The sequence below is a fragment of the Parahaemophilus parainfluenzae genome (genome assembly GCF_001055095.1).
GTDB lineage: Bacteria > Pseudomonadota > Gammaproteobacteria > Enterobacterales > Pasteurellaceae > Haemophilus_D > Haemophilus_D parainfluenzae_Z.
The window spans coordinates 57,672-115,342 of sequence record NZ_JVHG01000010.1 but is presented as its reverse complement, the minus strand read 5'-3'; the positions used below and the strand labels follow the sequence as shown (position 1 = coordinate 115,342).

General features: G+C 38.8%; 59 protein-coding genes (2 of these 59 cut by a window edge). 22 read left to right on the top strand and 37 right to left on the bottom strand.

All coding sequences use genetic code 11. The features are described from left to right. From yciH to dsbC, 14 genes are all read right to left on the bottom strand, one after another. On the bottom strand, nt 1-156 hold the 5' end (the start) of the coding sequence (gene yciH, locus ADA56_RS02560) for a stress response translation initiation inhibitor YciH (RefSeq protein WP_049369028.1). It extends 165 nt beyond the left edge of the window; 156 of the gene's 321 nt are visible here — the first part of the coding sequence; it begins with the start codon at nt 154-156; the stop codon falls past the left edge of the window. Nucleotide 157: 1 nt separating this feature from the next. Further along, on the bottom strand, nt 158-850 hold the full coding sequence (gene pyrF / locus ADA56_RS02555; RefSeq protein WP_049369027.1) for an orotidine-5'-phosphate decarboxylase: 693 nt from the start codon (nt 848-850) through the stop codon (nt 158-160). Between the two features lie 21 nt (nt 851-871). After that, entirely contained in the window at nt 872-2,050 is a 1,179-nt protein-coding gene (gene lapB / locus ADA56_RS02550) for a lipopolysaccharide assembly protein LapB (RefSeq protein WP_049369026.1), read from the bottom strand. After that, nucleotides 2,050-2,343: a LapA family protein gene (locus tag ADA56_RS02545; RefSeq protein ID WP_049369025.1), complete on the bottom strand. Its 294-nt coding sequence runs from the start codon at nt 2,341-2,343 to the stop codon at nt 2,050-2,052. Before ADA56_RS02545 ends, lapB begins: the two co-directional genes overlap by 1 nt. 93 nt (nt 2,344-2,436) lie before the next feature. Further along, the gene (locus tag ADA56_RS02540) at nt 2,437-2,721 is read right to left on the bottom strand and encodes an integration host factor subunit beta (protein ID WP_005695916.1); all 285 of its coding nucleotides are present in this window, start codon (nt 2,719-2,721) and stop codon (nt 2,437-2,439) included. 151 nt (nt 2,722-2,872) lie between these two features. Continuing rightward, nucleotides 2,873-4,522, bottom strand: coding sequence for a 30S ribosomal protein S1 (rpsA, locus tag ADA56_RS02535; RefSeq protein WP_049369024.1), 1,650 nt, complete (start codon nt 4,520-4,522; stop codon nt 2,873-2,875). 96 nt (nt 4,523-4,618) lie between these two features. Beyond that, nucleotides 4,619-5,296 carry a (d)CMP kinase gene (gene cmk / locus ADA56_RS02530; RefSeq protein WP_049369023.1) on the bottom strand — a complete coding sequence of 226 codons (678 nt, stop codon included), beginning with the start codon at nt 5,294-5,296 and terminating at the stop codon, nt 4,619-4,621. 62 nt (nt 5,297-5,358) lie between these two features. Further along, complete coding sequence (locus ADA56_RS02525; protein WP_049369022.1) at nt 5,359-6,588, bottom strand: M20 family metallo-hydrolase; 1,230 nt, start codon at nt 6,586-6,588, stop codon at nt 5,359-5,361. Between the two features lies 1 nt (nt 6,589). Next, nucleotides 6,590-7,096 (bottom strand): L-2-amino-thiazoline-4-carboxylic acid hydrolase, encoded by a 507-nt coding sequence (locus ADA56_RS02520; protein ID WP_049369021.1) that lies wholly within the window; start codon nt 7,094-7,096, stop codon nt 6,590-6,592. Nucleotides 7,097-7,106: 10 nt separating this feature from the next. Further along, the gene (locus ADA56_RS09675; protein ID WP_080972320.1) at nt 7,107-9,482 is read right to left on the bottom strand and encodes an ABC transporter permease subunit; all 2,376 of its coding nucleotides are present in this window, start codon (nt 9,480-9,482) and stop codon (nt 7,107-7,109) included. Nucleotides 9,483-9,607: 125 nt separating this feature from the next. Next, a complete protein-coding gene (locus ADA56_RS02510) occupies nt 9,608-10,297 on the bottom strand; it encodes a 5'-methylthioadenosine/adenosylhomocysteine nucleosidase (RefSeq protein ID WP_049369020.1) in 690 nt (229 codons plus the stop codon). Beyond that, nucleotides 10,297-10,968: a thiol:disulfide interchange protein DsbA/DsbL gene (locus ADA56_RS02505; RefSeq protein ID WP_049369124.1), complete on the bottom strand. Its 672-nt coding sequence runs from the start codon at nt 10,966-10,968 to the stop codon at nt 10,297-10,299. The genes ADA56_RS02510 and ADA56_RS02505 overlap by 1 nt, the downstream gene beginning before the upstream one ends. 48 nt (nt 10,969-11,016) lie before the next feature. Continuing rightward, nucleotides 11,017-12,741 carry a single-stranded-DNA-specific exonuclease RecJ gene (gene recJ, locus ADA56_RS02500; RefSeq protein WP_049369019.1) on the bottom strand — a complete coding sequence of 575 codons (1,725 nt, stop codon included), beginning with the start codon at nt 12,739-12,741 and terminating at the stop codon, nt 11,017-11,019. Between the two features lie 102 nt (nt 12,742-12,843). Continuing rightward, entirely contained in the window at nt 12,844-13,530 is a 687-nt protein-coding gene (gene dsbC / locus ADA56_RS02495) for a bifunctional protein-disulfide isomerase/oxidoreductase DsbC (protein WP_049369018.1), read from the bottom strand. 126 nt (nt 13,531-13,656) lie between these two features. On the opposite strand from dsbC, the gene prfB reads away from it, so the two are divergent. Beyond that, a protein-coding gene (prfB, locus tag ADA56_RS09670) for a peptide chain release factor 2 (RefSeq protein WP_111406587.1) occupies nt 13,657-14,755 on the top strand; the annotation gives its coding sequence in 2 pieces (ribosomal slippage) (nt 13,657-13,731 and nt 13,733-14,755; 1,098 coding nt in all). 50 nt (nt 14,756-14,805) lie between these two features. On the opposite strand, the gene ADA56_RS02485 is transcribed toward prfB, so the two are convergent. Then, on the bottom strand, nt 14,806-15,873 hold the full coding sequence (locus tag ADA56_RS02485) for a TIGR01620 family protein (protein ID WP_049369016.1): 1,068 nt from the start codon (nt 15,871-15,873) through the stop codon (nt 14,806-14,808). A gap of 177 nt (nt 15,874-16,050) precedes the next feature. Here ADA56_RS02485 and ADA56_RS02480 point away from each other — a divergent pair, with 177 nt between their 5' ends. Genes ADA56_RS02480 through ADA56_RS02465 form a run of 4 tightly spaced genes read left to right on the top strand, consistent with a single transcriptional unit; the run spans nt 16,051 to nt 18,349 of the window. Further along, nucleotides 16,051-17,157 (top strand): transglutaminase-like domain-containing protein, encoded by a 1,107-nt coding sequence (locus ADA56_RS02480; RefSeq protein WP_049369015.1) that lies wholly within the window; start codon nt 16,051-16,053, stop codon nt 17,155-17,157. After that, nucleotides 17,132-17,494: a mercuric transporter MerT family protein gene (locus ADA56_RS02475; RefSeq protein WP_005695901.1), complete on the top strand. Its 363-nt coding sequence runs from the start codon at nt 17,132-17,134 to the stop codon at nt 17,492-17,494. The genes ADA56_RS02480 and ADA56_RS02475 overlap by 26 nt, the downstream gene beginning before the upstream one ends. Before the next feature lie 9 nt (nt 17,495-17,503). Continuing rightward, complete coding sequence (locus ADA56_RS02470; protein WP_049369014.1) at nt 17,504-17,782, top strand: heavy-metal-associated domain-containing protein; 279 nt, start codon at nt 17,504-17,506, stop codon at nt 17,780-17,782. Nucleotides 17,783-17,803: 21 nt separating this feature from the next. Further along, on the top strand, nt 17,804-18,349 hold the full coding sequence (locus ADA56_RS02465) for a hypothetical protein (RefSeq protein ID WP_049369013.1): 546 nt from the start codon (nt 17,804-17,806) through the stop codon (nt 18,347-18,349). 48 nt (nt 18,350-18,397) lie between these two features. Here the strand turns inward: ADA56_RS02465 and sodC are convergent, their stop codons facing one another. Both sodC and ADA56_RS02455 read right to left on the bottom strand, forming a co-directional pair. Next, complete coding sequence (gene sodC, locus ADA56_RS02460) at nt 18,398-18,958, bottom strand: superoxide dismutase family protein (RefSeq protein WP_005695896.1); 561 nt, start codon at nt 18,956-18,958, stop codon at nt 18,398-18,400. Nucleotides 18,959-19,067: 109 nt separating this feature from the next. Then, nucleotides 19,068-20,477, bottom strand: coding sequence for a YcjX family protein (locus ADA56_RS02455; RefSeq protein WP_049369012.1), 1,410 nt, complete (start codon nt 20,475-20,477; stop codon nt 19,068-19,070). Between the two features lie 88 nt (nt 20,478-20,565). On the opposite strand from ADA56_RS02455, the gene ADA56_RS02450 reads away from it, so the two are divergent. From ADA56_RS02450 to ADA56_RS02425, 6 genes are all read left to right on the top strand, one after another. Next, nucleotides 20,566-22,266, top strand: a complete 1,701-nt coding sequence (locus tag ADA56_RS02450; RefSeq protein WP_049369011.1) for an ABC transporter substrate-binding protein — start codon at nt 20,566-20,568, stop codon at nt 22,264-22,266. Then, complete coding sequence (locus ADA56_RS02445; RefSeq protein ID WP_049369010.1) at nt 22,266-23,231, top strand: ABC transporter permease; 966 nt, start codon at nt 22,266-22,268, stop codon at nt 23,229-23,231. Before ADA56_RS02450 ends, ADA56_RS02445 begins: the two co-directional genes overlap by 1 nt. Further along, nucleotides 23,221-24,108 carry an ABC transporter permease subunit gene (locus tag ADA56_RS02440; RefSeq protein WP_049369009.1) on the top strand — a complete coding sequence of 296 codons (888 nt, stop codon included), beginning with the start codon at nt 23,221-23,223 and terminating at the stop codon, nt 24,106-24,108. The genes ADA56_RS02445 and ADA56_RS02440 overlap by 11 nt, the downstream gene beginning before the upstream one ends. Nucleotides 24,109-24,111: 3 nt before the next feature. Then, nucleotides 24,112-25,167 (top strand): oligopeptide/dipeptide ABC transporter ATP-binding protein, encoded by a 1,056-nt coding sequence (locus ADA56_RS02435; protein WP_049367513.1) that lies wholly within the window; start codon nt 24,112-24,114, stop codon nt 25,165-25,167. Further along, entirely contained in the window at nt 25,167-25,970 is an 804-nt protein-coding gene (locus ADA56_RS02430) for an ATP-binding cassette domain-containing protein (protein WP_049369008.1), read from the top strand. Before ADA56_RS02435 ends, ADA56_RS02430 begins: the two co-directional genes overlap by 1 nt. Nucleotides 25,971-26,065: 95 nt before the next feature. Next, on the top strand, nt 26,066-26,998 hold the full coding sequence (locus ADA56_RS02425) for a bile acid:sodium symporter family protein (RefSeq protein WP_049365906.1): 933 nt from the start codon (nt 26,066-26,068) through the stop codon (nt 26,996-26,998). A gap of 57 nt (nt 26,999-27,055) precedes the next feature. Here the strand turns inward: ADA56_RS02425 and sppA are convergent, their stop codons facing one another. Then, complete coding sequence (sppA, locus tag ADA56_RS02420) at nt 27,056-28,918, bottom strand: signal peptide peptidase SppA (RefSeq protein ID WP_049369007.1); 1,863 nt, start codon at nt 28,916-28,918, stop codon at nt 27,056-27,058. A 110-nt stretch (nt 28,919-29,028) separates the two neighbouring features. Here sppA and ADA56_RS02415 point away from each other — a divergent pair, with 110 nt between their 5' ends. Next, entirely contained in the window at nt 29,029-29,583 is a 555-nt protein-coding gene (locus ADA56_RS02415; RefSeq protein WP_049365908.1) for a nitroreductase family protein, read from the top strand. Nucleotides 29,584-29,623: 40 nt separating this feature from the next. Here the strand turns inward: ADA56_RS02415 and metX are convergent, their stop codons facing one another. Next, nucleotides 29,624-30,709, bottom strand: a complete 1,086-nt coding sequence (gene metX, locus ADA56_RS02410; RefSeq protein ID WP_049365909.1) for a homoserine O-acetyltransferase MetX — start codon at nt 30,707-30,709, stop codon at nt 29,624-29,626. A 157-nt stretch (nt 30,710-30,866) separates the two neighbouring features. Here metX and ADA56_RS02405 point away from each other — a divergent pair, with 157 nt between their 5' ends. The 5 genes from ADA56_RS02405 to yedE all read left to right on the top strand — a co-directional run bounded on the left by ADA56_RS02405 (nt 30,867) and on the right by yedE (nt 36,452). Next, a complete protein-coding gene (locus tag ADA56_RS02405) occupies nt 30,867-31,565 on the top strand; it encodes a SanA/YdcF family protein (protein ID WP_049369006.1) in 699 nt (232 codons plus the stop codon). Nucleotides 31,566-31,733: 168 nt separating this feature from the next. Beyond that, nucleotides 31,734-33,086, top strand: a complete 1,353-nt coding sequence (lysC, locus tag ADA56_RS02400) for a lysine-sensitive aspartokinase 3 (protein ID WP_049369005.1) — start codon at nt 31,734-31,736, stop codon at nt 33,084-33,086. 129 nt (nt 33,087-33,215) lie between these two features. Continuing rightward, entirely contained in the window at nt 33,216-34,514 is a 1,299-nt protein-coding gene (purA, locus tag ADA56_RS02395) for an adenylosuccinate synthase (RefSeq protein ID WP_049369004.1), read from the top strand. 64 nt (nt 34,515-34,578) lie between these two features. Then, a complete protein-coding gene (locus ADA56_RS02390; RefSeq protein ID WP_049369003.1) occupies nt 34,579-35,244 on the top strand; it encodes a DUF484 family protein in 666 nt (221 codons plus the stop codon). A gap of 146 nt (nt 35,245-35,390) precedes the next feature. Next, nucleotides 35,391-36,452 carry a YedE family putative selenium transporter gene (gene yedE / locus ADA56_RS02385; protein WP_049369002.1) on the top strand — a complete coding sequence of 354 codons (1,062 nt, stop codon included), beginning with the start codon at nt 35,391-35,393 and terminating at the stop codon, nt 36,450-36,452. A 93-nt stretch (nt 36,453-36,545) separates the two neighbouring features. Here the strand turns inward: yedE and ilvN are convergent, their stop codons facing one another. From ilvN to fabB, 3 genes are all read right to left on the bottom strand, one after another. Further along, entirely contained in the window at nt 36,546-37,037 is a 492-nt protein-coding gene (gene ilvN, locus ADA56_RS02380) for an acetolactate synthase small subunit (RefSeq protein WP_005695880.1), read from the bottom strand. Further along, on the bottom strand, nt 37,037-38,761 hold the full coding sequence (locus ADA56_RS02375) for an acetolactate synthase 3 large subunit (protein ID WP_049369001.1): 1,725 nt from the start codon (nt 38,759-38,761) through the stop codon (nt 37,037-37,039). The genes ilvN and ADA56_RS02375 overlap by 1 nt, the downstream gene beginning before the upstream one ends. A 371-nt stretch (nt 38,762-39,132) precedes the next feature. Beyond that, nucleotides 39,133-40,353, bottom strand: a complete 1,221-nt coding sequence (gene fabB / locus ADA56_RS02370) for a beta-ketoacyl-ACP synthase I (protein WP_005698496.1) — start codon at nt 40,351-40,353, stop codon at nt 39,133-39,135. 182 nt (nt 40,354-40,535) lie between these two features. On the opposite strand from fabB, the gene mnmC reads away from it, so the two are divergent. Further along, nucleotides 40,536-42,545 (top strand): bifunctional tRNA (5-methylaminomethyl-2-thiouridine)(34)-methyltransferase MnmD/FAD-dependent 5-carboxymethylaminomethyl-2-thiouridine(34) oxidoreductase MnmC, encoded by a 2,010-nt coding sequence (gene mnmC, locus ADA56_RS02365; RefSeq protein WP_049369000.1) that lies wholly within the window; start codon nt 40,536-40,538, stop codon nt 42,543-42,545. 33 nt (nt 42,546-42,578) lie between these two features. Here the strand turns inward: mnmC and ADA56_RS02360 are convergent, their stop codons facing one another. After that, nucleotides 42,579-43,253, bottom strand: a complete 675-nt coding sequence (locus ADA56_RS02360; RefSeq protein WP_049368999.1) for a tetratricopeptide repeat protein — start codon at nt 43,251-43,253, stop codon at nt 42,579-42,581. A 1-nt stretch (nt 43,254) separates the two neighbouring features. Then, the gene (locus ADA56_RS02355; RefSeq protein WP_049368998.1) at nt 43,255-43,971 is read right to left on the bottom strand and encodes a YwiC-like family protein; all 717 of its coding nucleotides are present in this window, start codon (nt 43,969-43,971) and stop codon (nt 43,255-43,257) included. Between the two features lie 111 nt (nt 43,972-44,082). On the opposite strand from ADA56_RS02355, the gene ADA56_RS02350 reads away from it, so the two are divergent. Together ADA56_RS02350 and ADA56_RS02345 are read left to right on the top strand one after the other, a co-directional pair. Further along, complete coding sequence (locus ADA56_RS02350) at nt 44,083-44,433, top strand: RidA family protein (protein WP_014065210.1); 351 nt, start codon at nt 44,083-44,085, stop codon at nt 44,431-44,433. Between the two features lie 90 nt (nt 44,434-44,523). Continuing rightward, complete coding sequence (locus ADA56_RS02345; RefSeq protein ID WP_049368997.1) at nt 44,524-44,934, top strand: YhcB family protein; 411 nt, start codon at nt 44,524-44,526, stop codon at nt 44,932-44,934. Between the two features lie 58 nt (nt 44,935-44,992). On the opposite strand, the gene lolE is transcribed toward ADA56_RS02345, so the two are convergent. From lolE to ADA56_RS02295, 10 genes are all read right to left on the bottom strand, one after another. Beyond that, a complete protein-coding gene (lolE, locus tag ADA56_RS02340) occupies nt 44,993-46,243 on the bottom strand; it encodes a lipoprotein-releasing ABC transporter permease subunit LolE (RefSeq protein WP_049368996.1) in 1,251 nt (416 codons plus the stop codon). Beyond that, a complete protein-coding gene (gene lolD, locus ADA56_RS02335) occupies nt 46,243-46,926 on the bottom strand; it encodes a lipoprotein-releasing ABC transporter ATP-binding protein LolD (protein WP_014065207.1) in 684 nt (227 codons plus the stop codon). Before lolD ends, lolE begins: the two co-directional genes overlap by 1 nt. Nucleotides 46,927-46,929: 3 nt before the next feature. Beyond that, entirely contained in the window at nt 46,930-48,111 is a 1,182-nt protein-coding gene (locus tag ADA56_RS02330; protein ID WP_049368995.1) for a lipoprotein-releasing ABC transporter permease subunit, read from the bottom strand. Then, the gene (locus tag ADA56_RS02325; RefSeq protein ID WP_049368994.1) at nt 48,111-49,058 is read right to left on the bottom strand and encodes a 2-hydroxyacid dehydrogenase; all 948 of its coding nucleotides are present in this window, start codon (nt 49,056-49,058) and stop codon (nt 48,111-48,113) included. The genes ADA56_RS02330 and ADA56_RS02325 overlap by 1 nt, the downstream gene beginning before the upstream one ends. Before the next feature lie 66 nt (nt 49,059-49,124). Then, on the bottom strand, nt 49,125-49,979 hold the full coding sequence (gene kdsA, locus ADA56_RS02320; RefSeq protein ID WP_049368993.1) for a 3-deoxy-8-phosphooctulonate synthase: 855 nt from the start codon (nt 49,977-49,979) through the stop codon (nt 49,125-49,127). Nucleotides 49,980-49,991: 12 nt separating this feature from the next. Continuing rightward, nucleotides 49,992-50,795, bottom strand: coding sequence for a SirB1 family protein (locus ADA56_RS02315; protein ID WP_049368992.1), 804 nt, complete (start codon nt 50,793-50,795; stop codon nt 49,992-49,994). Beyond that, nucleotides 50,795-51,673, bottom strand: a complete 879-nt coding sequence (prmC, locus tag ADA56_RS02310; protein ID WP_049368991.1) for a peptide chain release factor N(5)-glutamine methyltransferase — start codon at nt 51,671-51,673, stop codon at nt 50,795-50,797. The genes ADA56_RS02315 and prmC overlap by 1 nt, the downstream gene beginning before the upstream one ends. Continuing rightward, nucleotides 51,673-52,755, bottom strand: a complete 1,083-nt coding sequence (gene prfA, locus ADA56_RS02305) for a peptide chain release factor 1 (RefSeq protein ID WP_005698533.1) — start codon at nt 52,753-52,755, stop codon at nt 51,673-51,675. Before prfA ends, prmC begins: the two co-directional genes overlap by 1 nt. A 97-nt stretch (nt 52,756-52,852) precedes the next feature. Then, nucleotides 52,853-53,389, bottom strand: coding sequence for an elongation factor P hydroxylase (locus ADA56_RS02300; RefSeq protein WP_049368990.1), 537 nt, complete (start codon nt 53,387-53,389; stop codon nt 52,853-52,855). A gap of 184 nt (nt 53,390-53,573) precedes the next feature. Beyond that, nucleotides 53,574-54,437, bottom strand: a complete 864-nt coding sequence (locus ADA56_RS02295; protein ID WP_049369122.1) for an AraC family transcriptional regulator — start codon at nt 54,435-54,437, stop codon at nt 53,574-53,576. A 130-nt stretch (nt 54,438-54,567) separates the two neighbouring features. On the opposite strand from ADA56_RS02295, the gene ADA56_RS02290 reads away from it, so the two are divergent. After that, nucleotides 54,568-54,786 carry a hypothetical protein gene (locus tag ADA56_RS02290; protein WP_049368989.1) on the top strand — a complete coding sequence of 73 codons (219 nt, stop codon included), beginning with the start codon at nt 54,568-54,570 and terminating at the stop codon, nt 54,784-54,786. A gap of 108 nt (nt 54,787-54,894) precedes the next feature. Here the strand turns inward: ADA56_RS02290 and ADA56_RS02285 are convergent, their stop codons facing one another. From ADA56_RS02285 to ADA56_RS02275, 3 genes are all read right to left on the bottom strand, one after another. Then, on the bottom strand, nt 54,895-55,509 hold the full coding sequence (locus tag ADA56_RS02285) for a CadD family cadmium resistance transporter (RefSeq protein ID WP_003766668.1): 615 nt from the start codon (nt 55,507-55,509) through the stop codon (nt 54,895-54,897). A 309-nt stretch (nt 55,510-55,818) separates the two neighbouring features. Further along, a complete protein-coding gene (locus ADA56_RS02280) occupies nt 55,819-56,364 on the bottom strand; it encodes an ATP-binding cassette domain-containing protein (protein ID WP_232086025.1) in 546 nt (181 codons plus the stop codon). A gap of 180 nt (nt 56,365-56,544) precedes the next feature. After that, complete coding sequence (locus tag ADA56_RS02275; RefSeq protein WP_049368987.1) at nt 56,545-57,417, bottom strand: MBL fold metallo-hydrolase; 873 nt, start codon at nt 57,415-57,417, stop codon at nt 56,545-56,547. A 143-nt stretch (nt 57,418-57,560) separates the two neighbouring features. On the opposite strand from ADA56_RS02275, the gene ADA56_RS02270 reads away from it, so the two are divergent. Next, nucleotides 57,561-57,671, top strand: partial view of a GlxA family transcriptional regulator gene (locus ADA56_RS02270; protein ID WP_049368986.1) — the beginning only. It continues 843 nt past the right edge of the window; only the first 111 of its 954 coding nucleotides appear in the window; the start codon lies at nt 57,561-57,563; its stop codon lies beyond the right edge, outside the window.

The following is a 57,671-nucleotide window of genomic DNA, read 5'->3' as shown; positions in this document are numbered from 1 at the left end:
ATCTAGCCCTGTAATCACTGAAACGCCTGCGCCTTTTCGACCACTGGTTTGTTTTTGTATGCGAACCACACCATCACCTTTAGGGCGTTGTACTGGTTGCTTTTGCTCTTTAATTCTACCTACTTCGGTAGAATAAACTAAAGTACTCTCTGTCATATTACGAAAGTGATGAATTAATTGAACGAAGCACTTCTGCTGGATTGTCAGCTTGCGTAATTGGGCGACCAATCACCAAATAATCAGAACCAGAACGAATAGCCGCAGTAGGAGTCATAACGCGACGTTGATCACCAAAATCACTTCCAATTGGGCGAATCCCCGGTGTGACTAATTTAAAATCAGGGCCACAAGCATTACGTAAAATCTCCACTTCCTGTGGTGAACAAACGACTCCATCTAATCCCGCTCGCTGGGTTAAATGCGCAAGACGTAATACATGTTCAAGTGGTGAAGAATTAATACCGATTTGTAATAAATCCAAATCTTCCATACTGGTCAATACGGTTACTGCAATTAATAACGGTGCGTCTTTTCCATAAGGCTCGAGAATTTTCTTCGCCTCTTCCATCATTTTCAGACCACCGCTAGCATGGACATCAACCATCCATACCCCTAAATCAGCCGCCGAACGCACCGCTCTTGCCACAGTATTCGGAATATCATGAAATTTAAGATCGAGGAAAACATCAAATTGACGCTCGTGTAATTGCTTAACGAAATTCGTTCCCAGTGTGGTAAACATTTCTTTACCCACTTTTAAGCGGCATAAGCTTGGATCAATTTGATCCACGAGAGATAGCGCTTGCGCTTCCGTTTCGTAATCCAATGCAACGATTACTTTGCTATTCATAATTTTACCTCACTGTGTCAATTAATTATGTTCTGGTTTGATGGATTCCCACTGTTTGCAAGAAGGACAATTCCACATTAATTTATGGGTTTGATAACCGCAATTTGAGCAACGATAACCAAAGCTTTGCTTAATTCTCTCACCGACCATTTTATGTAGCAAAATTAAGCTTTCTTTACCTCGCCCTTCCTCTGCATCATCAATTTGGAATTGAATAAAGCGGTGGAAAATAGATGTACTTGGATGTTTAGTAAGTTGTTGATAAAGTTTTGATTGTGCGGCACTCTTACCATCTTTCTCTTCAATCACGCTTGCCAACATTAAATCGACTTTAGTATTGTTAATCTGCTGGCTAGCTCGAATCAAGAATAACTCAAAGTTATCTCTCTCTCCTAATTCATCATAACAATATTTGAGCGTTTTCAGCACTTCACCAATATAAATTGGATTTTGATTAAGAATATTCTCTAAAAAATGAATGGCTTGACGATAGTTTTTATTAGCCATTTCTAAATCAGCAAGCAGCATTGATGCTCTTACACTGGTTGGAGATACATTCAGCGCTTTTTGTAAAATACTGCGTTTTTCGACCGCACTTTCAAGTTCACCGCTTAAGGCATATTCACAATAACATTGTGCTAATTCCACATTATTTTCTTTAGGTGAGATCTTAGCAAGCTTCTCTGCGATATTAACTGCTTTTTTCCATTCTTTTGTTTTTTGATAAATCACCAAAAGCTGTTGCAGTGCATTTTCTGCAAACTCTGGCTCATCTACCATAATAATATAAAGGGCTTCAGCACGGTCATAAAAACCCACCGTCATGAAATCTTTGGCGAGTTGCTGTTTAGCTAATAATTTTTGTTCAAAAGAATAATTAGGACTACGATCGAGTGCTTGATGGATCCGCAAAGCACGATCCACTTCGCCTCGAGAACGGAAAAGATTACCGAGCGTTAGCTCAGCTTCAAATTGTGAGTTGCTTTCAATTTCATTTTCTGTTTCTTGTTTTTGCAACATATCAAGAAACAAATCAACGGCTTTATCCGTTTGATTGGAAAGCAAAAAATTGACCCCCGTGACATAATCACGGGAGAGTTTATTACTAATATCTTCCTGATCTTTCTTGGCACTCCGATGCCCCATATACCAACCATAAGCGGCGGCTATTGGCAGAAGCAGAAAGAGTAATTCAAGCATTATACTGCCTTATCGCGAGTAGTCGTTAATTCGTTAATTTGTAATGTTTGACGTTTAACTTGACGCGCTAACGACATATTTTTGAATTTTAATTTTAAGTAGAAGAATCCAGTAATTAACCAACCTAAAATTAATCCAAAACCAAATAAAATCGCGACTAGCGTTGAAAGTTGGAATTGGCTTTCAGCAACAATGTAGTTAAAGGTGATTACTTGATCATTATTCGCCCCTATAGTTACCGCAACGATTACGATAGCTAGCACAATAATGAGTCCGAGAATATATTTAATCATCACAATCTCCTTGTTAAGAATAGTTTCATTATGCCAAAATTTATAATAAAAAACGACACCTAAGTGTCGTTTTATTGATATCGATTGGTATGTTTAAGCAAAAACATTTACACGATCTTTTAATTCTTTACCTGCTTTAAAGTGCGGTACAGATTTAGCATCTAATTTTACAGAATCACCGGTTTTAGGATTACGGCCCACTCGCGGTTGACGATGGTGTAAAGAGAAGCTACCAAAACCACGCACTTCAATACGATTACCTTCTTCTAAAGATTGTGCAATGAGTTCAAGAATATCCTTTACAATACCTTCTACTTCTTTTGCGGATAAAGTTGGGTGCTTTGTTGATAGATTTTCAATTAGTTCAGATTTAGTCATCGTCAACTCTCCTTTAAATTTATACTTAAACTTGTTATTAAGACTTACAGGTAATGCATTAGTTCATAATAAATTACCGCTAAATCCTTGTTAATTATAGCTGGTAGTAATAAGGCTGAGTCAATGACCCAGCCTTATTTATGTGAATTAATTATTCACCTTTAGCAGCTTTGAAAGCTTCAGCCATTGCGTTTGGAATAGCAACATCTTCTTGTTTGTTATTCACGTTTGCAACTGCAGCTGCTTCTTCAGCTTGATCTTTCGCTTTTACAGATAAGTGAACGATACGTGCTTTACGATCAACACCTGTGTATTTCGCTTCAACTACATCACCTGCTGCCACTTCGTTTGTTAAGTCTGCTGCACGGATATAACCTTCAACGCCACCTGCTAATTCAACTTTAGCACCTTTAGCGTCAGCTTCAACAACAGTTGCAGAAATTACTGCGCCTTTTTTGTTGATTGCTACGAAGTTGTTGAATGGATCATCTTCAAGTTGTTTGATACCTAAAGAAATACGTTCTTTCACTGCGTCTACTGCTAATACTACTGCAGAAACTTCGTCACCTTTTTTGTAGTTACGAACTGCTTCTTCACCTGCAACATTCCAAGAAATGTCAGATAAGTGAACTAAACCGTCGATACCACCTTCAAGACCGATGAAGATACCGAAATCAGTGATTGATTTGATTTTACCAGTAACTTTGTCGCCTTTGTTGTGAGTTTCAGCGAATTGAGTCCATGGGTTAGGTTTGCATTGTTTTAAACCTAAAGAAATACGACGACGTTCTTCATCAACTTCTAACACCATTACTTCAACTGTATCGCCTAAGCTTACAACTTTAGATGGGTGGATGTTTTTGTTAGTCCAATCCATTTCAGAAACGTGAACTAAACCTTCAACACCATCTAAGATTTCAACGAAACAGCCGTAGTCAGTTAAGTTAGTTACTTTACCCGTTAATTTGCTGTTTACTGGGTGGTTTTCAGCGATAGCAACCCAAGGATCTTGACCTAATTGTTTTAAGCCTAAAGATACGCGAGTACGATCTTTGTCAAATTTTAATACTTTAACAGTTACTTCGTCGCCTACATTCACGATTTCGCTTGGGTGTTTAACACGTTTCCAAGCCATATCAGTGATGTGTAATAAACCGTCAACGCCACCTAAATCTACGAATGCACCGTAGTCAGTTAAGTTTTTAACGATACCTTTAACTTCTGAACCTTCAGCGAGGTTCTCAAGGATTTGTTCACGTTCTTGGCTGTTTTCAGATTCGATCACTGCACGACGAGAAACAACAACGTTGTTACGTTTTTGATCTAATTTGATTACTTTGAATTCTAATTCTTTACCAAGTAGGTGATCAGCTTCACGTGCAGGACGTGTATCAACTAATGAACCTGGTAAGAATGCACGAACACCGTTTAACTCAACTGTGAAACCGCCTTTCACTTTACCGTTGATTAAACCGATAACGGTCGCTTTTTCTTCGTAAGCTTTTTCTAATTCAATCCAAGATTCGTGACGAACAGCTTTCTCACGAGAAAGTTTAGTTTCGCCGTAACCATCTTCAACTGCATCTAAAGCTACGTTTACTGTGTCGCCAACTTTAACTTCAAGTTCACCTTGAGCGTTTTGGAATTCAGCAACAGGAATTGCAGATTCAGATTTTAAGCCGGCATCAACAAGTACAAAGCCTTTTTGAATAGCAACAACAGTACCGCTAACGATTGAACCTTGACGGGTTTCAAGGCCTTTTAATGATTCTTCAAAGAGTTGAGCAAAAGATTCTGACATATAAATAATCTTCTTAATTTAAGTTAATAACATCCACATTAAGATCCATAAAATGCGGGGTTGAGGATAAATGTCTATTCTTCCTTGAATAAACAGTTAAATCGAAATTGACGCTTTTTCTTGAATATAAACTAACGCTTGAGCAATGACTTCATCAATACTCAATGTTGTACTATCTAACAATAAAGCATCATCAGCCGGTTTCAATGGCGCAACCTCACGATTTCTATCACGAAAATCGCGTTCTTGTATCTCGGCTAAAATCTGTGCAAAGTTACCATTAATTCCCTTATTTTGCAACTGTTTATAGCGTCTTTTTGCACGTTCTTCCGCACTCGCGTCTAAAAATAGTTTAACTTGTGCATTTGGGAAAACCACGGTTCCCATATCTCGCCCATCCGCAATCAGGCCATCATTTTTGCTAAAATCCTGCTGAAGTTGCAGTAAAGCTGACCGCACTTTTGGGAAAACCGCCACTTTTGAGGCGGCTTCCGCCACTTCTTGCGTACGGATCAAATGGCTCACATCCATTCCACCTAAAAGCACATTGACTTCTCCATTCTTTGGAATGAACTGAATATCTAAATGACGTGCTAACTCCGCTAATCCTTCTTCATCGGTTAAGTCTGCATGGCGTTTCAGTGCAGCCAATGCCGTCACGCGATAAATGGCGCCACTATCTAATAAGGTAAAACCTAACTTTTCTGCCAATGCGTAACAAAGTGTTCCTTTCCCTGCACCACTTGGGCCATCAACGGTGATGATTATCCCCATAAAAATCTCCAGTTAAAATAATAATGTAGAGAATTTTACCTTATTCTCCACATTATTGCTTTTTAAATTTGATTAGCCAGAGTTACTGTCGAATCAAGTAATACTTTTGCTCCTTTTTGACACCAATCATCTGTAATATTTTCTGCCTCATTATGGCTTAATCCATTAACACAAGGAATAAATATCATTGATGTTGGAAATTTATGATTTAATTGACATGCATCATGACCAGCTCCAGAAACAATATACTCCCAAGAATAACCTAATAAATCACAACTTTCTTGGATCGTTTTAATCAACTCTGAATTAAATTTAACTGGAGATAAAGAAACAACTTTCTTAATATCAAACACTAAATTATTTTCTCGAGCAATATCATTCAAAATCGCATAAATTTCCCTTTCGATATTTATTAAACTTTGTTCATTAGGATGACGAACCTCTAGCGTAAAATAAGCTTCACCTGGGATTACATTAGGTGAATTTGGCGTTAATTTAATCTGGCCAACAGTCACACGCCCCTGATTAACTACTTCTCTCAAACCTAATTTATTAAATTTGACTATTGCATTTGCCATGCCTACTGATGCATCTTGACGCATATTCATTGGTGTAGTTCCAGCATGAGAAGATAACCCCATCAATTTGATTTGATACCAGCTCTGTCCTAATGCACCAGTTACTACACCTATTTCAGTCTGATTATTTTCTAAAACAGGTCCTTGCTCGATATGAAGCTCTAATACAGCATAAGGATGATATGATGAAAAATCGTCTGTACCTAAATAATTAATATTATTTAAAGCTTCCTCCACTGAAATACCGCCCTTATCTTTTTCAGATAATGCAGCTATAAGAGATAAATTACCAATAAAAACTGAAGCTCCCAACATAGCAGGAGAAAATCTAGCCCCTTCCTCATTTGTCCACATAACAAGATCAATTGGTCGCTCAGTTTCGATATTATGATCATTTAATGACAATAACACTTCTAATCCAGCTAACACCCCATAAATACCATCGTAACGGCCACCTAATGGTTGAGAATCACCATGAGAACCAATTAATATTGGCGCTAATTGGTTATCCTTTCCACTACGGCGAATAAAAATATTACCAATTGCATCTATTTTTATCGAAAAGCCTGCCTCTTTGGAAAGTTTAATCAAATAATCTCTTGCAAGTTTATCCTCACTACTTAATGCAAGTCTTGTTACACCATTTAAGGGGGTTTTCCCAAATTGAGAAAACACATCTAACAAATGAAGTAATCTTGAATTATTAACATCCATGCTATTCCTCATTTTTAGCTGACTCTTCTTGTAATCGATATCTAAAATCACAAAAGCCATCACCATTCATGACTGTATGAGGTCGACTTAAACTCACATTTGGTGCATATCCCTCAATAAATTTGCTATCTCGATTACAAGAAAGCAGGAAACCAATTTCTTCTAATCCCATTTCTTTATACATTTCAGCATAACGGCAACGATGTACATTATAATCATATTTATAATGATCATTATTAATAACCTCTATACGTAATGCATCATCCTTTTCCCATAAATATTGTAAGGCCACAAAGCTCTCTACACTCGTACCATTAGGTTCTCGTTTGGCATATTCCTTTCCTGCATCAATTGCAGCATTAGCTACAGCTTCCTCTATGATTGATTTAGCTTTATCTAAACCAAATTCACGTTTCATTATTTCGTAAATAGGTTTAATTATCTCTGCTTCAATTTTACGTTGCTGTAAAATACCAATCTCGACAAACTCAGGAAAATCTTTATTCATTTTCACTCCTTTAAATTACAAAATCGTTACGTAAAATTTCATTATTAATAAATCGACGAATTCGAGGATCATCATTATTTCTTAACTCACTTGGTGTTTGTAAAAATGCTATTTCACCAGAATCCATAAACGCAATTTTATCTGATACCCGCATTGCGAATTGCATCTCATGGCTCACAATAATCATTGTCATTCCTTCTTTTGCAAGTTCTTCCATAACAAGCAATACTTCTCCAACTAGTGTAGGATCCAATGCCGAAGTTGGCTCATCAAACAGCATAATTTTAGGTTTCATGACCAAAGCTCTTGCAATAGCTACTCGCTGTTGTTGTCCACCCGATAATTGATGTGGATATTTATTGGCATGTTGCAACATTCCTACTTTATCAAGCATTGCTAAAGCCAATAATCGAGTCTCATCTTTAGGTTTATTATGATACTCAGGAGCAAGGAGAAGATTTTCTAACACTGTCTTATGCGGAAATAAATTATAATTTTGGAATACCATTCCTAAATTCACAATTTTACCCACTGAATTTGAAACAAAATGGCTACCATTGATAAAGTCCTCTCCTTCTAATTTGATACTTCCTTCATCTAACGACTCTAAACCATTAATACTTCGAATTAACGTTGTTTTACCTGATCCTGAGTAACCAATAATTGAAAGTACCTCACCCCATTTTAAAGAAAGATCAATACCTTTTAGAACTTGTACGCCGTTAAAGGATTTTTTTACTCCATGTACACTCAATGCTTCATCGCTATTAGCATGTTCAGTTTTTAAAATACTATAAGGTACTAATGCTGACTTATCGATATTAATCTCAGCATAATTTTCATTTTTAATTAAAGATACATCTAATTTGCTTTCAACTTTTTTTAGCACCCAAGACAAGAAACTCACGATAATAATGTAATAAAATGCAACAGCAAGCAAAGTTTCTAATACTAAAAAGTTACGTGTATAAAGCTGTTGTCCGACTAATAAAATCTCAGTTAAAGAAATTACCGAAACAAGAGAAGTTAATTTTACAATTGTAATATACTGGTTAGTTAGTGGAGGTAACGCTACTTTTAATGCCTGAGGAATAATAATTAAACGTTGAAGCCCCCAGAATCGAATTCCTAATACTTTACCGGCTTCATATTGACCTTTAGGTATAGAGGATAAGGCTCCACGATGAATTTCTGCTATATAAGCAGATTCACTGAGCACCATAGCAATTAAACCTGCAATAAATGGATTTGATAATAAAACAGAACTAGCACTCCAGAATTGAGGCACATTATAGATAAAAATTAATAACACTAATAAAGGTAAACTACGAAACAACCAGATATAAGTATTCGAAAATTTATTAACTAGTTTTTTATTCGATTGAGTTCCAAGCGCAAGAAAAAATCCCCAAATAACAGCAAAGATCCAAGTTAATGTACTTAACTCAAATACGGTTAAAACAGCTTTCCAGAAATCAGTATTTACGAATAAGCTTGCTAAATATGACCAGTTAAAACCTTTTGATATCGTTTTATCATTTCCATTTTCACTAGCTAGAATCGCATTATCTAAGGCATTTTCTAGTCCATTTTGTTTTAATAATGCTTCATTTGGAAACTCAAGGTTATATTTTTTTAGTAATTTTTCATATGAACCATCTTCTAAAGTATCTTTTATCGCATGTGCAATAACAGCCTTACCTGATAAGTCATTCTTATTAAAAGCAAGTCCAATCAATACTGGATATAACTGTTCTTTATTTGTAATTTTTAAACGATCACCTAATTGATTAATCACCATCTGTGCAACGGCTGCGTCTTCATACTGAACATCAACACCACCAGATAAAAGTGCTTGAGCAGCCTCTGGTGCACTCGGATACTCTTTCACAATAAGCGGTTTTAGATTTTTAGGCGCACAATACTTTTCTGAAACCTCATTCATCGTTGGAATCCAAGCTGCACCTTTCATTGAAGAAATGCTTTTACCACAAAGATCCTCTAATTTTTGTGGAGAAAAGCTATCGTTACCTCGAACAACAAGAACGCCTCCCGTTTGTAAATAAGGGAGAAAATCAACTTGCTTCGCTCGTTGAGGATTAACATATAAAGCTGAAGCAACAAGATCATAATGTCCAGCATTTAATCCAATAATAATATTTTCAATTCGAGTGTCTTTAAACTCGACAGGACGATTCAGATTTTTTCCAAGTAATCGCATTAAATCAGGATCAAATCCGCTAGCCTCTTTATTATCTAAGTAAGCATAAGGAGCATAAGTTAAATCAATTCCTACTCGTAAAGGGCTTGCGTCATTAGCTTGTGAAAAGAAAGACAACAATAACAGCAATCCTCCCACAAGAGTTTTATGTATGATGTTTAGCATTTTGATAATCCTTTTATTGTTATAAAAAATAAGCCTCCATTAACGGAGGCTTTTGATTTTATGTGTTTTATAAAAGGCTATCTAATAACTGATTTCCCTATTATATAATGATTTTATATATAAGCTTACAATCTATCTATCATTCCCAACACTAATGCCGATGATTGTTTTGCTGCAAGCGGAAGGAATTCCTCAAATGACATACTTGCTGCGCCATCGCCTGCATCAGAAATAGCTCGAACGACCACAAAAGGTACGTTAAAGGCATGACAAACTTGTGCAATCGCTGTTGCTTCCATTTCTACTGCTGTTACATTAGGGAAATCTGCTTTAATTTGAGCAATTTTTTCTTCACTATTAATAAAACTATCGCCCGAGCAAATTAAACCACGTTTTACATTTTGCCCTTGTGATTGTGCAATTTCATCGGCTAAATCTGCTAATTTTTTATCTGAAAGAAAAGCCGCTGGATTTGCGGGTAATTGACCTTTTTCATAGCCAAATGCCGTCACATCGGCATCGTGATAGCGGGTTTCATCAGAAATAACGATATCTCCTACTTTTAAGCCTTTTACAACACCGCCTGCTGAGCCCGTATTTAAGACCACATCCGGTCTAGCCAATTGCAATAAAGCGGTGGTACCAATAGCCGCAGCGACCTTACCTATCCCTGATTGCAATAATGCGACTTCTTTACCATTAATTTTGCCTTCAAAAATGACCGCACTTGCCACTTTTGTTTCTTTTTTATCTGTCATTAATTGGGATAAAATTTCCACTTCTTGTGCCATTGCACCAACAATCCCGATTTTCATTATTTTTTCCTTTCTTGCTCAAGTTTATTCACTAAGAAATCTAATACCGCGACGCCATAATCATCGTTATATAATGTACTTGCGGTGAGCACATATTTTCCGCCCACAACCACATAAGGGAACGTAAATACGCCATATTCTTCTGTTAAATTAATGGCATTATTCACATCTTCTTTTACTTCAGAAGAATGCACGACCTTATTAAATTCAGCTTTACTGATCCCTTGCGAGACTATCCATTCACGCATCTTATCTAATGACGATAATTCGGTATAACGTGCCTTTTCAGAGGTTTCAAATAACAGCGTATCTGACAACTCGCCTACTTTTAAACGCTGTAAGGTATAAAATATTGTCGCTGAAAATTTTGCTTCGTTCGTAGCAACCGGGTATTCATCTAATGCCACTTTATTTGGGCGAATTTGGCTATAAAGCTGCAAGATGTCTTGCGCTGAAGAACAAACTCGACAGTCATAATCAAAGAAAAATTGGATCGGAATTTTACGATCGCTTCTTTTGGCTTGTTCAATCGGTTCTTGATATGAAAAATAATCTCGACCATCTTCAAACTGTGCGACATTCGCTGGTGGTAAGTGCGGTGGATTTTTGGCAGAAAAATCCTTTGCACTGACTTCACCGAATGCGACATTCGTCACACTCAGCAATATCATTGCAAAGGATCCTTTTAATAATTTATTCTGCCAAACTTTTTTCATAAATTAACCAATTGGTTCAATATAATCGACTAATAATTGGACGTTTCGATTTCCACGAAACTCATTAATTTCTAACTTATAAGCAAATTTTGCCTGCTTAATCGACAAATCGGGATAATACCGAGTATCGATATTAAACGCAATGGCATCTAATAATGGACCACCATTTTTAGGCTCAACAAGCATTTTTAAATGATTTTGATTTTGTCCGATAGCACGTTGCTCAAAAATTTTAAACTCACCATCAAAAACAGGCTCAGGAAAAGCTTGTCCCCAAGGTCCGCCAGATTTTATCACTTCTGCTGTTTCAATACTAAATTCATTTGCTTGAAGTTCGCCATCCGTCCAAATTACACCTTGTAATTGATCTTCATTTAACCAATCTTGCACCGTTTGATTAAAAATCTTTTGAAAATCAGGGAAAAAGCTTTCTTTAATGCTTAATCCTGCTGCCATGGCATGACCGCCAAATTTTAAAATCATATCAGGATGTTGGGAATGGATGCGCTCTAATACATCGCGCATATGCAAGCCTTCAATTGAACGCGCAGAACCTTTTAAAATACCTTCTTGATCTTGTGCAAAAGCAATAACGGGTCGATGGTATTGATCTTTGATTCGAGAAGCTACAATGCCTAATACGCCTTGATGCCAATCTGGCTGGAATAAGGCTATCCCCATAGGTAATTCATCAGAAAGTGCGGTGAGATTTCGGCAAATTTCTAAGGCTTCTAACTTCATGTCTTGCTCAATTTCTTTTCTGGCTTGATTTAAACTATCCAAATCTAAGGCTTGCGCTCTAGCCTCTTGCATACTTTCTGTAAGTAATAACTCCACACCAACAGACATATTATCTAATCGACCCGCAGCATTTAAACGGGGAGCAATCGCAAAACCCAAATCAGCCGAACAAAGTTTTTCAACTTCCCGATTAGCCACTTCTGCGAGAGCAATAATTCCTGGTCGACAACGTTTCGCACGAATTCGCATCAAGCCTTGATGGGCTAAAATACGGTTATTTTGATCAAGGGGAACAACGTCTGCAATTGTGCCGAGCGCGACTAAATCCAGTAATTCAGTAAAATTAGGTTGTGTTTCTGCCGTAAAAATACCCAATTCGCGAAATTTAGCACGCAAAGCGAGCATTAAATAAAACGCCACGCCTACGCCGGCTAAACATTTTGAAGGGAAATCACATTGTTGCAAATTTGGATTAACAATGGCATCAGCATTTGGCAGTATTTCTGGCGGTAAGTGATGATCGGTAATCAACACCTTCACCCCTTGCTCTTTTAAATACGCCACGCCCTCAAAGGAGGATACTCCGTTATCTACCGTCATCAATAACTGCACGCCTTTTTCCATTGCCATTTCAGCAACTGGCACACTCAATCCATACCCTTGCTCAAAACGATTTGGCACAAGATATTCCACATCAGTAAAGCCAAGCATACGCAAAGCTAATACTGAAAGTGCCGTACTGGTTGCTCCATCGGCATCAAAATCACCGACGATAACAATCTTTTGTTGCTGTTGATAAGCTTCAAACAATAAATCCACGGCTTGTTGAATACCGTATAATTTATTAGGGTTCAGCATTGATTGCAAAGTGCGGTCTAATTCTTGGCTATTTTTGATATGACGAGAACGATAGAGACGATCGAGTAATGCATTATCTGAAACAGGATTTCCGGCAGGAATTTCACGACGTTTGATGAGTTTTTTCACAGTATTTTGTTATTAAAAATGACCACTAAAGGAACATTCGATATGTGCTTTGATGATATGAATATTTTAAGGGCGTATATCATACGCCCTCACTACTAACAATTATTGTGCTGATTCTTGTAACACAGCTAATAAATCTTGAGGTTTTAAATATCCCCCAAGCATTTCACCTGTTGAAGTCACAATACTTGGCGTACCTTTCACACCAAGTTGTACACCTAAATCATACTGTTTTTTCACAATGTTAGGTGTTTTCAATTCTTTTGGTAAGTTACCTTTTTCTGCTTCGTTCAATGCAAATACAGGATCTTTCGCTGTCCAAATGGCTTCCATTTGGCGAGCTGTTTCATTCATTCCAGCACGTGGGAATGCAAGATAACGAACGGTAATACCTAAATCATTATATTCTTTCACTTGTTGATGAAGGATATGGCAATAATGACAAGTAATATCCATGAATACGGTCACAACATATTTTTCATTTTTTGCCGGATAAATGATCATTTCGTTTTTTAACGCATTCACTTTATCCGCTAAAAGTTTACCTGCCACATCAACTGGGCCTTTATTTGTTAATTCATACATTTTGCCTTGCAAAACATATTGACCATTTTCACTTACATATAAAATGCCTTGATCAGTCACCGCTGTTTTAAGGCCTTTTACCGGTGAATCTTTCACTTCAATATTTTTCGCACCTAATGCTTGTAATTTCGATTTAATCTCAGCATCAGTCGCCATCGCAGTGGCAGAAGCAGTGATTAAAAGTGCGGTCAGTAATTTTTTCATTTTTATTCCTAAATATCTAAACAACAAAGATTAGAATTATAAATGGATCGATGATTTGTGCAAGCCAAACTACCCAAAAAACTGAAAATGACTTATACTTCTGCCGCTTATAGAGGTTTATTTATTATGTTTGAAATTAATCCAATCAAAAACAAAATCGCCGACCTTTCCGAGCGCACATCTGTGCTTCGGGGGTATCTTTGACTTCGATGCAAAAGTTGAGCGTTTAGAAGAAGTTAATGCCGAATTAGAACAACCCGATGTGTGGAACGATCCTGAAAAAGCTCAAGCGCTTGGGAAAGAACGCGTTTCACTTGAACAAGTGGTTGATACCATCAAGAATTTAGAACAAGGTTTAGAGGATGTTGAAGGGCTGCTTGAATTAGCCGTTGAAGCTGAAGATGAAGAGACCTTCAATGAAGCCGTTGCTGAATTAGACGAACTTGAACAACAACTTGCAAAATTAGAATTCCGCCGTATGTTTAGCGGTGAACATGATGCGTGCGATTGTTATGTCGATTTACAAGCAGGTTCCGGTGGTACAGAAGCGCAGGACTGGACAGAAATGTTACTTCGCATGTACCTTCGCTGGGCTGAAAGCAAAGGCTTTAAAACAGAATTAATGGAAGTATCCGATGGTGATGTGGCGGGTTTAAAATCAGCGACGATTCGTGTTAGTGGTGAATATGCTTTCGGTTGGTTACGCACAGAAACAGGGATTCATCGTTTAGTACGTAAAAGCCCATTTGACTCCAACAATCGCCGCCATACATCATTTGCAGCGGCTTTCGTTTATCCAGAAATTGATGACGATATTGATATTGAAATCAATCCGGCTGATTTACGTATTGACGTTTATCGTGCATCTGGTGCGGGTGGTCAGCACGTCAATAAAACTGAAAGTGCGGTGCGAATTACTCACATGCCAAGTGGGATTGTTGTGCAATGTCAAAACGATCGTTCTCAACACAAGAATAAAGATCAAGCTATGAAGCAGTTAAAAGCGAAATTGTATGAGCTTGAGTTACAAAAGAAAAATGCGGACAAACAAGCGATGGAAGATAATAAATCGGATATCGGTTGGGGCAGCCAAATTCGTTCTTATGTGCTAGATGATGCACGTATTAAGGATCTCCGTACAGGCGTTGAAAATCGTAATACGCAAGCCGTACTAGATGGCGATCTTGATCGCTTTATTGAGGCCAGCTTGAAAGCGGGACTTTAATCATCTCTTTTATACAAAAAAGTGCGGTCAATTTTAACCGCACTTTTTTATTACACTTCTTCTTTTTCTTTCAGTTTATTCTTGCCTAGCACCGTATCTTTCATTACCGTGAGCAATTCTTTTTGAACATGAGAAAGTTTTGGCTTTTCTGCTTTATCAAATGCCAGTGGACGACAAAACTCCATAGCCTTAATGCCTAATCGAGCTGTCAATACTCCCACGCCGATCCCCTGTGCAGCTCGTGCAGAAAGTTTTGCGGTAATATCTTGCGAAAGCCAATCCATCCCTAAATCTTGCACGATTTCAGTCGCACCGGCAAAAGCAAGATTCACTAACACCATTCTGAGCAAACGAAGACGGGTAAAATACCCAAGCTCAATCCCATAAATCGCTGCAATTTTATTGATTAAACGAATATTTCGCCACGCAATAAAAAACATATCAATAACGGCCAAAGGACTAATTGCCACAATCACAGCAGATTCTGCCGACATTTTTGTAATCAGTTTTTTCGCTTTTTGATCAAAAGACTGTAACACCGTCTTACTGAATAAATGGGTGACTTCGCGAGCAGAATAACTTTCATTCAGCTGTTTTTCCCATTGGACAATTGAGGGATGTTGCGAATCCAATTTTAAGGTATCGGCAATCGATAAACACAAGGCTTTTCCTTTCTCGCTATCCTGTTCAGAAAAAACTTGATGATTTTTAACCGCACTTTCACCTATTAATCGCTGACTTTGTTCTTGTAAATTCAAACGCTTTTTGAGTTTCACTAAACGTCGCCATTCTGCGATAATTTCAGATAAACCAAACAGCACTACCACAAAACTCACTAACGCAAAAGCAAGGTAAATCCATTGTTGGTTCTGATAACTGTCCCAAATCCATTGAACAGATTGTGCAACCGTCGCCCCTAAAAATAAAAGTGCGGTCAATTTTAAAACCGTTTTCCAACCACTCGCTTTTGGCTTCACTATTTGTTCAAATTGCTCGTCCAATAACTCCCCTTCTAAAGGTTCATTATCGATGGTTGTTTCAACATTATAAAATTCCTGCTTAGGCAGAATTTCTTCCTCTTCTGGTTGTTGAGATTGTGTGAAAATTTGTTTTGTCATTATTCTTTCCAATAAAAATAGAAACGGTATTTTACTTCGAATTTCTTTAGCAAATCTTAAATGGCTGAAATAAAAAAGCAATATTGACTAGAAAATAAAATGAGCTACTATAGTCATGTCCACAATTAGTTTATCTAATGTGTTAAGTTTTAACTGTTAACTAAGAAGGATCTTTTCATGAAGAAACTTATCGCCACTGCGGTACTCTCCGCATGTTCCATGGCTTACGCCAATACCGACATTCCAAACTACAATACCGATTCTCATCTGTATGAATTCACTCAAACTTATGACTTAGTTGCGCCAAAAGGTTCGCAAGGACAAGCGAATCTGTGGGTGCCTTTACCATTTAATGGTGAGTATCAACAGGTAAAATCTATCCATTTTGAAGGTAACTATTTGGATGCCTATGTGACAGAAAACAACAAATATGGTGCGAAAACGCTCTTTGCAACTTGGGATAAAGATGCACAAAAACGCGATTTAAAAATCACAATGGTGATTGAAACCAAAGATCGTGAACCTATGGTTAAAGGTGCATTAGAAAATTACAAGCCACCAAAAGAGATTCACTATTCTGTTGATGTACAAGAATATTTAAAACCGACTCAACATATTAAAACTGATGGCATTGTGAAACAGTTCGCCGATAAAATTGTGGGCACTGAAACTAATCCATTGAAAAAAGCTGAGTTGATTCACCAATGGATCGTCAATAATATGGAACGTGATAATTCCGTTTTAGGCTGTGGCGATGGTGATGTAGAAAAAATTCTGACCACTGGTGTGTTAAAAGGTAAATGTACTGATATTAACTCTGTTTTCGTTGCACTTGCTCGTGCCAGCGGTATTCCTGCTCGTGAAATTTTCGGTATTCGTTTAGGTGCGGCGGATAAAATGGGCAAATACTCCAAAGGTGCATTCGGTAGTGCGGACGAACATGGCGTAGCAAACGTAAGCGGTGGTCAGCATTGTCGTGCTGAGTTCTATCTTGCGGGCTTCGGCTGGGTGCCTGTTGATTCTGCAGACGTGGCAAAAATGCGTTTAGCAGAGAAAAAATCGGTTGACGATAAGGATACACAAGCCGTTGCCAAATACCTATTCGGTAACTGGGAAGCTAACTGGGTAGGCTTTAACCATGCTCGCGACTTCGATTTATATCCGCAACCAGAACTTGCCCCACTCAATAACTTTGGCTATCCGTACGCTGAAGTGGGTGGTGACCCGTTAAATTCCTTTGACCCGAAAGAATTTAAATATGACTACATCTCTAAAAAGCTCTAATAAATCTTTTTGGGTTGCGATTGCCACCGCGCTAAGTGCTGCGGTGGCATCAACCTTGTGCTGTATTGCGCCTTTAATCTATTTAGTATTTGGCGTGTCATCCACATGGTTGATTGGCTTGGGTGAATATGATTATTTACGCATTCCGATGCTTATCGTTTCACTATGCGCCTTTGCCTACGGCTTTTGGTTGCTGATGTTTTCCAAAAAAATCATTTGCAGCAAATACATTTCCCGTAAAAAGCTCATTGTTTTGTATTGGATTGTATTTATCGTCATGCTCTTTTTCTTAACTTATCCAACCATTTTACCGTGGATTTTAGAGCTTTCTAATTAGGAACAAAAAATGAAGAAATTAACGACCGCACTTTTGCTCTCATTGTTCACCTTCTCTGTTGCACAGGCAGAAGAAACAAAGCAAGTTGTGCTAAAAGTAAATGAAATGAACTGCCAGCTTTGTGCTTATTTAGTGAATAAAGAGTTACGCAATATTGATGGCGTGATTTCCACTAAAGCCTCTATTAAAGATAGAACTGTGACTGTTGTAGAAGATCCGAAAGTTTCTGATGAGCAATTGATTCATGCGATTCACAAACTGGAATATACGGCGGAAGTGGTTAAATAAATTATACACTTATCTAAAAGTATGAAAAATTATCTCATTTTATTTTTAAGCTTTCTTATCATTGGCTGTGCTCAAATTGTAACTAGACCACCTATAACTCAATACAACCCACAAAAACATGCAAGAATTAGAGTCATTCTCGAACGAGAAAAAGGGGAGCAACGACAATCATATACGAATTTCAAAGTAGTAGAGAATGGAAAATATAAAGAATATGGCTTTAAAGTATTTCTACTTGATGGATATGTAGCAGATAAGGAGATTATTTCTCTTGGCATGCCAAATAAACCTAAGCTTTACAAAAAATATGCAGAACAAAGTTATCGGGAATTTATTGTACCAGCTGAGAGTGAAATAATCTTACCAAATACAAAAAGTATATATTGTGATGAGGCATGGTTTTTTAATACTTGTTACGAACATGTAAGCTCAAGTAAGTTTGTAGCTCATGCAGGAAAAGATTATGAGATTATTAATTCATATCATGTTTATGAAATTTTGAATGAAGAAGAAAGTAAAGAAATTGAAAGAAACAGTGAGAGCCTTGGTAGTAGGAAAATACCATAAAAAAGTGCGGTCAAAATTGACCGCACTTTTTTGTCTTTAGAAATCGACTTATTTAATCACGCCACACGCCATACGTGGACCGCCACCACCAAGTGGAGCTGGATGATCTGAGTGGTTATCACCGCCCGCGTGAATCATAATAGAATGACCACGAACTTCATCTAATTTTTTAAGACGTGGCGCTAAAACAGGGTTAGTTGCTGTACCATCATGTAATACAGTTAAAGCCGGTAAGTCACCTAAGTGAGCATCATCTTGCCATGGGTAACCGTGTTGTTTTGCGCCTTTAGGATCCCAGTGACCGCCAGCCGCTAAACCTGCTGTTAATTTGCCGTCTTTTTCTTTTGGATCACAGCTTGGATTTTCATGAATGTGGAAACCATGTAAACCTTCAGCTAAACCTTGTAGATTTGGTGTAAACACTAAACCATAATTTGATTCAGTAATAGTTACAGTCCCTACATCTTTGTTACCATTTGCAGGATCTAATTGTTGTACTTTTACTTCGATTGAAGGACCTGCTGGTTTTGCCATATGGTCATGTGCATTTGCCACGCCAGCAGCACAAATTCCGCTGATTGCTAATGCTAAGAGAGTTTTCATTTTCATCATAAGCTCCTTTACTTTAGAAAGACTCAAATTAATTCTACCTAAATACCAATAAAAAAATAGTGGTTTATATTAAATATTTGACAATTAAATTGATTTGATTTTTCTATCAATCAAACCTATCCGCCAATAAAAACTGCAAGACTGCATCCATTCTTAAATGAGGGATGCTTTCACCCTGTTGTAAAACTTGAGGTTCAAAGGAATCAAAATCAAAAGATTGTTTTGACCAGAACTCTGCATTAGGTAGTTTACTTGGAACAGAACCCGGATAAAGGGTAATCAGTTGCTTATCTAAAGAACGCACACCTTGAATAGCTTTAATTTGTTTACCGTTTTGATTAACTAAAACCTGTTTTGTCGCTCGAATCGCAGCAATTGCCGTATATTCTGTATCAATCCCTTCAAATTCTACATGACGGCCACCCTCTTGCACCAATTGGCGCATCAGACTAATTAAGTTTTGAATTTGATCTGTTGTGATATGATCGGCTTTTGTTGCCACAAACATGAGCTTATCAATATTCGGGGAAAACAAACGATTAAGTAAATTGCGTTTTCCATAATGGAAATTTTTGAAAAGCTGATTAAGCCCTGTTTGCATATCAATAAAAGCTTGTTGGCTATGATTCAGTGGCGTTAAGCAATCGGCTAGAATAACTTGGCGATCAAAAGTAGAAAAATAATTTTCATAAAAGCCTTTCACCACCTTATTACGATAATAATCATACCGCTTATTTAACATGGCAAAATAGCTATTGGATTTCGCCTCTTTTTTCAGTTTTAACCATTGTTCTTCCGACAAGTGCAATAACGGGAAAAATTGCAATACAGGTGCACCTTCTAATTCTCCAGGCAAGACGAATCGGCCAGGTTGAATAAATTGCATTCCTTCTGCTTTGCAGGCAAGCAAATAATCGGTATAAGATTTTGCAATCTGCGCTAAAACATCTTCATTGACGACCGCACTTAGGTCGAGTTTTTTCAGTTTATCCAACCAATCTTGAGCAAACTGCTGGCGAATACCTGATGTAATTTTGGCTTGTTCAAATGACCATTGTTGAAAATCTAAATTCAGCAAAGGTAAATCCAATAGCCATTCACCAGGGTAATCAAAAATATCCAAATATAATGTGCCACGTTCTTTAAAATGGCGAAGTAAGCCCGATTGGCGTTCAAAACGAATAGCCAGGCGTGTTTCACTTACGCCTCGAGTAGATTGGCACCACTGTGGTGGATTATTCATTAAATCATTGAAATTCGCTTCATAATCAAAACGTGGAATACTTAAATCCTGCTGAGGAACACGTTTTACCGCTAAAATAGATTGATTTCGAGCAGCCTCAAATAAAGGAAGATGTGCATTTCCCTCTTGATTAATATGTAACAATTGATTAATCAAACTCGTAATAAAGGCTGTTTTACCGCTTCGACTTAGCCCTGTCACAGCTAAACGTAAAGTGCGGTCAAATCCACGATTGATTATTTGATTAATTTCCCGATTAATTGATTTAAACATATCCTAAAAATCCAATAACTAGCCATTTTTGCCAAGATATTTTACAATTCACTCAATTTATCACAAAACGGTCTTTAATAATAAAGCTATGTTACGTCGAAATGTCACTTTTTGTTTTTTATTGTGTGGGTTGAGCCAAATTAATCTGGCACAAGCCGCCCCTAGCATACCCAAAATGCTGACAGAAAACGGCTTAACATACTGCACGAATGCATCGGGTTTTTCTTTTAACCCGCAAACTGCCGATGCCGGCACGAGTATGAATGTAGTGACAGAGCAAATTTATAACAAACTGTTTGATATTAAAGATCACAGTGCCGCACTCGTTCCAGTGTTAGCACAATCCTATTCTCTTTCATCTGATGGTAAACAAATTCTCATCAATCTTCGTAAAGGGGTGAAATTCCATCGTACTCCTTGGTTTACACCAACTCGTGACTTTAATGCGGAAGATGTGGTCTTTTCGATTAATCGTGTTTTAGGGCATGATACTTACTTGCCTACATTTTCAGATAATGAAGTAACCTATAAAAATCCACAATATAGAATCTTCCACGAACAAGCTAAGAAGGTACACTTTCCGTATTTTGAAAGTATTAAGCTGAATCAAAAAATTAAAAGCATCACAGCAACGAATCCTTATCAGGTCAAAATTGAACTGTTTGAACCCGATGCGTCAATTCTGTCGCATCTTGCCAGTCAATATTCTATTATTTTCTCTCAAGAATATGCGTATCAATTAAGTGCAGATGATAATCTCACCCAATTGGACACACACCCTGTTGGCACGGGGCCTTATCAAGTAAAAGATTACGTTTATAACCAATATGTTCGCTTGATACGCAATGAAGCTTATTGGGAAAAGAAAGCCAAAATTGAAAATATTATTGTGGATCTTTCTGCAGATCGTACAGGGCGTTTAATTAAATTCTTTAATAATGAATGTCAAATCGCCTCTTATCCTGAAGTCAGCCAACTCGGTTTGCTAAGTGAGAAGGACGACCGTTATTATCTTCAATCTACGGATGGAATGAACCTAGCCTATTTGGCTTTCAATTTCCAAAAGCCATTAATGCAGGATAAAACTATTCGTCAAGCTATTTCGCAAAGTTTAAACCGTTTTAGAATTGTGCGAAATATTTACCACAATACAGCAACCGTAGCGAATAACATTATCCCTGATATATCTTGGGCTTCTGCGATTAATACGCCTGATTTTTCTTATGATTATCAACCCTCAGAAGCGGAAAAAACGTTACGCGATAAAAAGCTCACGTTAAAGATGTGGGTAATAAACGAAGAGCAAGTATATAACCCTGCACCAATTAAAATGGCAGAGCTCATCAAATGGGATTTAGCCAAAGCGGGAGTGGATGTTAAAGTGCGGTCAGTAACACGCACGTTTTTAATCGAACAATTGCGCAAAGGCACAGAAGATTACGATTTAATCTTAACGGGTTGGCTTGCTGGAAACCTTGATCCTGACGGTTTTATGCGCCCAATTTTAAGTTGTGATACACAAAAGGAAATCACTAATCTATCCAATTGGTGTAACCCTGAATTCGATAAGATGATGGATCGTGCACTATCCACCAATCATTTGTATGAACGTTCTAAAGCGTATAACAATGCGCAAGAGCTCATTTTAAACGAATTACCTATTGTGCCAATTGCAAACGTCAAAAGACTTTTAGTCGCACGTGGTAATGTAAAAGGAATTGAAATGACCCCATTTGGTAGCATCAATTTTTCTACCTTGTATTTCATGAAAAATAAGGAGAATAAATAATGCTCGTTTCAGCGATCCGTCATGTGATTTGGGTAACCATTTTATTATTGATTCTGTCCGTATTAAGTTTTGTGATTTTAATGCGAGATCCACTCAATGCAGATCTTGTCACAAATAACATTTATAGTGCTTATTATCATTACCTTACATCATTGTTACAGGGCGATTTAGGGATTACCTATAACGGTGGAGAATCCTTAAAAGATTTAATTTTTACGGTATTACCACCTACATTAGAACTCTGTTTTACCGCACTTTTATTGGCTTGTATCTTAGGTATTCCTCTCGGCGTATTAAGTGCGGTCTATAATCAACGTGTTTTTTCACGTACATTGCAGAGTATATCCAATGTTGGTTTGTCTATTCCGATTTTCTGGTTTGCACCAATTTTGCTTTATGTAGCAGCGATTCAAAGCTGGGAGATCGCAGCCATTGGGCAATATAATTTACTCTATGAAATCAAACCTATCACGGGTTTCCCTATTATTGATGTGTGGTTTGTAGATGTGCCTTACCGAACTAAAATCGTACAAAATGTTTTACAACATCTAGCCTTGCCTACATTAGTGCTTTGTATTCTGCCGACCATGGAATTTATCCGCATCATTCAGCAACGAGCAGATTATTTACTTCAACAAGAATATGCTAAAGCAGCAGCGACACGTGGCTGGTCAAAATGGGTGATTTTAAGACGTTATGTTTTCCGCAATACTTTTCCATTATTGATTCCACAACTTACGCGTGTATTTACCTTAGTGTTAACGCAATGTATGTTGGTTGAGACAGTATTAGGTTGGCCGGGAATTGGGCGTTGGCTCATTGATGCCGTAACCCAACAAGATTACAACAGTATTTCTGCCGGTGTCGTGGTAATTGGTATTTGTATCATTATTATTGATACCTTCGCCAAGTTGCTCATGTTTGTGTTAGATCCATTGAATAAGAAGGGCTGGTATGCAAGATAGAGAACCTGATGAATTTCGCGAAAGCACCTCCTTCTTTCAGATTTGGTTGCTTTTCCGTCAGAATCGCGTGGCATTATTCTGTTTCTATTTATTTTGTCTTCTGATTTTGACCGCACTTTTTCCTAAACTCATTATGCCTTATAGCGAAAGCATGGAATTTGTGGGAGAAGAACTCATGCCGCCATCTTGGGTAGAAAAAGGTCGTATTGCTTTTTTCTTTGGTACAGATGATCTTGGTCGTGATGTACTCAGTCGATTAATTATGGGGACACAATATACTCTCGGTTCCTCTCTTTTAGTGGTCATTGCTGTGGCAATTATTGGTGGCGCATTAGGTATTCTTGCCGGTATGTCAGAAGGGATTAAATCTCGTTTCTTAGGTCATATTTTTGATGCGTTTTTATCTATCCCCATTTTGCTGATTGCTATTATCATTTCTACATTAATGGAACCAAGCTTAATAAACGCCATGTTTGCCACTATGTTGGCTATTTTGCCGTATTTTGTCCATGCGATTTATCAAGCGATTCAGCAAGAACTAAAGAAAGATTACGTTCTCTTACTGAAATTAGATGGTATTTCAAACTGGGAATTATTAAAAACGACAATCTTACCGAATATTAGTGTCGTCTATACGCAAGAAATTTCTCGCGCTTTTGTAGTTGCTATTTTAGATATTACAGCACTCAGCTTTATTTCTCTAGGTGCACAACGTCCAATGCCAGAATGGGGCGCAATGATTAAAGATTCGTTAGAGCTGATTTATCTTGCCCCTTGGACAGTTTTATTACCGGGCTTTGCTATTATTTTCACCATTTTATTAAGCATTATTTTTACTAACGGATTGTGTAAAGCAATCAATAAATATTACGAGTAACCCATGGCGCTGTTAGATATTCGCAATCTTAATATTGAAATTCAAACACCAAACGGTCGCATGAAAATTGTGGACGGCGTCAATCTTTCGCTTAATGAAGGGGAAATTCTAGGACTCGTCGGTGAATCAGGTTCAGGTAAAAGTTTAATCGCTAAAGTAATCAGTAATTCCATTAAAGACAACTGGATTGTCACCGCTGACCGTTTTCGTTTTAATGATATTGAATTGCTTAAACTGACACCGAATCAACGTCGAAAAATCGTTGGAAAAGAAATTTCAATGATCTTTCAAAACCCATTAAGTTGTCTTGATCCAAGTCGAAAAATTGGTAAACAGCTTATTCAAAGTATTCCAAACTGGACCTTTAAAGGTCGTTGGTGGCAATGGTTTGGTTGGAAAAAACGTCGTGCGATTGAATTACTGCACCGTGTAGGGATTAAAGACCACCAAGATATTATGGCGAGTTATCCAAATGAACTCACTGAAGGTGAAGGTCAAAAAGTGATGATTGCCGTAGCTGTAGCAAATCAACCTCGTCTCTTAATTGCAGATGAACCCACTAATTCTTTGGAATCCATTACGGCATTGCAAATTTTCCGTTTGCTTTCAAGTATGAACCAAAACCAAGGTACAACAATTTTATTAGCCAGTAACGATCTTAAAAGTATCAGTGAATGGTGTGATAGCATTTCCGTTCTTTATTGTGGGCAAAATACAGAGTCTGGGCCGACCGACCAAATATTAGAAATGCCTCATCATCCTTATACACAAGCATTGCTTTACTCTGTTCCAGATTTTAGTCGCCCCTTAGGTTTTAAAAGCAAATTAGGCACATTAGAAGGCACGGTGCCGATTTTGGAACAAATGCCGATTGGTTGCCGTTTAGGACCACGCTGCCCTTTTGCTCAGCGTGAATGTATTCAAAAGCCAAGCCGATATCGCATTAAACAGCATGAGTTTTCCTGCCATCACCCGATTAACCTTCGAGAACGGCAGTTTAAGGATAAAATTGCAACTTCACCGCTTACGCTCAATACCGAATCAAAAGGAAACGAATAATGCCATTATTACAAGTGGAAAATCTCAGTAAAACCTTTGATGAACCCGCCAAACTTTTTGGCTCGGAGCAGTTTTATGCGGTAAAAGACGTCAGCTTTACGCTTAACCGTAAAGAAACCCTTGCGATTATCGGTAAAAATGGTTCGGGTAAATCGACCTTAGTAAAAATGATTGCGGGGATTACTCCCCCAGCTTCAGGAAAAATCTTATTTAATGATTTACCATTACAATTCGAAGATTTTCACTATCGCGCACAGCATATTCGAATGGTTTTCCAAGATGCGAATTCAGCATTTAACCCGCGTTTAAATATTGGACAAGCCTTAGATGCACCACTGCGATTAATTACCGATTGGGATGAAGAGACTCGCAATGAAAAGATCTTTGAAACACTTTCGCTCGTGGGGCTTTATCCTGATTACACCAATCTTAAAATTAAACATCTTTCGGTCAGTCAAAAACAGCGGATCGCCTTAGCTCGCGCACTGATTCTTCAACCAGAGATCATTATTATTGACGATGCATTGAGTACATTAGATGCTTCTGTGCGTATTCAATTGCTTAATCTGATTTTAGATTTACAAGAACATTTAGGCATTTCTTATATTTATGTCGGACAAAATTTAGGCATTATCAAACATATTGCCGATCAAGTTTTGGTGATGGATGAAGGTGAAATTATCGAGTCTGGCACACCGAGAGAGATCTTTACCAATCCTCAAAATAACATTACTCGCCTACTTGTAGAAAGTCATTTTGGTCAATTGCTTGATGAAAATGCTTGGCAAACAACCACTTCCTAATTCTCTGTAAAACAAGTTAGGCATAGACATCTCAAAAAAACGTCTTTAAAATTGACCGCTCTTTTCATTCTTCTTAACAAAATAGGAAAGCAACTATGCAAGCATTATTAAAACTCACTAACTTTGTGAGCAAAACTTTCGCACTATGGGCGATTGTTTTTGCTCTTCTCGCCTTTCTCTTCCCTGAGCAATTCAAAATTTTTGCACCCTACATTCCTTACCTTTTAGGTTTAGTAATGTTTGGTATGGGAATTACCTTAACTTTTGCTGATTTCAGTGAAGTGGCTAAACATCCTAAATCGGTATTCATTGGTGTTGCAGGTCAATTTATCATTATGCCGGCCATCGCATTTGGATTAGCAAAAGCCTTTGATTTGCCAGCTGATTTAGCAGTTGGTGTGATTCTTGTGGGTTCTTGCCCGGGTGGTACGTCATCAAACGTAATGACTTATTTAGCAAAAGGTAACACCGCGCTTTCTGTTGCTTGTACGACAATCTCAACCTTACTTTCACCAGTATTGACCCCTGCTATTTTCTATGTGCTAGCAAGCCAATGGTTAGATATTGATGCAGGCGCAATGTTTATGTCTGTATTAAAAATGGTATTGTTCCCAATTTTCTTAGGTTTAGTTGTTCGAGCTCTCTTCAAAAAACAAGTGGAACAAGCAAGCCAAACTATGCCATTAGTCTCTGTTATTTCTATCGTATTAATCTTGGCAGCCGTTGTAGCAGTAAGTAAAGATAAAATTGTAGAATCAGGCCTATTAATTTTTAGCGTAGTGGTTTTACATAACTGCTTAGGTTATTTAATTGGGTACTTTGCGGCGAAATTATTTAAACTTAATACGGCAGACAGTAAAGCGGTGGCAATTGAAGTGGGTATGCAAAACTCAGGTTTAGGTGCTGCATTAGCTGCTGCACATTTCAATCCAATTGCAGCGGTACCAAGTGCTTTATTTAGTTTCTGGCACAATGTATCGGGTCCAATTTTGGCGAATATTTTCTCTAATATCAAAAATGAAAAATAAGTTAATTGGATAAAAAAAGGCGGAATATAATTTCCGCCCTTTTTTATACTTCACATATTACTTCACTGAACCGCAATTCAAACAATATAAATACTGCCCTTTCGGATCATTAAATTGAGTTAACACATTCAGTTGTTTTTTCACTTGATGTACTTCCTGTGGCAATCCCAACCAATTTGTCAGTAACGCTTGACCTTTTTGTTTAAGCTTGCGATCTAATTTAGCGAAGAAACTATTATCTTCATCAACCAACCATTGCACACTAAAATTATCCATGTATTTATCAGGATGTTGATTGACTAGTGCGACCGCTTTATCAATGGCTACATCAATATCACCTAATTCGTCCACTAAGCCGTTTTTCTGTGCATCTTGCCCTAGCCAAACTTGGCCCTGAGCAATTTTATCCACTTTTTCTTTTGATAATTGACGACCACGACTTACCACATCTAAGAAACGGTCATAACCGTTTTCGATACTAAGTTGATAAATATCCTGTGTATTCTTACTCAATGGACTTAATGCTGATGTTTCCGCGAGATCTGTTGTCGCCACACCATCGGTACTCATTCCCATTTTTTTGATCGTATTTTCAAAGGTTGGGAATAATGCAAAAATCCCGATTGAACCCGTAATCGTATTTTTATCCGCCACGATATAGTCAGCTGTTGAAGAAATCCAATAACCACCAGAAGCAGCCATGCCTCCCATTGATACTACAACAGGTTTGCCTGCTTTTTGAAGATTTTCCGTTTCCTGACGAATAATTTCAGAGGCAAATGCACTGCCACCCGGTGAGTTAACACGGAGAACAACTGCTTTTACTTTCTCATTATCGTAGGCTTGTCTCAATAATTTCGCGATGGTATCGCCGCCAGCTGATTCCTCATCGCTTTCACCATCAATAATCGTCCCTTCAACATTCACTACAGCAACGATATTTTTTTCATTTGGATCGACAGAGAAGCGATCGCCTAAATCAGATAAATAATCTTCAAAATCGACTAATTTGGCCTTGCCCTCCTCACCTTGGCCGAAAAGTGCGGTCAATTTTTTATCTAAATCCAATCTTGTCGCAAACTGTGTCACTAACTGACGTTTTTTCACATAAGCCGTTTCATCACCTTTTAACGCTTTTAAATCACTAATGTATTTTTGTGCATTCGGTAATACATCATTAGCGGTAATATGGCGATTAACCATTAGTGTTTGCATATAGTTTTGCCACATGCCACCAAGCCATTTTTGCATATTCGCTTTTGCTTCTGGCGACATATCATCACGCAAGAACGGTTCTACTGCGGACTTATAAGTCCCTACACGGAAAATATGTGGTGTGATTTCAAGTTTTTCGAGCATGGATTTAAAGTAAAGATTTTCCTGACGCAAACCTTGAATACCAACTTGCCCAATTGGATTGAGATAAATGTCATCCGCAAAACTCGCAAGGAAATATTGTGCCTGCGTGTAATTGTCAGCATAAGCAATAACCGGCTTTTCTGACTCTTTGAAACTTTGAATCGCTTTTCCTACATACTCTAATGATGGAAGATCCCCCCCTTCAAAGTCATTTAAATTCAACACTAAACCACGAATTCGTTCATCATCTTTCGCAGATAAAATGCTTTGTACCACATCAAACGTAGAATATTTATACGAGACCTTTTCATTATTTAAACGTTGAAATTCCTCTTGCCAACTCAGCATATCTTCCGTGTTATCTGCAAGATAGCCTGTTAAATTTAAATATAATGCGCCTTGATCGCCCGATAAAACTTGGCTTTTCTTACCATCACTAAAAAGGCTGACAAGCACAATCAACGCTAAAACAAACAGTAAGAACACAAAATTCATCACAAGATTTCGGATAAAATTGAACGCTTTACAACAAAATTTCAATACGCTTAAGATGACATTCATGCGAAATTAAACCTTTAAAACAGAAATAAAAATTGTGCGTAGCCTATCATAAAGTCCTATGAAAAACTATGCTATAATCAACCGCACTTAACTAGAAGAAGGAAAATACTATGGATGCATTAACCCTTTTAACACAACGCAAATCGAATAAAAAATTAACTGCACCCGCACCAAGCCAAGTGCAATTAGAACAAATGTTTCAAGCCGCTTTACATGCACCTGATCATGGTAAACTTGAGCCTTATCATTTCGTGGTAATCCAAGGCACAGGTTTAAGTAAATTGGAAAGCTTGCTCAAAGCGGCGGTGACTGAATTTGATTTAGGTGAAGAACGATTAAAAAAAGCAGAAAATTTTGCACGCCGTGCGCCGATGGTCATTGCGGTGATTGCTAAAATTAATCATGAAGTTAAAAAAGTACCAGGTTGGGAACAAATGCTTACTGCAGGTGCAGCAACTTATGCGATTCAACTTGCGGGCAATGCATTGGGTTTTGAAAGTTTTTGGGCAACTGGTCCTCTCGTTGAGGGACGTGAATTACGTGAAGCATTTGGTTGTGACAAAAATGATAAGATCGTTGCCTTATTACAAATTGGTACCGCAGCTGAAAAATTAGAAAGAGACTGTAAACCAAAAGATTTATCACGTTTTGTGAGCCATCTATAAAGATCAAAAAAGGCGGAGATTTCCGCCTTTTCTATTCATGTTATTCAAACTCGCCTTCTAATCCACTTCGGATTTTATTTTCAAACGCTGTATAGTCCACTAAAAACGCATCGTGACCATAATCCGATGGGAATTCGTAGAATCTTAAATCCACGCCTGCTTGCTCTAAAAGCTGTTTACTTTTATGCAAATCAATGGATTTAAATAGTTGATCTGTTGTCACTGAAACCAATGTATAGCAGGCTTTAATTCGAGATAAGGCTTCTTTGACATCCGTATACCCTACGCTAGGATCATACAGATCAAGAGCACGCAATAAATGCAAATAGGTGTTAGCATCAAAACGCTCTAAGAATTTTTTACCTTGATAACTCAAATAGGATTCCACTTGAAAGTGATCACCCCAAAATTGTCCTTCAGATTTAGTCGCTCGTCCAAATGCCTTGGCTAACTGTACATCTGTCCGATAAGTTAACATTCCCAACATACGAGCAATAGAAAGACCTTGATTAGGCGGTGTCCCTTCATAATAATCACCATTATTAAAATTCGGATCATTAATGACAGCCTGACGCATCACATGATTAAACCCAATAGCTTCTGCACTGAAGAAAATCGAAGAGCAAAGATTCACAATATTATCCATAAAATCCGGATAATCAATTGCCCATTGTGTAGCTTGCATACCGCCAAAAGAGCCGCCCACTATCGCTTTTAGATGTGTTATACCGAGATAGTCAAGTAACGCTTTTTGTACTTTGATAATATCTTGAACAATAATATTGGGGAACTGACTACCATAAGGTTTTCCCGTAGTGGGATTAATTGAGCTTGGTCCCGTTGTTCCTTTACAACCGCCTAATACATTTGAACAAATGAAAAAATATTTAGATGTGTCAAATGCGAGGCCATCCCCCATAAAATTTTGCCACCAACCATCTTTATTCGGTTCATCAAAATAAGGTTCTGCATCTCCCGTTAAGGCATGACAAATCAATACAGCATTGCTTTTATCTGCATTTAAAGTCCCGTAAGTTTGATACGCGACATTGATAGGCGAAAGCTGCCCACCCAATGTTAATTGGAGGGGATTGTCTTGAAAAAGCACGACATTTTGCACAGCCATTAAAATGATAACCTTTTACGTTGATGATTTAACAATTATCAACAGCTCATGTTTTTTGTCAAGAAATTTTAGACGTTTAGACGTCTAAATATTTCCTTATCAATTTGGTAGACAAATTACACTTGAAATTATTTTGATTTTTCAGTATGTTAGCCATATGCAACTATCCAAAATGCGGTTAAAAATGACCGCACTTTCATGGCTCTCTCGCCTTCCGCTGAAAAAACTCCTCGGCTACGCTTTGGGGTTAGGTTTACTCGTCTTGATTGGTTGCTTCACCATTGATCGTGCTATTAGTTTCTATGTACAAGATCGCGTTTATGAAGACGTTGAAACGCTCCCACATCGCCACTATGCATTAGTATTGGGCACATCCAAATATGTCGCCAAAGGTAAAACCAACAAATATTACGACTACCGTTTGGAAGCATCAAAATACTTAATCGATCAAAATAAAGTTGATTATTTACTGCTAAGTGGTGATAACCGCACGCTTCAATATAACGAGCCTCGTACCATGTTTTTGGACCTACGTAAAATGGGCGTGTCTGAAAGCGTTATGTTTAAAGATTTTGCAGGATTCCGCACCTTAGACTCTGTTGTGCGAGCAAATAAAGTTTTCCAAGTTCCCTCCTTTACGATCATCAGTCAAAAATTCCATTGTGAACGTGCTCTGCTTATTGCTAAACATTATGATATTGATGCCATTTGTTTCACCGCGAAACAGCCAGAAGTTTATTTTGGGACGCGTGTCCGCGAAATGTTTGCTCGCGTGAAAGCCGTATTAGACTTAATCATCGGGGTAAAACCTTATTTTCTTGGCACGCCAGAACCGTTACCAATGCCTACTGAATAGTTAACTATTCTTTAATTTTTACCCTGTTTAATCAAAAAAGATCTAAATAAAAAGATTTTTATACGATTTTTTATCATATTTATTTGACAATTTTTACTTAAATCGCTATTTCTAATAGCCATCATAAAACACAATATCTTACTTTTTTTCATTTTAGAGGATTATCTTATGTCTCATTTATCGGTAGCAAAATTTGGTGGTACATCCGTCGCGAACTATTCCGCTATGCAAGCTTGTGCCAAAATCGTCATTGCAGATCCTAATACTCGCGTTGTCGTGCTTTCTGCATCAGCTGGTGTAACAAACTTATTAGTTGCCTTAGCCAATGGTGTAGAAGCAGAAGAGCGCGCGAAATTAATTGGTGAAGTCCGCCAAATTCAAGAAAACATTTTAAATGAATTAAAAGACGACAGCCGTGTTCGCCCTGTCATTGAAAAATACTTAGAAAATATTACCGCGCTTTCTGAAGCAGCTAGCCTTGCAACATCACTTGCTTTAACTGATGAGCTCATTAGCCACGGTGAAATGATGTCAACGCAAATTTTCATTGAAGTATTAAGAGAATTACAAGCTTCTGCAACTTGGGTTGATGTACGTACTTTAGTGGCAACTAATGATAACTTTGGTAAAGCTGCACCAGATGATGCACAAACTCAAGCGAACTGCGATAATTTATTAAAACCATTAATCGACCGCGGTGAATTAGTTATCACTCAAGGCTTTATCGGTCGTGAACCGGGTGGTAAAACCACAACGTTAGGCCGTGGTGGTAGTGACTACTCTGCTGCACTTTTAGCAGAAGTATTAAACGCAAAAGACGTCTTAATTTGGACTGATGTGGCGGGAATTTATACGACCGATCCACGTATCGTACCAAATGCACAACGTATTGATACCATGAGCTTTGCTGAAGCAGCTGAAATGGCAACCTTTGGGGCGAAAGTATTACACCCTGCGACATTGCTTCCTGCTGTGCGTAGTAATATCCCTGTTTATGTAGGTTCAAGTAAAGCACCAGAAGCTGGCGGCACTTGGGTTACTCGTGATCCGCAACCTCGCCCAACATTCCGTGCAATTGCATTACGTCGCGATCAAACCCTACTAACCCTTTCAAGTCTCAGTATGCTACATGCACAAGGCTTCTTAGCGAATGTATTCACTATCTTAGCGAAATATAAAATTTCTGTGGATACGATCACAACTTCTGAAGTAAGCATTGCATTAACCTTAGATAAAACGGGCTCTGCTTCATCTGGTGTAGAATTACTTTCTCCTGAATTATTAGAAGAATTAAGCCAATACTGCACCGTGAAAGTGGATACAGGCTTATCGCTTGTCGCATTAATTGGAAATGACTTACACCTCGCTTCAGGTGTGGCAAAACGTATTTTTGACACTCTTGAAGGCTATAACATTCGCATGATTAGCTATGGTGCAAGCACGAATAACATTTGTATGCTAGCACATAGTGACAAAGCAGATGATGTGGTTCGTTCATTACACAAATCATTGTTTGAATAAAAAATTTACTAAAAGTGCGGTTAAAAATAACCGCACTTTTTTACGTTTAAAATTTGAGATTACGAGCAAAAAAGAGTAAAGTAATCGTTTGTCTGATTTATAAACTTACGCAAACTTAAGGCGGAAATTATGGGAAAAAGTGTTGTTGTTCTTGGCGCTCAGTGGGGCGATGAAGGGAAAGGCAAGATCGTTGATTTATTAACAGATCGCGTTAAATATGTGGTGCGTTACCAAGGTGGTCATAACGCAGGTCACACTTTAATTATTAATGGTGAGAAAACCGTATTACGCTTAATTCCATCAGGTATTTTACGTGATAACGTGACCTGTTTAATCGGTAACGGCGTGGTGCTTTCTCCTGCTGCATTAATGCAAGAAATGGGCGAATTAGAAAGCCGTGGTGTAAAAGTACGTGAACGTTTATTAATTTCAGAAGCTTGTCCATTAATCCTACCTTATCACGTTGCAATGGATCACGCTCGTGAAGCTGCATTAGGTAAAAAAGCCATTGGTACAACCGGTCGTGGTATCGGCCCTGCTTATGAAGATAAAGTAGCTCGTCGTGGTTTACGCGTGGGTGATTTATTCAATCGCGAAGCCTTTGCTGAAAAATTAAAAAATATCCTTGAATACTATAATTTCCAATTGGTGAACTACTACAAAGTAGAACCTGTTGATTATCAAAAAACATTAGACGACGTGTTCACAGTAGCCGATATTATTACTGGCATGGTGGCAGATATTACAACCATCTTAGACACCGCTCGTAAAAATGGCGACAACATCCTGTTCGAAGGTGCACAAGGCACCATGCTTGATATCGACCACGGTACCTATCCTTATGTAACCAGTTCTAACACTACTGCTGGTGGCGTAGCGACAGGCTCCGGTTTCGGTCCTCGTAACCTTGATTATGTGTTAGGTATCATCAAAGCATACTGTACACGTGTTGGTGGCGGTCCATTCACCACTGAATTATTCGATGAAACCGGTGCTGAAATTGCTCGTAAAGGTAACGAATTTGGTGCAGTAACTGGTCGTCCACGTCGTTGTGGTTGGTTTGATGCTGTAGCGATTCGCCGCGCAATTCAACTTAACTCAATTTCTGGTTTCTGCATGACCAAATTAGACGTATTAGATGGCTTCGATGAAGTGAAAATCTGTACGGCTTATAAAATGCCAAATGGCGAAATCGTTGAATACGCTCCATTAGCAGCGAAAGATTGGGAAGGCGTAGAACCAATTTACGAAACCTTACCAGGCTGGAAAGAAAACACCTTTGGTGTGACTGATGTAAATAAATTACCGCAAACTTGTCATAATTACATCAAACGTATCGAAGAAGTAACTGGTGTGCCAGTCGCTATCCTTTCAACGGGTCCAGATCGTGTTCAAACAATGATTTTACGCGATCCATTTGCGGCCTAAAACCGCATAAAAATAAACCGCACTTTGGCATAACCAAGTGCGGTTATTTTTTAAGGAGTTTTTGATGACTGAACAAGATATTGCAGACTACCTAAAAAATCACCCTGATTTTTTTACCCATCGACCAGAACTGCTTCAACAGCTTACTATTCCACATAGCCATGAAGAAGGGACAATTTCGTTAGTCGAAGCACAACTTGCTCAGCAACGAGAACAAATCAAAACGCTTACTCAACTCCTCGAAAAATTTCATCAGCTTGCGCATCAAGAAGCAGATATCTTCTTTGCCCTCTTACCTTTGCAAAAAAAACTATTTCAAGCAGAGAACTTTATTGCCATCAATGAAAAGTTGGATGACTGGGCAAAAGGCTATGAACTAGAAGGTGCCAAAATCTTACTTTTCACTGACAGCTGGCAAAAAAATAACACCATACCTGAACAACACTGGCTAGACCGAAAAGCCTTTGAACTCATTCGCTTAGAGCGTATGGGTTTACGCCAATTCTATTTAGGCGATCTCTCCAATAAAGAAAAAGCCCTCATGTTCCTTCCCGAAGAACTCCCTATCGGATCTGTGGCGATTTGCCGTTTAGGTGGAACATCTCAAAAACCAACCGCACTTTTACTCTTCAAATCTCGAGACACTGACCGTTTCCATAACGACCAAGACACCACATTCCTTCGACATTTAGTTGATATTGTGGAATTACATTTGGGAAGATGGATTTAGACGTTATTAATATCAAATTATTGATCCTGCTCACAATTTCAAAAAAATAAACTTTCTTTATTTTTCAAGTCTTTCTACAATACCTTTGTTTTTATTATTAAAAACACACAATTCAATTTAACTTCAGATATCACAAGGGTCTAATTATGAAAATTTTAACTTGGCCTGTGGTTGCAGGTGCTGCACTTGGTATCGTTGCGCCACTTCTCACTTATAATGGCAATCCTGGTAATATGGGATTTTGTGCGGCTTGTTTCTTACGCGATACAGCAGGATCGCTTGGACTACACCACGCTGCCCCATTGCAATACCTCCGCCCAGAACTCATTGGATTAGTTTTAGGAGCACTCGCCAGTGCATTCTTATCTAAGGAATTTAAACCTCGTGGTGGCTCTGCCCCACTTGCTCGTATTAGCTTAGGCTTTTTTGCGATGCTTGGTGCACTCATTTTCTTAGGTTGTCCATGGCGTGCTTATTTACGATTAGGCGGCGGTGATCTCACTGCAATTGCAGGTATCGTAGGATTGTTTGCTGGCATATTGGGTGGCATTTTCTTCGCAAATCGAGGATTCTCATTAGGTAAATCTAAGGAACAAAGCCAATCTTCAGGTTTAATTGGTCCAATTTTTGCCGTGATTTTGCTTGTTTTAGCCTTAACCCAATTTAAATTTGGTGAAAATCTCGCGATTTACACCTCAGAAAAAGGCCCTGGTGCACAACATGCGGCCATTTGGATGTCACTTGCTGGCGGATTACTTCTCGGTGTGCTAATGCAAAAATCACGTTTTTGCACAATTGGGGCATTCCGAAACTTTGTTCTCTTCCGTGATGCGCATTTATTAAACGGTGTGATTGCATTGATTGTCTTTGCAGCAATAACCAATGCCTTACTAGGTCAATTCCATTTAGGCTTTGAAAAACAACCTATCGCGCATAATGACTATCTCTACAATTTCCTTTCTATGGCACTTTGCGGACTTTGCTTTGCATTAGGTGGAGGTTGTCCAGGCAAACAGCTAGTCAATATTGGTGAAGGAAATAATGACTCAGCATTATTTGTACTCGGTATGTTACTGGGCGCAGCAGCGGCACATAACTTTGGTTTCGCGGCTGCCCCTACTGGCGTTCCAACCTTTACGCCTTATGTTTTACTTGCTGGCTTTGTGGTTTGCTTATATATCGCATTAACCAATAAATCGGAAGCTTAACATTCATTCAGAATAAACAAAAAGGAAGCCAATCATGACTTCCTTTTTTCGTTTTCAAAAGTGCGGTCATTTTTAACCGCACTTTCGAGATCATTAGAGAATATTTTTCTCGCCACGGGAAAGGCTAATTAAGCCAGAACGAACAATCTCAAGTAATGTACTTTCTTCCTTCACTGCTTCAACAAAAGCATCTAATTTGTCTTTTGTACCCGTTAATTGAATGGTGTAGGATTTTGTTGTTACATCTACAATCTGACCACGGAAGATATCGGCTAAACGTTTTAACTCATCACGTGATGACCCCGTTGCACGTACTTTCACTAACAACACTTCACGCTCAACGTGTTCATGTTCACTCAAGTTAATAACTTTAAACACATCCACTAATTTGTGAAGTTGCTTTTCAATTTGTTCAAGCACTTGCTCATCACCCACCGCCTCAATCGTCATACGAGAAAGCGTTGGATCATCAGTTGGTGCCACAGTTAAGCTTTCAATGTTAAATGCACGTTGGGAAAACAAGCCGACCACACGAGATAATGCACCGGATTCATTTTCTAATAAAACAGATAAAATTCTACGCATTATTCTTTCTCCTCTTGTGGTTTGCTTAAAATCATCTCATTCATCGCCCCGCCGCGAACTTGCATTGGGTAAACGTGTTCGGTTTCATCAACATTAATATCAACAAAGACCAATTTATTTTTAATACTGAAGGCTTCTTGTAATTTACTTTCTAGTTCATCTGGTGTCGAAATTTGAATGCCCACATGACCATAAGATTCAGCTAACTTCACGAAATCCGGTAAAGAATTCATATAAGTTTGAGAATGGCGGCCAGAGTAAATCAAATCTTGCCATTGTTTTACCATGCCTAAGAAGTGGTTGTTCAAACAAATCACTACAACAGGAATACCATATTGTGTTGCTGTTGAAAGCTCTTGGATATTCATTTGAATACTGCCATCACCCGTTACACAAACCACGGTTGCTTCAGGATGCGCAAGTTTTACCCCTAATGCAGCCGGTAAACCGAAGCCCATGGTACCTGCGCCACCCGAGTTGATCCAACGGCGTGGTAAATCAAACGGATAATGTAATGCGGCAAACATTTGGTGTTGTCCTACATCCGATGCCACATAAGCTTGACCTTTTGTAATACGATACACGGCTTCCATCACTTGCTGTGGTTTGATGACGCCAGAAGTGCGGTCGAAATCCAAGCATTTTTTCGCTTTCCATTCATCGATTTGTTTCCACCAATCTTCTAATTGGTTTTGTGGGCGTGAACCGATTTCTTCACCTAATAAGCTTAAGAACTCATCCAATACATTTTTCGCGTTACCTACAATTGGAATCGCAACAGGGACGTTTTTAGAAATAGAGGTTGGGTCAATATCAATCTGAATCACTTTTGCATTCGGGCAATATTTATCTAAGTTGTTAGTAGTACGGTCATCAAAACGAACGCCAACACCAAGGATTAAATCACTTTCATGCATCGCTGTATTGGCTTCATAAGTTCCGTGCATCCCAAGCATACCTAAGAATTGTTTATCGGTACTTGGATACACACCTAACCCCATTAATGATGAGGTAACCGGTAAATTTAAACGTTGTGCAAATTGTGTTAATTCTTCATGACAGCCTGCAGCAACTGCACCACCACCTACGAATAAAACCGGTTTTTTAGCCACTAATAATGCTTTTAACGCTTTCTTAATTTGACCTTTGTGACCGTTTACCGTTGGATTATAAGAACGAAGCTCAACAGATTTTGGATATTCGTAAGGATATTTTAAAGTTGGGTTGACTGTATCTTTTGGAATATCTACGACAACGGGACCTGGACGGCCTGTTGAAGCAATATAAAAGGCTTTTTTCAAAATCCCCGGAATGTCTTCTGCTTTCTTAACAATAAAGCTGTGTTTAACCACTGGGCGAGAAATCCCCACCATATCACATTCTTGGAACGCATCACGGCCAATTAAGCTACTCATTACCTGACCTGAAATGATCACCATTGGTACAGAATCAGTATAAGCGGTCAAAATCCCCGTAATCGCATTGGTTGCACCTGGACCAGATGTCACTAACACACAACCTACTTTACCGGTCGCTCGTGCATAACCATCAGCCATATGCACCGCAGCTTGCTCATGACGGACTAAAATATGTTCAATCCCACCAAGGGTATGGATTGCATCATAAATATCCAATACGGCACCGCCTGGATAACCAAATAAATACTCAACGCCTTCGTCACGCAAAGACTGAACCACCATTTCCGCACCGGATAATTTCTTCATATTTTACTCCTAAAACTGACCGCACTTTTATTACTACGATTCGTTGTCAAAACAATAGAACCATCATACCGAAAGAAAACAACTTGTCTAGCATTGCAAAAGTCTAAAAAAACAAATTTAAAAGCATTAAAATCTACAAAAATTAATAAATAAAGTTTTAAATAAAGATTAAAGTCAAAAAACAAAGAGAATTGCATTTTTATATAGAGTTTTATAAAAATAAAAAAATTTTATTCTTTTGTTCAGAAATTTGAACTAGATCACATTTTAAATGTTATTTTCTCTGATAAGCGGGAGGAAAAGAATTGATAATAAGAAAAAAACCGCACTTGGAAGCTCCAAAGTGCGGTTAGATTTTATGAGTTTTTTAATTAGCCGTTATAGCGTTTGAACACTAAAGTCGCGTTTGTACCGCCGAAACCAAAGCTGTTTGACATTACAGTTTGTAAGCCCGCATTTTCTTTTGTTTCAGTCACGATATTGCAGCCTTCTGCCGCCTCGTCTAATGTTTCGATATTAATGCTTGGTGCAATAAAGTCATTGTGTAGCATTAATAAGGTATAAATTGCTTCGTGTGCACCTGCAGCACCTAAAGAGTGACCAGTCATTGATTTGGTTGAAGAAATCGCTGGGATTTTGTCACCAAATACATTTTTGATTGCACCTAATTCTTTTACGTCACCAACTGGTGTTGATGTACCGTGTACGTTGATGTAATCAATTGGAGTATCTACCGTTGCCATTGCTTGTTTCATACAACGCTCTGCACCTTCACCGCTTGGCGCTACCATGTCGTAACCATCAGAGGTTGCACCATAACCCACGATTTCTGCGTAGATTTTTGCACCACGTGCTAATGCGTGTTCTAATTCTTCAACAACGACAACTGCACCACCACCTGCGATAACGAAACCATCACGGTTTGCATCGTAAGCACGAGAAGCTTTTTCCGGAGTATCATTGTATTTAGTTGAAACGGCACCCATTGCATCGAATTCAGTTGCACATTCCCAAGATAATTCTTCCGCACCACCTGCGAAAACTACATCTTGTTTACCCAATTGGATTAACTCAACTGCGTGACCGATACAGTGTGCAGACGTTGCACAAGCAGAACTAATTGAGTAGTTCACACCACGGATTTTGTAAGGGGTTGCTAAACAAGCTGACACACTTGATGCCATGGTTTTAGTTACTGCATAAGGACCAATTGCTTTCACACCGCGTGGACCACGTACTGCATCACAAGCCACTAATTGGTTGTGTGCTGAACCGGTACCTGCACCGATTACAAGACCTGTACGGTCATTTGAAACTTGATCTTCTGTTAAACCTGAATCTTCAATTGCTTCACGCATAGAAAGGTATGCATAAGCTGCTGCATCACCCATAAAACGATACACTTTACGATCGATGTGCTCGCTTGGATCAAGTTTGATTGTGCCCGCAACATGGCTACGCATTTTCATTTCAACAAACTCAGGCACGACTTCAATACCAGATTTACCTGCTTTTAATGAAGCCAAAACTTCTTCTTTGTTGTTACCGATACTTGAAATAATACCAAAACCAGTAATTACAGCTCTTTTCATTCTTTATTCCTTATGATTTAGGGGAAATTTAATTCAACTTACAGTTGTTAGCTGAACGCAATTTACTATGAAATGAAAATATTGCAAGCAATAATTCATTTGTTCGACCAGTTAAGTTTTAACCGACTCAAAATTTCCGTGCTATTATAAAAGAATTTGATAAGGCAAAAAAGGGCTAACACATGTTCACCATTCAGCACGCAAAAATTCATTTTAACCAAGAGAATACGCCTGTTTCGGATAAATTCGATGACGTGTATTTTTCTAATCAAGATGGCTTAGCGGAAACCCATTATGTGTTTTTAGAAGGCAATCAGTTGTGGGAACGTTGGATTCATTACCAAGAAGCCCACTTTGTGATTGCTGAAACGGGGTTTGGCACAGGATTAAATTTCTTTGCGGTGACTACGCTCTTCCGTGAATTTCGTCAAAAATACCCAGATTCACCTTTAAAACGCCTTTATTTTATTTCTTTTGAAAAATACCCTTTGCCACTCGATGCGTTACAACAAGCTCATTTAGCCTATCCGCAATTTTCTCATCTAGCTCAGCATTTACAACAGCATTGGCTTAATCCCATTCAAGGTTGCTATCGTTTTCATTTTGATGAAACCACGTTAGATCTTTGGTTTGGCGATGTCGCTGAAAATCTGCCACAGCTTGGCGATTATATGAATGGCAAAATAGACGCGTGGTTTTTAGATGGTTTTGCGCCAAGTAAAAATCCCGACATGTGGAACGAGCAGCTTTATCAGCAAATGTTTCGCTTTACTAAGCCACAAGGCACCTTTGCGACCTTTACTGCAGCAAGTGCGGTTAGAAAAGGCTTAGAAAATGCAGGCTTTGATATTACAAAACGCAAAGGCTTTGGTAAAAAGCGAGAATGTCTTTCTGGGCAAAAAACTTACGAAAAACTGACCGCACTTTCAGCCCCCTGGTTTCATAGTCAGCCTGCTTATCTAAACGAGCAAGATATTGCCATTATTGGTGGTGGGATTGCTTCTCTTTGCACGGCTATTTCATTGGTTAAACGTGGGGCCAAAATTACAATTTATTGCGAAGATGAGCAAACTGCCCTCAATGCATCTGGCAATAAACAAGGTGCTTTTTATCCGCAACTGAGTGATGATAACGAGCGCAATATTCGTTTTTATATTCATGCCTTTGCCTATGGCCATCAATTTCTACAATGGGCAATTCAGCAAAAAATCGAATTTGAACACAAATTCTGCGGTGTCGCGCTTTGTGCTTACAATGAGAAAGCTGAAAGTAAATTAAATAAAATCGCTGAGCTTAACTTGCCTTCTGATTTATATCAGTCTTTAAGCCAAACTGAATTAAGCGAAAAAGTAGGTTTACCGTTACCTTTTGGTGGCGGTTTTATTCCTCAAGGCGCTTGGCTTGCTCCTCGTCAGTTAGTTCAGCATACTTTTGCCTTTTTAGAGAAACAAGGCGTCCAGATTAAAACATTACAAAAAGTAACCGCACTTTCACAAACAGAACACGGTTGGCAAATCAAAACTGACGAAAATGAAACTTTCTGCCATGAAGTGGTTATTTTAGCAAACGGACATAAGCTCACTGATTTTGAGCAAACACAAAAACTACCCCTCTATCCTGTTCGCGGGCAAGTGAGCCAAATTCCAACATCAGTAAACTTACTCAAACTCAAAACTGTGTTGTGTTATGACGGCTATCTTACGCCAGTCGATCAAGCAAAAGCTAGCCATTGTATTGGCGCAAGTCATGTTCGTGATAATGCGACTCGTGAATTTAGCCTAACTGAACAACAAGAAAACCAACAAAAAATTCAGCAAAATATTCCTGAAGATTGGACAAAAGAAGTGGATACATCGGGTAATCTTGCTCGAATCGGTATACGTTGTTCGGTACGTGATCTTACGCCAATGATGGGCGCTGTTCCGCATTTTTCAGCTCAGCAAGCACAATATCAAAATTTGTTTAATTTGCGCCGCCGTAAGCAGCCAATAGAACAAGCTGAAAACTACCCTAATCTTTATTTAATCGGTGCATTAGGCTCACGAGGCTTAACCTCTGCACCGTTTTTAGGAGAAACACTGGCTTCCTTAATTTATGGTGAACCCTTACCGATGAGTGAAGATCTGATTCATAACTTAATGCCAAACCGCAGTTGGATCAGACGCTGGTTGAAAGGTGCAGAGGTGAAATAAAAAAAGTGCGGTTAAAATCAACCGCACTTTTTCTTAATACAAACTTAAACGTTGTAATCGCTGTCTGGCGATTTCTTTGATTTCATCCTTTTTCGCCGTATTCATAATTTCCAAATAAAGCAATTTGGCCAAACCAATATTGACTTGTGTCCCAATCCCTTCTTCATACAAACGAGCCAAACGGAATCGCCCCTCATTGCTACCCGCATTCGCGGCTTTTTGAAACCATTCAAAGGCTTTGGTAAATTCTTTCTGATTGGTATAAATTTCCCCTAAGGTAAGCATAGCATCGGGATCTTTTGTTGCACTGGCTTCAAATAATTTAATCGCTTGAGCGGTATTTTGTTTTACATAGTTGTTGCCGTTGAAATACATGACCGCCAAATTATTGATAGCTTTAATACTGCCTCGCTCAGCAGCTTCGCTAAACCACCAATAAGCCAACTCTTTATTTTCATCCACTCCACGACCTAAATTATAAAGCATCCCTAAATTGCTTTGCGCTTGTAAATTACCTTCCAAAGCTAAAGGATACATAATTTCAAAAACCGCTTTCCAATCTTGTTTCTCTGCCAGTTTTTGTGCCAGATCCATTTTTTGTTGATCCGTCATTTGCGCTTTATCGACCAAATCAATGGTTTTCATGGCAAATGCTGAACTGCTTAAGGTAAGTGTGGCGAGGAGTAAAAATTTGGCTAATGTCTTCATCTTATAATGTCGCTATCAATAAAATAATCAAAAAAATGGCGGATGTTCCGAATTCTATTAGACCGACTTGCTTAACCGAAAGTTTCTTGGTGGGTAAATAAATGGCACGAATTAACGCCGGCACGAAAGCAAGTGACAAGACATATTGTTGGATAAACAAGCAACCGAGTACACAAAGCACGTGGAAAATGATGGAGGCTTTGAGATAAAGCGGATTTTTGCGTTCACGCATCATTGATTTGACGTAAAGTGTGGTACCAATAAAAAATAAGCTTGGATACAGCGCCACCCACCAGATTTTTTCATCAAAAGTGCGGTCAGAAAAATAATAGGATCCCATGCCTGCAAGGGCAAAAATCGCAATACCTGCCAAATCATTGAGAAGATTGCGTTCATCTTTTTTCTTGGTGTAATAGATACTCACCAACACAAAAGGAAACATAGCGGCAATAAAGAAAAGAATTTGCCAGTTATAAAAAATGGCAGGAAGCGCAAATAAAAAAGCTGCGACACCATAGATGATTGTCCACTTTTTATATTCCGCCATATTTTTGCCTTTAAAGAGACTCAGCATTGGGTAACTCAGCAAATACATGGTGAACCAAGCTAAAAGCAAAAAGAAATGCGCCCAAACAGGTGAGGCTAATAACATACCGTAAACAAAAGGCAATAATGCCATCACAATGGCGCCATATTGATTCGAAATCAGGAGTTTCATAGTTCTCTTTAGTTGATAAAAATTCTCAGTTATTTTATCCCACAATTTCTTGATTTACAAAGTCTAAAACCGCCTTTAGAATGGAATTATCTTCATCAAAAAGGAGCCATTATGTCGATTCAACGCATTCAACCAAGTAAACGCTTTTCTGAAGTCGTTATTCATAACAATACCGCCTATTTTGCAGGCCAAGTACCGGAAAAAACTGTTAAGCAAAATGCTTACGAGCAAACCAAAGAAGTCCTTTCACTGATCGATAAATTATTGGCTGAAATTGGTTCTGAAAAAGGCAAAATTCTTACCACGCAAATATTCCTTGCTGATATGGCGGATTATGCTCAACTCAACCAAGCATGGGATGAATGGGTCGATAGCCAAAACCCACCAAGCCGAGCAACCGTAGAAGCAAAACTTGCGGATCCTGATTGGAAAGTTGAAATCGTGATTATTGCAGCCGTGTAAACACAGCTTTTTCAAAATGTGATCAACCGCAAAGAAAGTTTTTTGTTTTTCCTTTACACTAAACACTGAGTTCAAAATAAGGAGTAATGTATGCAATCATGGATACCAGAAATATGGCAAGCCGCTATGATTGGGCTTGTAGTTGGCGTAATCTTAGGCTATTTGCTATTACGTTTAACAAAAGGTTCTGTTAAAAAACAAGTTCAGACCGAAGCTGAACTAAAAGAAGTCAAAACACAATTAAGCGATAAACAAGCACAACTTGAAAAACATTTCGCGGAAAGTGCTGAATTATTTAAAACCTTAATTGGTGATTATCAAAAACTCTATCGTCACTATGCAGTTTCATCTGAAACCTTGCTTGGTAGTAAACCAGCCGACAAAGGTTTATTTACACAACAATTGGTGACCGCCTCATCAGAAAGTAAATCTGAAGAGCCGCCTCGTGATTATTCCGAAGGTTCATCTGGTTTATTAAAAACAGATAAAGAAAACCAATAATAATTAACGGTTGAACAATAAAAAATCAGGGATTAAGTACTTAATCCCTGATTTTTTATTAATGATTACTCAATACTTGAGCCGGCTGTAATTTTGCCGCTCGACTGGCCGGATAAAGACTGGCGAGTAAACTCAATACCAATGCCGCCACGAGAACTAATACAACATCAAACCAATGTAATTCGCTTGGTAAGAAATCAACGAAATAAATGCCATCTGATAACAGTTTTTTACCGAGTAATGTCTCGATGCCTTGAATAATCGGCGTGAGATTCAGTGCAAGTACGACACCTAACACGATACCAATCAAACAGCCTTTCATTCCTGCAAGCAAGCCATACCAAATAAAGATTTGTTTAATAAATCCATTATTCGCCCCTAGGGTTCGCATAATCGCAATATCACCTTGCTTGTCCTTTACCGCCATAATTAAGGTTGAAACGATATTAAAACACGCTACCCCTATTACAAGCACCATGGCGATATACATCACGGTACGGATAAGCTGAATATCACGATACATATAGCCAAATTTTGCCACCCAGTTTTGAATATAAAGCAGTTGCGGATAATCATTCAGCATCGAATAATCCATGTCTTGTACTTTAAATGGATCATTAATTTTCAATTCAACACCGCTAATTTGATCTTCACGATATCCCATTAATTCTTGCGCTTGAGGTAATGCCAGTAAGGCATAACTATGGTCTAACTGACCATCTAAACGCAAAATAGCGGTCACTTGAACACGCTCACGATTAGGCTGAGCCATTTGATCTTCACCATTAGGTTGAGAAATCAATAATGACACCCAATCACCAGCTTTAACATCTAACTCTTTGGCAATACCAGAGCCCAGCACCAATCCGCCTTCTTCTGCGAATTTTTGCCAGCCATCACCTTCCACAAACTTACCAAGAGAGCTCACTTGATCTTCAGCTTGCTTATCGACCCCTTTCACTTGTACAACTTTAAGTTTATTGCCATTTTCGACTAAGGCAGTAAAACTCACAAAAGGTGAAAGTGCGGTAATTTTTTTGTTTGTTTTTAGACGTTCCGCTAGGTTCTGCCAATGGTTTAATGTGGCTTCATTGTCATGTGGATTTACCGTGATTTCCGTATGTGGCACGACAGCCAAAATACGTGAATTCAATTCACGCTCAAAACCATTCATCGCACTTAATCCCACAATCAATACTGCCACACCAAGGGCAATACCGATAGCAGAGAATTTTGAAATTAACGCCACCAACGGATTCTTTTGCTTACCCCGTTGATAACGCCAACTAATGAAAAAAGGCGTATTCATTATGCACCTTCCTTCAAAATGCCGTCTTGCATGGTTAAGCAACGAGACAGTTTTTGTGCCAATGACATATCATGCGTAACCAATAAAAACGCAATGTTTTGTTCCGCATTCAAGGTTTGAATCAACTCAAAAATACTTTCTGTGGTTTTATGATCTAAGTTACCCGTTGGTTCATCGGCTAAAACGAGAGCGGGATTATTCACCAATGCACGAGCAATCGCCACACGTTGACGTTCACCACCCGAAAGTGCAGATGGACGATGAGTAATGCGATGACTTAAGCCTACTGCGCCCAATATTTTTTCAGCACGATCTTTTGCTTCTGTTTTATTCTGGCGACCAATTAACATCGGCATCATGACATTTTCCAATGCGGTAAAATCCGCCATTAAATGGTGAAATTGATACACGAAACCGAGATTTTGGTTACGTAATTTGGCCAATTCACTTTCAGACGCTTTTTGCAAAGATTGCCCTTTAATAAAGACTTCACCACTACTTGGCTGATCTAAACCACCCAAAGTGTGCAATAAAGTACTTTTTCCTGAACCAGAACTCCCCACAATCGCCACTAATTCTTGTGGTTTCATAGCAAAGCTTACGCCTTTTAATACTTGGGTTTGGTTCTCGCCTTCTTGGTAAAATTTATTAATATTTTGGCATTCTAATAAGTAGTTATTCATATTTTACTCATAACGTAATGCTTCCGCTGGCTCAGTTTTCGCCGCACGATAAGCTGGGTAAATAGTTGATAATAAAGATAATAATAAAGAAAAAGCAATCACAATAATGACTTGCACAGGCTCAATGGATGTTGGCAAGAAAACACCATTCGGATTGACCGCACTTAAAATTGCCCCAAGGTTTAAGGTGATTAATACCCCCAGTACAGCACCAATCAATGTGCCCACTAGCCCCACCAATAAGCCTTGATAAATAAAGATCGAACGCACTTGTGATTTAGTCACACCTTGCGTTTGCAGAATGGCGATTTCTCCTTGTTTATCCACCACCATTAAACTTAATGAGGTCACGATATTAGAAATTGCCACAACAATAATTAAGCTAATCAACAAGCCCATCATATTTTTTTCCATACGAACTGCTTGGAAAAACTCCCCTTTTTGGACACGCCAGTCACTGATATTGCTCTCTTTAAAATAGGTTGGCAATTCTGTGATTTGGAAAGGATCATCCAGGAATAAACGATAGCCTTGAGCCTCACCTGGTTGAATGCGCATTAGGCGACCAATATCCGCTAAATTAGCAAAAACTTCATAGCCTGACGCTTCACCATAATCATAATAAAGCTCGCTCACCGTAAATAAACGCTGCATCGGCACGCGACCAAATGGGGTGTATTGGCTGTTTTCCGTAATCATTAAGCGAACTTTATCGCCCACCACTAAGCCTAATTTTTGCGCCAACGTATCACCAATAATCAACTTAAACTCACCTTGCGGTAAAAGTTGGTTAAACTGACTAGGATCGAAACCTTCTAGTAAAGGATCATCTGAAAAAGACTGAATACCAATCACTTGTCCCGCGCTCACACCTTTTGCCGTTTGAAACACAACATTCGTGGTATTAATCGGTACAGCTTTTTGCACAAAGTGCGGTATATTTTCAAGCGGTTTTTCTGCCGAAATAGGCGCCTCTTGGCTAATAATCGCGTGTGGAATGCTCGAAAGCACCTGCTGTTTTTGATAGCCTTCTAATCCATTCATGACAGAAAGCACAATAATCAATGCCATCACACCCAGTACGATGCCAAAGCTTGCCAAATTAGCAACAAGTCGCCCAAAACGATCGGCGCTTTTTGCACGCCAATATCGCAGGGCGACGTATAAAGAAATAGGTAAATTCATTATTTTTGATTTAATTGTTGAACGAAATCTTCAATATTTTGCGCCACTTTTTTCGTTAGCGTGGTTACCGCACTATCACTCGCCCAAGCAATATGAGGTGTGATAATTAAATTCGGCATCGTTTTCGCTAATTCAATCAGTGGATTATTTTTCTCTGGTGGTTCTTTCACTAATACATCTAATGCGGCACCACCTAATTGTCCTGATTTTAATGCGTCACAAACTGCTTGCTCATCAATCAATGGACCACGACCAGTATTAATTAAATACGCACCTTTCTTACAAAGTGACAAGGTTTCTTGATTGATTAAATTTTTAGTTGTTTCAGTCAATGCACAATGCAATGTCAGAATATCGGCCTGTTTTATCACCTCTTCAAAAGGCGTGTAATCTTCGCGGCACGTTGTCGCATTTTGATGTTCAGCATAAAGAACTTTCATGCCTAAAAGCTCGGCTAAACGCCCCACTTCTGTGCCTAAACAGCCTTTTCCAAACACACCTAATGTTGAACCTTTAACATCTGTAATAGGATAATCAAAATAACAGAACTGTTTACTCTCAGTCCATTTTCCAGTGATTTGATCGCGTTGCCAACCTGCTAGACTATGTTTTAACGCAAAAATCATCCCCAACACATGCTCAGGTACGGTCGTAGCAGAATAACCCGTTACATTTTTAACCGTCACACCCAATTCTTTTGCCGCGTCTAAATCCACGTTATTGGTGCCTGTTGCGGTGATAGCAATCAATTTTAATTTAGGTAGTTGTTGCAATACCTCACGGCTTAAAATCACTTTACTGGTGATAATAATATCCGCGTCTTTTGCTCGCTCAATAGTTTGCTCCGCAGAAGTATATTCATACTCTACCCAGTTATGCGGAAAGCTTGGACGAGGAATAGGAATATGTTTCGGAATTGCCGTGCTGTCTAAAAATACGATATTCATTGTTATCTCCTTTTACAGAACAAAAGTGCGGTCAAAAACAACGCTGTTTTCAACCGCACTTCTCAATTAGATAGACGTATCTAATTCAGGGAAAGACTTCACTAAATCATCAATGGCTTTCATCTGTGAGACAAAGCCTTCTAATGCCGAAAGTGGCAATGCAGAAGGGCCATCACATTTTGCTTGATTTGGATTTGGATGTGCTTCCAAGAATAAGCCTGCAATACAAATTGCTAAGCCAGAACGGGCTAATTCGGTCACTTGTTCACGACGACCGCCTGAAGCTGCACCAAACGGATCACGACATTGTAATGAATGAGTCACGTCAAAAATAACTGGACTGCCTTTAGACACTTTTTTCATTACGCCGAAACCTAACATATCAACTACTAAATTATCGTAACCAAAGTTCGAACCGCGATCACAAAGGATAATTTTATCATTACCACATTCTTCAAATTTATCCACGATATTCCCCATTTGACCTGGACTTAAGAATTGTGGTTTTTTCACGTTAATTACCGCACCCGTTTTTGCCATAGCTTCAACCAAATCTGTTTGACGAGCCAAGAATGCCGGTAACTGAATCACATCCACCACATCAGCAACAGGCTGACATTGATAGATTTCGTGCACATCGGTAATCACTTTCACGCCGAAGGTTTCTTTTAACTCTTGGAAAATTTTTAAACCTTCTTCCATGCCTGGACCACGGTAAGAATGAATTGAAGAACGGTTAGCTTTATCGAAAGATGCCTTAAAAACATAAGGAACGCCCAACTTTTCAGTTACTTTCACGTAAGCTTCACAAACTTGCATTGCCATATCGCGACTTTCAAGCACGTTCATTCCGCCGAAAAGTACAAAAGGTTTGTCATTTGCGACATCAATATTGCCAATTTTTACAATTTTATTTTGCATAATATTTCCTTTTTAATGGATGGCATTGGCATCTTTCAATGCTTCGCCTTTCAGTTCTAAAAGTTGAGTTTTTAACAGAGAAGAAGTGGGATCATTTGGACATTGATCTACAAAATATTCCAAATCCTCAATGGCTGAAGGATAAGCGCCCATTTGCGCCAACACTAAGCCACGATCGCGAATATCGTAAGGATCTTTTCTTCCTGCTAACAAGAATTGGATATAATTAAAAGCCAAATCGTTTTGTTCTTCACGAATTAAGGCATTTTTGGCGAGCTGACGGAAACGTGCGGTAAGCATCGGAATATCTGCTCGAGCTAAATCTTCAGGTTGAATTTGAGCCCCAAAACCAAAGGCACCTTCATAGAGTTTTTTCAATTCATCCACTGAAATATATTTTCCGCTCCAAGGATCAATAAACGCCACTTCGCCATCAACTTCTGCACGCAAAATCAGTTGGGTCGGGAAATTCACGGGATAAATCGGCAATTTTAAACTTGCTGCCAAATGAAGGATTAAGGCGCCAAGGCTTACCGGCATACCTTCACGTTCTTCTAAAATATACGGAAGGTATAAATTACGAGCATAGAAATAATTATCCGCATCGCAATGAAAGCCCCAATCACCGTAAAATAACTGCAAGAGTTGATGAATTTTAGCTTTATCATCCCATTCTTTAGGAATAGCTTGGCGAGCTTTGCGCACCAAGCTTCCAACAAGCCCTCTTAAGCGAGGCTCATCAAGTTGCTCTTTCTCACAAATGCTCAGATAAAAATGAGTCAGTTCAGCATACAAGGCTTTTTGATCGTATTTCATTACCGCTTCCAATATCCCAATGTTACGCGCTCATTGTCGCCATAATCCCGTATGGTTGCAACCCCTTGCCAATGATTTTGCCAGAAAATTGACCGCACTTCTTCGCCCTGTTTCCAGCCGTGCTCTAACAATAAATAGCCGTTATCTTTTAAATGTCCTGGCGCATACTCAATAAGATGACGTAAATCAGCTAAACCGTTTTCACCTGCTACCAACGCCGAACGAGGCTCGAAACGCACATCACCTTGGAAAAGATGCTCATCGGCTTCATAGATATAAGGTGGATTACTGACGATAATATCAAACTGCCCTTCAACATTTTCAAACCAACGACTCTGCAAAAATTGTACCTTGAGCTGATTTTTTTCTGCATTGAATTGCGCTAATTTGACGACCTCTGGCATTAAATCCACACCAATAACATCTAATTGAATATTCTTTTTTTGACAAATAGGAGAAAGTTCAGAAGCCAACGCCAACGCAATGGCGCCAGTGCCGGTTCCGAGATCGAGAATACGAAAGTGCGGTGGATTTTCTTCCAGTTTTTCTAACGCAATGTGTAATGCTTTTTCTACAAGAATTTCAGTATCGGGGCGAGGAATTAATGTTCCTTCAGACACATTTAAAGGCAAGGACCAGAATTCTTTTTCACCGAGGATATAAGCGATAGGTTCGCCTTTTAAACGACGATCTAAAAGTGCGGTCAATTTTAACCGCACTTTTTCATCAATTTCCGTTTCATCGAAAGCTAAAATTTGTGTTCTCGATTTACCCGTTGCGTGTTGCAATAGCACTAACGCATCAACTTTACCATTCTCTGTCGGATTTACCTGATTTAAGGCTTGCGCAGCATCGGCAAGCCATTGTTGATAGGTCATTAATTACTCTCAGATAACGCCGCTAATTGATCTGCTTGATATTCAGTGATAATCGGCTGAATAAGCTCATCAATCTTGCCGTTCATCACTTCATCTAAGCGATAGAGCGTTAAGTTGATACGGTGATCTGTTACACGACCTTGTGGGTAGTTATAAGTACGAATTTTATCAGAACGATCGCCTGAACCTAATAAGTTACGGCGAGTATCCGCTTGCTCAGCAGCTTGACGTTCTTGCTCCGCTTGAACAATACGTGAAGCCAATACAGACATCGCTTTTGCTTTGTTTTTGTGTTGTGAACGCTCATCCTGACATTCCACCACAATACCCGTTGGAATGTGAGTAATACGTACCGCAGAGTCTGTTGTATTAACGTGCTGACCACCTGCACCAGATGAACGGTAGGTATCAATACGTAAATCTGCTGGATTGATTTCCGGCATTTCAGATTCTGGTAATTCAGGCATCACCGCAACAGTACAAGCAGAAGTATGAATACGGCCTTGACTTTCTGTTTTTGGTACACGTTGTACACGGTGGCCGCCTGATTCAAACTTTAACTGACCATACACGCCATCACCGCTTACTTTAACGATCACTTCTTTATAACCGCCCTGCTCGCTTTCATTTGCGCTGAGCATTTCAACACGCCAGCGTTTACTTTCAGCATAACGGCTATACATACGGAATAAATCGCCGGCAAAGATACCCGCTTCATCACCACCTGTACCTGCACGAATTTCTAAATAGCAGTTATATTCATCATTTGGATCTTTTGGTAATAAAAGAATTTGAAGTTGTTGCTCGACTTCTTCAATTTCGGCTTTGGATTCTTCAATTTCCATTTCTGCCATTTCTTTCATTTCAGGATCATCTAACATCAATTCTGCTTCAGCAATGTTAGAGTTAAGCTGATTCCAACGATTAAAACATTTCACCACATCTTCAAGTTGTGAATATTCTTTAGAATACGCACGGAATTTATCCTGATCCGAAATTACCGACGCATCACCTAGCAATGCCTCTAATTCTTCATAACGTTCTTTTAAACTTTCAAGTTTTGCAATAATAGAATCTTTCATATTTTTATAAAGTTAAAGCCAAAAATAAAATCGGCCTATTCTAGCCGATTTTAAGGAAAATTGACAGACGCAAAATCTGCCTAAAAATGACCGCACTTTAGATGCGAGTCACATCAAACTTCGCTAAATCAATTCGATCTTCTGTACCATAAAATTTAGCCAACGCATGACGCAAGGTTTCTGCACGTTTTGGTAAGCCTTTTTCTGCATAGGTTTTCACTTGCTCATACACCGCTTGCTTAAATGGTTGGGTATCCCCTGGATTGCCATTCAAATTATCGGCACTGGCAAAATAACGAAACCCTGCCGCAGTGGCTAAAATCCATTCCAACGCTTGAGGCTTCACTTCGACCTTTTCAAAATCACGCTGACGATCTTCTGAACGGCCATCCGGCTCATACCAATAGCCAAAATCTTCTAATTTACGGCGCTCTTTCCCCGCCACTAACCAATGGGCAATTTCATGTAATGCACTGCTGTAAAAGCCTCTTGCAAAGTAAATGGCGTTATAAGGCACCTCATCATTTGCAGGAATGTAAATCGGCTCATCCCCACCTTTAACCAATCGCGTATTATATTCTTCTTCAAAACATTGATTAAAAATCGCAATGATATCCTCAAGTTTGTGTTCCATGCTTTCTCCAAATATTTTTATAAATAACGCCTCTTAAAAGGTTTGAGAATTATCTCATTTTTAATCTCTTTCACAAAATTTCAGTTAAATAAAAAACCGTCTGAATGATCGTTTCAAACGGTTTTTTAAATGATAAAGTGCGGTCAAATTTTTAGGTGTTTTTAAACCTATCTTTAAGCCCCATCTATTTAATATCCCCCTTCGGTGCATGTCCGAAATAGCGTTTGTATTCACGGCTGAATTGGCTAGGTGACTCGTAGCCAACTTGGTAAGCAGTTTCGGTAATGCCTCGCCCTTCTTGTGCGATCAGTCGTCTGGCTTCCATCAGACGTAAGGATTTTTGATATTGCAGCGGTGAAAGGCTGGTTATCTTCTTAAAATGACTATGAAATCCAGATAATGACATACCACATAGATTTGCCAAGGTTTCCACGGTGATGGTTTCACTAAAATGTTGTTGCAGATAATGGGTGGCTTGGGCGATTTTTTTGGTGTGCGATCCATTGCTTACCATGGCTTTAAATTTGCCACCTTGCTCGCCTGTAAGGAGTCGATAATAAATTTCTTGTTGGATAAGCGGTGCAAGAAACCCAATATCTTTTGGATTTTCGTGCAAGAGTAATAAGCGTTCAACAGCATTTTTGAGAGATTCATCCAAATGCCATTGTGCAAAACCCTCGTCGCCCTGTTGGACATCATCTGCAAGGTTTGGATTTGCTAATAAAATCTTGCTAACGCTTTCAATATCAATTTTCATCGACATCACTAAAAACGGCTTTTGCGGCTCTGCATATTTAATCTCGCCACGCATCGGTATGTTTACTGGGCAAAACATAAAATGTTGATTATCAAATCGGTAGCATTGTTCGCCTAGCTGCACTTCACGTTCTCCGCTTAACACGATGCAAATGCTCGGCTCTTGAATAATACCCTCGTAACAAAATGGTTGATCTGAATGGCGAAGAAATAAGCCTTTAATCGATGATGAATAGAGTTCGTTATGTGGAATAACCTTTAATAATCGTTCTATCATTTCAGTTGAGAACATAATTTTGTAGGAATAGGCAAGTAATTTGGATAAATCATATAACACTTCATATTGCCGTTCAATATAATGAACTCACTTTCAACGGCAGTACGCCAAAACATTTAACCAATATTGAATTGAGGACAATATCATGAAAATTTTCTACAAAACATCAGCAACAGCAACCGGCGGACGTGATGGTCGTACCCAAGTGGACGATGGTTCAATCGACTTTGATTTGGTTTCATTTCAAAATGACGGCACCGGAGCTGATGAAAAACACCAACGCGCCGAGTATGGCAAGCACCGCCGCACCGACGAAAAACGGCCGAATGGGGTGGGTGAAAAACTTATTCATGGTTTGGCTTAATTCTGCATGAAGATGCTTTCGGATATGGATTTATTGGGCGGACAGGGTTGTATCTTGTATTGAAGAAGCAAGCCGAAGGTTTGTCAGATACTCAAATGCCCGTATCATTCATATTATTGATATTATTGTTTGAATTGTATTATTTTCAATAATAATAAATAACCCTAAACCAATATAAATAACAGCCATTATCCAACGACTAAACTTCTCTACAATTTCACCAACACCTGAAATATTAGCCAATCTTTGTGCTGTATATACTAAAACAAAAATCAATATTAAAAATACAAGAAGAGTAACTAATAAGTCGACAAGATCTAAAGTCACAAAGTAAGGAACAAAAAGTCCAATATTATCTGCACCACAACTAGCAACTGTAACCAAAGCAACAATACCGACTAATTTTGACAACCCTTTTTCATCCAATTCTTTTTTAGCTCTTTTTTCGCCCTCACAATCGTCGTAAATAGCAACTTTAATACCTAAGTAAATCGGTATTAAACCTAATAAACCCAACACCCATTTTTCCGGAACATAATTCAAAACAAAAGCTAGAAATAAACTAACTAATATTAAAATTACAGAACCTAAATATTGTCCGATATAAATATCTCGATATTCTTTTCTAGTATTTGCTCTAGCAAAAAATATTAATAGTATTACCAACAAATCTACTGCTGTAGCAATATATAAAACAGCAGCAGTAATCACAGTCGAAAACATAAAGCACCTCATAATGAATCCCCTGCCCCCTTGGCACCACGGCTTTTTCAAAAACCGAATCGCGTTCGGATAACAGATTCGTATCTTTCGCTAAAGAGGCAAGCCTGCGGCTTGCTTACCCTCTCCCTAGCCCTCTCCCACGGGGAGAGGGAATTGGGCTGTCGAGCCTGAACATTTTCAGGTTTACCTGACATCTGATTCCCAATTCTACGGCTCTCTGATTTTGAGAAACCTGATCCCCTTTCCCCGTGGGAGAGGGCTAGGGAGAGGGCAACGAACCGCAAGGTTTGTCAGAAATTTAAATTCCTATCACTCATAATAATGAATCCCCTGAAACTCTCTTGCCACCACGGCTTCTTCAAAAGCCCAATCGCGTTCAGACAGCGGCGTAGGCAGGGTAATCACGTTTTGCACGTTCATGCCCTTAGTGGAAAGCAGCATGATTTCATGGCTCAGGCGTGCGGCTTCGAAGCGGTCGTGCGTTACCAGCATACACGCCATGCCCTGCCGCTCGATTTTTTCCACCAGCATGGCGACCAAAATATCGCGCAAATCGCGGTCCAAACCGACGAACGGCTCGTCCAGCAAGGCAAGGTCGCAGCCGCACAGCAGCAGGCGCAAAAATGCTACCCGTTTCGCCATGCCGCCGGACAATTCGGTCGGATATTTGTTCAAATCGCCCGCAGTCAACCCGACTTTCGCCGCCAGCGCGATGATTTCGCCTTCATCGGGTTTGTCCATAAAAATAGCGATATTCTGCATCGCAGTCAAGTTTTCCAGCAGGCGGTTTTCCTGAAACAGAAAACCCGTTTTGCGGAAAGTATTGCGTATCGTGCCCGATTTCGGCGTTTCCAAGCATTCAAATCCATCCGTTTGGGCGCAACAACAGGCCGCGCAATTTTAGTGGAAGGAATTAATTAAAATTATTTCTTAGAAAAAGGCCGTCTGAAATTTCAGACGGCTTTTTTATAACAAAGTGTGGTCAAATTTTTAGGTGTTTTTGCAAATTCAATTCAAAATTAAAACCGCTTGTTTTTAAAACTTCACTGTTTCACCATCTTCTGGAATTACTACATTTTCAAGCTTGTTTGCTTGGACAAATTGGCGTAAATCCTTACGGTACACAGACATATGATTTACTGCATCCATGTGCACCGTGATAAGTTTTGTATTTGGTAGCATGTTACGAGCATGAGCAACATCTTGTAACCCCATAATAATGCCGTCATTCGGAAAAGCTAAGGTACGCGCATCACCTGTGTTCATAATCATTACATATGGTTTATAACGATTAATAGCTTTGTTTACTTCGGCAGTCCAAATTGTGTCACCAACCAAGTACACCGTTGGATGACCTTTCGCTTGGAATATTACACCCATCGCCTCATCTAAAATCTCAGCCAATTGTGGCACAGCGTACATTTCCGTTGTACCGTGAGAACCACCGGTTTTATTTAAAATAATACCTTCAAACTCCACCGGTTTTTCCAACAATAAGCTGGTTATGTTAGTAAAACCTTGCGCTTTGAGTAAGTCGCCATCCCGTTCATGCTGCACAAAAATTTTGATGGATTTAGGTAAAATTTTTTGTGCAACCTCATCCCAATGATCTTCATGTGTATGAGTCAAAATAATGGCATCAACATCTTTGAAAGTATCTTCTGCTTTCATCGGTAATTCCACAAGTGGATTACGCAAATGGCTATTTAATGTTCCTTCAAAGCCTGCATAACGTCCTTTTTCAGCAAGCATCGGGTCAATTAAAAAAGTTTTCCCTGCATAGTTCAGGCGACCAGTAGCATTGCGGATATGTTGGTAGCTATCAGTGTTTTTAGAGGCAAGATCTACAGCGAAAGTGTTTGCGCTAATAGCCAATGCTGTAGCGCTAATTAAGGTTTTTAAGTTCATTGTTTTTCCTTTTCTATATACGTTATTGAATGAATAAACATATTATAGTGAGAACAAAATTGCGCAAAAATAGACAAAAAATCAATAAACGTAATAATCAGGTCATTTTTGTGCTATGCTCATATCAAAGTAGGAGAAATAAAATGAATAAACCCACAGTTGCTTTGATTGTGTATGAACAAATGATGCCCATTCATTTTGCGATGGCATATTCCGTTTTTTCTATGTCGGATTTAAACGGCAAGCCGTTATTT

Coding starts and splice junctions, on each gene's coding strand:
- pyrF (WP_049369027.1), bottom strand. CDS start 850: ATGAATAGCAAAGTAATCGTTGCATTGGATTACGAAACGGAAGCGCAA.
- lapB (WP_049369026.1), bottom strand. CDS start 2,050: ATGCTTGAATTACTCTTTCTGCTTCTGCCAATAGCCGCCGCTTATGGT.
- ADA56_RS02545 (WP_049369025.1), bottom strand. CDS start 2,343: ATGATTAAATATATTCTCGGACTCATTATTGTGCTAGCTATCGTAATC.
- ADA56_RS02540 (WP_005695916.1), bottom strand. CDS start 2,721: ATGACTAAATCTGAACTAATTGAAAATCTATCAACAAAGCACCCAACT.
- rpsA (WP_049369024.1), bottom strand. CDS start 4,522: ATGTCAGAATCTTTTGCTCAACTCTTTGAAGAATCATTAAAAGGCCTT.
- cmk (WP_049369023.1), bottom strand. CDS start 5,296: ATGGGGATAATCATCACCGTTGATGGCCCAAGTGGTGCAGGGAAAGGA.
- ADA56_RS02525 (WP_049369022.1), bottom strand. CDS start 6,588: ATGGATGTTAATAATTCAAGATTACTTCATTTGTTAGATGTGTTTTCT.
- ADA56_RS02520 (WP_049369021.1), bottom strand. CDS start 7,096: ATGAATAAAGATTTTCCTGAGTTTGTCGAGATTGGTATTTTACAGCAA.
- ADA56_RS09675 (WP_080972320.1), bottom strand. CDS start 9,482: ATGCTAAACATCATACATAAAACTCTTGTGGGAGGATTGCTGTTATTG.
- ADA56_RS02510 (WP_049369020.1), bottom strand. CDS start 10,297: ATGAAAATCGGGATTGTTGGTGCAATGGCACAAGAAGTGGAAATTTTA.
- ADA56_RS02505 (WP_049369124.1), bottom strand. CDS start 10,968: ATGATATTGCTGAGTGTGACGAATGTCGCATTCGGTGAAGTCAGTGCA.
- dsbC (WP_049369018.1), bottom strand. CDS start 13,530: ATGAAAAAATTACTGACCGCACTTTTAATCACTGCTTCTGCCACTGCG.
- ADA56_RS02485 (WP_049369016.1), bottom strand. CDS start 15,873: ATGACAAAACAAATTTTCACACAATCTCAACAACCAGAAGAGGAAGAA.
- ADA56_RS02480 (WP_049369015.1), top strand. CDS start 16,051: ATGAAGAAACTTATCGCCACTGCGGTACTCTCCGCATGTTCCATGGCT.
- ADA56_RS02475 (WP_005695901.1), top strand. CDS start 17,132: ATGACTACATCTCTAAAAAGCTCTAATAAATCTTTTTGGGTTGCGATT.
- ADA56_RS02470 (WP_049369014.1), top strand. CDS start 17,504: ATGAAGAAATTAACGACCGCACTTTTGCTCTCATTGTTCACCTTCTCT.
- ADA56_RS02465 (WP_049369013.1), top strand. CDS start 17,804: ATGAAAAATTATCTCATTTTATTTTTAAGCTTTCTTATCATTGGCTGT.
- sodC (WP_005695896.1), bottom strand. CDS start 18,958: ATGAAAATGAAAACTCTCTTAGCATTAGCAATCAGCGGAATTTGTGCT.
- ADA56_RS02455 (WP_049369012.1), bottom strand. CDS start 20,477: ATGTTTAAATCAATTAATCGGGAAATTAATCAAATAATCAATCGTGGA.
- ADA56_RS02450 (WP_049369011.1), top strand. CDS start 20,566: ATGTTACGTCGAAATGTCACTTTTTGTTTTTTATTGTGTGGGTTGAGC.
- ADA56_RS02445 (WP_049369010.1), top strand. CDS start 22,266: ATGCTCGTTTCAGCGATCCGTCATGTGATTTGGGTAACCATTTTATTA.
- ADA56_RS02440 (WP_049369009.1), top strand. CDS start 23,221: ATGCAAGATAGAGAACCTGATGAATTTCGCGAAAGCACCTCCTTCTTT.
- ADA56_RS02435 (WP_049367513.1), top strand. CDS start 24,112: ATGGCGCTGTTAGATATTCGCAATCTTAATATTGAAATTCAAACACCA.
- ADA56_RS02430 (WP_049369008.1), top strand. CDS start 25,167: ATGCCATTATTACAAGTGGAAAATCTCAGTAAAACCTTTGATGAACCC.
- ADA56_RS02425 (WP_049365906.1), top strand. CDS start 26,066: ATGCAAGCATTATTAAAACTCACTAACTTTGTGAGCAAAACTTTCGCA.
- sppA (WP_049369007.1), bottom strand. CDS start 28,918: ATGAATGTCATCTTAAGCGTATTGAAATTTTGTTGTAAAGCGTTCAAT.
- ADA56_RS02415 (WP_049365908.1), top strand. CDS start 29,029: ATGGATGCATTAACCCTTTTAACACAACGCAAATCGAATAAAAAATTA.
- metX (WP_049365909.1), bottom strand. CDS start 30,709: ATGGCTGTGCAAAATGTCGTGCTTTTTCAAGACAATCCCCTCCAATTA.
- ADA56_RS02405 (WP_049369006.1), top strand. CDS start 30,867: ATGCAACTATCCAAAATGCGGTTAAAAATGACCGCACTTTCATGGCTC.
- lysC (WP_049369005.1), top strand. CDS start 31,734: ATGTCTCATTTATCGGTAGCAAAATTTGGTGGTACATCCGTCGCGAAC.
- purA (WP_049369004.1), top strand. CDS start 33,216: ATGGGAAAAAGTGTTGTTGTTCTTGGCGCTCAGTGGGGCGATGAAGGG.
- ADA56_RS02390 (WP_049369003.1), top strand. CDS start 34,579: ATGACTGAACAAGATATTGCAGACTACCTAAAAAATCACCCTGATTTT.
- yedE (WP_049369002.1), top strand. CDS start 35,391: ATGAAAATTTTAACTTGGCCTGTGGTTGCAGGTGCTGCACTTGGTATC.
- ilvN (WP_005695880.1), bottom strand. CDS start 37,037: ATGCGTAGAATTTTATCTGTTTTATTAGAAAATGAATCCGGTGCATTA.
- ADA56_RS02375 (WP_049369001.1), bottom strand. CDS start 38,761: ATGAAGAAATTATCCGGTGCGGAAATGGTGGTTCAGTCTTTGCGTGAC.
- fabB (WP_005698496.1), bottom strand. CDS start 40,353: ATGAAAAGAGCTGTAATTACTGGTTTTGGTATTATTTCAAGTATCGGT.
- mnmC (WP_049369000.1), top strand. CDS start 40,536: ATGTTCACCATTCAGCACGCAAAAATTCATTTTAACCAAGAGAATACG.
- ADA56_RS02360 (WP_049368999.1), bottom strand. CDS start 43,253: ATGAAGACATTAGCCAAATTTTTACTCCTCGCCACACTTACCTTAAGC.
- ADA56_RS02355 (WP_049368998.1), bottom strand. CDS start 43,971: ATGAAACTCCTGATTTCGAATCAATATGGCGCCATTGTGATGGCATTA.
- ADA56_RS02350 (WP_014065210.1), top strand. CDS start 44,083: ATGTCGATTCAACGCATTCAACCAAGTAAACGCTTTTCTGAAGTCGTT.
- ADA56_RS02345 (WP_049368997.1), top strand. CDS start 44,524: ATGCAATCATGGATACCAGAAATATGGCAAGCCGCTATGATTGGGCTT.
- lolE (WP_049368996.1), bottom strand. CDS start 46,243: ATGAATACGCCTTTTTTCATTAGTTGGCGTTATCAACGGGGTAAGCAA.
- lolD (WP_014065207.1), bottom strand. CDS start 46,926: ATGAATAACTACTTATTAGAATGCCAAAATATTAATAAATTTTACCAA.
- ADA56_RS02330 (WP_049368995.1), bottom strand. CDS start 48,111: ATGAATTTACCTATTTCTTTATACGTCGCCCTGCGATATTGGCGTGCA.
- ADA56_RS02325 (WP_049368994.1), bottom strand. CDS start 49,058: ATGAATATCGTATTTTTAGACAGCACGGCAATTCCGAAACATATTCCT.
- kdsA (WP_049368993.1), bottom strand. CDS start 49,979: ATGCAAAATAAAATTGTAAAAATTGGCAATATTGATGTCGCAAATGAC.
- ADA56_RS02315 (WP_049368992.1), bottom strand. CDS start 50,795: ATGAAATACGATCAAAAAGCCTTGTATGCTGAACTGACTCATTTTTAT.
- prmC (WP_049368991.1), bottom strand. CDS start 51,673: ATGACCTATCAACAATGGCTTGCCGATGCTGCGCAAGCCTTAAATCAG.
- prfA (WP_005698533.1), bottom strand. CDS start 52,755: ATGAAAGATTCTATTATTGCAAAACTTGAAAGTTTAAAAGAACGTTAT.
- ADA56_RS02300 (WP_049368990.1), bottom strand. CDS start 53,389: ATGGAACACAAACTTGAGGATATCATTGCGATTTTTAATCAATGTTTT.
- ADA56_RS02295 (WP_049369122.1), bottom strand. CDS start 54,437: ATGTTCTCAACTGAAATGATAGAACGATTATTAAAGGTTATTCCACAT.
- ADA56_RS02290 (WP_049368989.1), top strand. CDS start 54,568: ATGAAAATTTTCTACAAAACATCAGCAACAGCAACCGGCGGACGTGAT.
- ADA56_RS02285 (WP_003766668.1), bottom strand. CDS start 55,509: ATGTTTTCGACTGTGATTACTGCTGCTGTTTTATATATTGCTACAGCA.
- ADA56_RS02275 (WP_049368987.1), bottom strand. CDS start 57,417: ATGAACTTAAAAACCTTAATTAGCGCTACAGCATTGGCTATTAGCGCA.